This is a genomic window from Micromonospora inaquosa, from assembly GCF_003857055.1.
GTDB classification, from domain to species: Bacteria; Actinomycetota; Actinomycetes; order Mycobacteriales; family Micromonosporaceae; genus Micromonospora; species Micromonospora inaquosa.
Genome location: NZ_QGSZ01000147.1, coordinates 1 through 46,107 on the forward strand (window position 1 = coordinate 1; position 46,107 = coordinate 46,107).

At 68.7% G+C, this 46,107-nt stretch carries 36 protein-coding genes; 18 read left to right on the forward strand and 18 right to left on the reverse strand.

Annotated elements, in window-relative coordinates:
- Positions 1–297: 297 nt before the first annotated feature.
- Positions 298–915 carry a hypothetical protein gene (locus DLJ59_RS06140; protein WP_124771531.1) on the reverse strand — a complete coding sequence of 206 codons (618 nt, stop codon included), beginning with the start codon at positions 913–915 and terminating at the stop codon, positions 298–300.
- Between the two features lie 467 nt (positions 916–1,382).
- On the reverse strand, positions 1,383–2,222 hold the full coding sequence (locus DLJ59_RS06145) for a DUF4253 domain-containing protein (protein WP_158630789.1): 840 nt from the start codon (positions 2,220–2,222) through the stop codon (positions 1,383–1,385).
- 207 nt (positions 2,223–2,429) lie between these two features.
- Here DLJ59_RS06145 and DLJ59_RS06150 point away from each other — a divergent pair, with 207 nt between their 5' ends.
- From DLJ59_RS06150 to DLJ59_RS06205, 12 genes are all read left to right on the forward strand, one after another.
- Positions 2,430–3,107, forward strand: coding sequence for a hypothetical protein (locus DLJ59_RS06150; protein ID WP_425271393.1), 678 nt, complete (start codon positions 2,430–2,432; stop codon positions 3,105–3,107).
- A 71-nt stretch (positions 3,108–3,178) separates the two neighbouring features.
- Positions 3,179–4,273 (forward strand): DUF4314 domain-containing protein, encoded by a 1,095-nt coding sequence (locus tag DLJ59_RS06155; protein WP_124771534.1) that lies wholly within the window; start codon positions 3,179–3,181, stop codon positions 4,271–4,273.
- A 106-nt stretch (positions 4,274–4,379) separates the two neighbouring features.
- A complete protein-coding gene (locus tag DLJ59_RS36835) occupies positions 4,380–4,862 on the forward strand; it encodes a hypothetical protein (protein ID WP_124771535.1) in 483 nt (160 codons plus the stop codon).
- Between the two features lie 350 nt (positions 4,863–5,212).
- A complete protein-coding gene (locus DLJ59_RS06165; protein ID WP_124771536.1) occupies positions 5,213–6,388 on the forward strand; it encodes an AAA family ATPase in 1,176 nt (391 codons plus the stop codon).
- A 36-nt stretch (positions 6,389–6,424) separates the two neighbouring features.
- Positions 6,425–8,062, forward strand: a complete 1,638-nt coding sequence (locus tag DLJ59_RS06170) for a VWA domain-containing protein (RefSeq protein ID WP_124771537.1) — start codon at positions 6,425–6,427, stop codon at positions 8,060–8,062.
- A gap of 270 nt (positions 8,063–8,332) precedes the next feature.
- Positions 8,333–8,944, forward strand: a complete 612-nt coding sequence (locus tag DLJ59_RS06175) for a hypothetical protein (protein WP_124771538.1) — start codon at positions 8,333–8,335, stop codon at positions 8,942–8,944.
- Positions 8,941–9,483: an HAD domain-containing protein gene (locus DLJ59_RS06180; RefSeq protein WP_124771539.1), complete on the forward strand. Its 543-nt coding sequence runs from the start codon at positions 8,941–8,943 to the stop codon at positions 9,481–9,483. The genes DLJ59_RS06175 and DLJ59_RS06180 overlap by 4 nt, the downstream gene beginning before the upstream one ends.
- A gap of 106 nt (positions 9,484–9,589) precedes the next feature.
- A complete protein-coding gene (locus DLJ59_RS06185; protein WP_124771540.1) occupies positions 9,590–9,958 on the forward strand; it encodes a hypothetical protein in 369 nt (122 codons plus the stop codon).
- A gap of 16 nt (positions 9,959–9,974) precedes the next feature.
- Positions 9,975–10,433 (forward strand): DUF4262 domain-containing protein, encoded by a 459-nt coding sequence (locus DLJ59_RS06190; protein WP_124771541.1) that lies wholly within the window; start codon positions 9,975–9,977, stop codon positions 10,431–10,433.
- 251 nt (positions 10,434–10,684) lie between these two features.
- Positions 10,685–10,981 (forward strand): hypothetical protein, encoded by a 297-nt coding sequence (locus DLJ59_RS06195; RefSeq protein WP_124771542.1) that lies wholly within the window; start codon positions 10,685–10,687, stop codon positions 10,979–10,981.
- A gap of 461 nt (positions 10,982–11,442) precedes the next feature.
- Positions 11,443–14,673 (forward strand): CHAT domain-containing protein, encoded by a 3,231-nt coding sequence (locus DLJ59_RS06200; RefSeq protein WP_124771543.1) that lies wholly within the window; start codon positions 11,443–11,445, stop codon positions 14,671–14,673.
- A 3-nt stretch (positions 14,674–14,676) separates the two neighbouring features.
- Positions 14,677–15,078, forward strand: coding sequence for a hypothetical protein (locus tag DLJ59_RS06205; RefSeq protein ID WP_124771544.1), 402 nt, complete (start codon positions 14,677–14,679; stop codon positions 15,076–15,078).
- Here the strand turns inward: DLJ59_RS06205 and DLJ59_RS06210 are convergent.
- The 9 genes from DLJ59_RS06210 to DLJ59_RS06255 form a co-directional block, all read right to left on the reverse strand.
- Positions 15,073–15,624 carry a hypothetical protein gene (locus DLJ59_RS06210; protein WP_124771545.1) on the reverse strand — a complete coding sequence of 184 codons (552 nt, stop codon included), beginning with the start codon at positions 15,622–15,624 and terminating at the stop codon, positions 15,073–15,075. The two genes, DLJ59_RS06205 and DLJ59_RS06210, sit on opposite strands and share 6 nt — an antisense overlap.
- A 599-nt stretch (positions 15,625–16,223) precedes the next feature.
- On the reverse strand, positions 16,224–16,592 hold the full coding sequence (locus DLJ59_RS06215) for a hypothetical protein (RefSeq protein WP_124771546.1): 369 nt from the start codon (positions 16,590–16,592) through the stop codon (positions 16,224–16,226).
- Positions 16,593–16,782: 190 nt separating this feature from the next.
- Positions 16,783–17,202: a hypothetical protein gene (locus DLJ59_RS06220; RefSeq protein WP_124771547.1), complete on the reverse strand. Its 420-nt coding sequence runs from the start codon at positions 17,200–17,202 to the stop codon at positions 16,783–16,785.
- Positions 17,199–18,041, reverse strand: a complete 843-nt coding sequence (locus DLJ59_RS06225; RefSeq protein WP_124771563.1) for an IS5 family transposase — start codon at positions 18,039–18,041, stop codon at positions 17,199–17,201. Before DLJ59_RS06225 ends, DLJ59_RS06220 begins: the two co-directional genes overlap by 4 nt.
- Before the next feature lie 125 nt (positions 18,042–18,166).
- The gene (locus DLJ59_RS06230; protein ID WP_124771548.1) at positions 18,167–18,487 is read right to left on the reverse strand and encodes a hypothetical protein; all 321 of its coding nucleotides are present in this window, start codon (positions 18,485–18,487) and stop codon (positions 18,167–18,169) included.
- Between the two features lie 522 nt (positions 18,488–19,009).
- Positions 19,010–20,308 (reverse strand): hypothetical protein, encoded by a 1,299-nt coding sequence (locus DLJ59_RS06235; protein ID WP_244235851.1) that lies wholly within the window; start codon positions 20,306–20,308, stop codon positions 19,010–19,012.
- Positions 20,309–20,523: 215 nt separating this feature from the next.
- Positions 20,524–23,631, reverse strand: coding sequence for a BTAD domain-containing putative transcriptional regulator (locus DLJ59_RS37230; RefSeq protein ID WP_244235852.1), 3,108 nt, complete (start codon positions 23,629–23,631; stop codon positions 20,524–20,526).
- A gap of 374 nt (positions 23,632–24,005) precedes the next feature.
- Positions 24,006–26,102 carry an AfsR/SARP family transcriptional regulator gene (locus DLJ59_RS06250; RefSeq protein WP_124771550.1) on the reverse strand — a complete coding sequence of 699 codons (2,097 nt, stop codon included), beginning with the start codon at positions 26,100–26,102 and terminating at the stop codon, positions 24,006–24,008.
- A 1-nt stretch (position 26,103) separates the two neighbouring features.
- Positions 26,104–27,843 carry an Hsp70 family protein gene (locus DLJ59_RS06255; RefSeq protein ID WP_244235853.1) on the reverse strand — a complete coding sequence of 580 codons (1,740 nt, stop codon included), beginning with the start codon at positions 27,841–27,843 and terminating at the stop codon, positions 26,104–26,106.
- An 82-nt stretch (positions 27,844–27,925) separates the two neighbouring features.
- Between DLJ59_RS06255 and DLJ59_RS06260 the strand changes: the two genes are divergently transcribed.
- The 4 genes from DLJ59_RS06260 to DLJ59_RS06270 all read left to right on the forward strand — a co-directional run bounded on the left by DLJ59_RS06260 (position 27,926) and on the right by DLJ59_RS06270 (position 30,071).
- Entirely contained in the window at positions 27,926–29,146 is a 1,221-nt protein-coding gene (locus tag DLJ59_RS06260) for a DUF6745 domain-containing protein (RefSeq protein WP_167493822.1), read from the forward strand.
- 152 nt (positions 29,147–29,298) lie between these two features.
- Positions 29,299–29,457, forward strand: a complete 159-nt coding sequence (locus tag DLJ59_RS36245) for a hypothetical protein (RefSeq protein ID WP_158630790.1) — start codon at positions 29,299–29,301, stop codon at positions 29,455–29,457.
- Entirely contained in the window at positions 29,457–29,690 is a 234-nt protein-coding gene (locus DLJ59_RS06265) for a hypothetical protein (RefSeq protein WP_124771553.1), read from the forward strand. Before DLJ59_RS36245 ends, DLJ59_RS06265 begins: the two co-directional genes overlap by 1 nt.
- A gap of 129 nt (positions 29,691–29,819) precedes the next feature.
- Positions 29,820–30,071 carry a hypothetical protein gene (locus DLJ59_RS06270; RefSeq protein ID WP_124771554.1) on the forward strand — a complete coding sequence of 84 codons (252 nt, stop codon included), beginning with the start codon at positions 29,820–29,822 and terminating at the stop codon, positions 30,069–30,071.
- 50 nt (positions 30,072–30,121) lie between these two features.
- On the opposite strand, the gene DLJ59_RS06275 is transcribed toward DLJ59_RS06270, so the two are convergent.
- From DLJ59_RS06275 to DLJ59_RS06305, 7 genes are all read right to left on the reverse strand, one after another.
- On the reverse strand, positions 30,122–30,790 hold the full coding sequence (locus DLJ59_RS06275) for an HNH endonuclease family protein (RefSeq protein ID WP_124771555.1): 669 nt from the start codon (positions 30,788–30,790) through the stop codon (positions 30,122–30,124).
- Between the two features lie 186 nt (positions 30,791–30,976).
- Positions 30,977–33,478: a tetratricopeptide repeat protein gene (locus DLJ59_RS06280; RefSeq protein ID WP_124771556.1), complete on the reverse strand. Its 2,502-nt coding sequence runs from the start codon at positions 33,476–33,478 to the stop codon at positions 30,977–30,979.
- Positions 33,478–33,828, reverse strand: coding sequence for a hypothetical protein (locus tag DLJ59_RS06285; RefSeq protein ID WP_124771557.1), 351 nt, complete (start codon positions 33,826–33,828; stop codon positions 33,478–33,480). The genes DLJ59_RS06280 and DLJ59_RS06285 overlap by 1 nt, the downstream gene beginning before the upstream one ends.
- Positions 33,829–34,092: 264 nt before the next feature.
- Entirely contained in the window at positions 34,093–37,704 is a 3,612-nt protein-coding gene (locus tag DLJ59_RS06290) for a P-loop NTPase family protein (RefSeq protein WP_124771558.1), read from the reverse strand.
- A 493-nt stretch (positions 37,705–38,197) separates the two neighbouring features.
- The gene (locus DLJ59_RS06295) at positions 38,198–39,226 is read right to left on the reverse strand and encodes a hypothetical protein (protein WP_124771559.1); all 1,029 of its coding nucleotides are present in this window, start codon (positions 39,224–39,226) and stop codon (positions 38,198–38,200) included.
- A gap of 125 nt (positions 39,227–39,351) precedes the next feature.
- Positions 39,352–43,248 (reverse strand): nSTAND1 domain-containing NTPase, encoded by a 3,897-nt coding sequence (locus tag DLJ59_RS06300; protein ID WP_124771560.1) that lies wholly within the window; start codon positions 43,246–43,248, stop codon positions 39,352–39,354.
- Between the two features lie 220 nt (positions 43,249–43,468).
- Positions 43,469–43,762, reverse strand: coding sequence for a hypothetical protein (locus DLJ59_RS06305; RefSeq protein ID WP_124771561.1), 294 nt, complete (start codon positions 43,760–43,762; stop codon positions 43,469–43,471).
- A gap of 1,322 nt (positions 43,763–45,084) precedes the next feature.
- Here DLJ59_RS06305 and DLJ59_RS06310 point away from each other — a divergent pair.
- Both DLJ59_RS06310 and DLJ59_RS06315 read left to right on the forward strand, forming a co-directional pair.
- Positions 45,085–45,384, forward strand: a complete 300-nt coding sequence (locus DLJ59_RS06310) for an IS3 family transposase (RefSeq protein ID WP_018829231.1) — start codon at positions 45,085–45,087, stop codon at positions 45,382–45,384.
- Complete coding sequence (locus DLJ59_RS06315; protein ID WP_158630791.1) at positions 45,381–45,995, forward strand: IS3 family transposase; 615 nt, start codon at positions 45,381–45,383, stop codon at positions 45,993–45,995. Before DLJ59_RS06310 ends, DLJ59_RS06315 begins: the two co-directional genes overlap by 4 nt.
- The last annotated feature ends 112 nt before the right edge of the window (positions 45,996–46,107 follow it).

Sequence of the window (46,107 nt, forward strand, 5' to 3'; positions counted from 1 at the left end):
CCTACCACCGCCGCCGACGCCAACGATCCCTGTCCCGGTTGACCCCTATCGAGTACGAGACCATCATGACCCCATCGGCCAGTCAGGCCGCGTGACTGAAACTGTCACCTATCGGTGCAGCAGACCCGGATCACTACGACGACGGCGACGTGCCAGGGCTTCATGACATCTCCCGAATGGTGAGTCGGCTCGTAAGCGACGGTCCGCGGCATGACCTTACTGGGGCTGTCTGCGGCGACCGCGCTGTTGGGCCCGCCCGTGCTTCGCAGGAAGAGTCCCGTGCACATGGACGATGCCTCAGGGTTCGGCAGTAGCCCGCCGCTCACTTATTGCTGGCCGCCGCCTGCCAGCGGCAAAGACTCGAAAGCAGCCCACCACTCCGGCCGTCAACAGCGCCAATCCACTGACAATGTCCGCCACCCGGTTCGGCCAAGGCAGGATCGCGGGGGTGGTGAACCGGCCGACAACGAACGGCTCGAGCACGCCTCCGACGGGAACGACAAGGCGGGCCGCAACCCCCCACGGATCCAACCGGCGAGCGATCGCGCCCACCAGGCCGAGTGGTCCTCCTACGGCCATCGCCGCCAAAAGCCAGTGCAAGTTTGCCGCCCAGACGTTCAGATCGAACATGCCGAAGGCTATCCCCACGCTGTAGTGCACGACGGAAGCGGTGAGCAAGGCGATGACTCCAGCGGCAACGGCCGGCGCGAGGCGGCGGACGAGCCACCCGGACAGCACTGCCAGCCCGGCCCAAACCGTCCCCGCGTTGACCAACTGACTCAGAGTCAACCGGCCAGCCAGCAAGGTGTCCGCCTTGCCTTCGAGCTGGTTCAGAGTCGTCACGTTCGAGGCAAGCGACACCAGAGCCAGCACAACGGCGGCGATAACGACCAGGCACCATCCCCGTCGATTCATAGCCAGAGGCTACGCACTTGCAGTTCGGCCCCCCGCCGTGCGCTGGCTGGACCGCATCGCCCTGGAGCACTATCCCGTTTTGGCCGATGAAGGGCGTAGCTTGCCCAGAGCTCGGCAGGAACCAGAGGCCGACCGTCCAGTGAGACCGGCTGCTGCTGCCCGACAATGTCGGCCGACGCTTACTCTCCGGCGTCGGGATCGCGATCTTTCTCAACCCCGGACACCGTCGGCCATCAGTTTCGGCCAGGCGACGTCGTCGCTGTGTGCACGACCATCGAGTCCGGCAGCGCCGCCACCGCACGGGCTAGGTGAAGCTGAAGACAGCTACCACGACGCGTAGTCCTACCAGCAGGTCGTTGTGATTGCACGGGCTGGCACCTTGCACCGCCAAGGTCCAAGACGCGCAGGCATACCACACGTCCGGAATAACGCCGGTTCCCAGCAGGCAGACGGTGATGGGGCACCGATCAGGGGCGGTCGTGCAGGAACCATGCGTCGCCTCGGGTAAGGGCGATCGCGAGTTGCCACTGTTCGCATTGCAAGCTGCCCCCGACGGCCATCAGTTGCCCGGCGAGCTCCCACGCCTGCGGGCCGGGCTGCGGCCGGCGTTGCGCGGTGAGCTGCAGCATGGTTCCCCAGGCGGCGATGATGGCGGTGCCCCACCGCTGATCCCACTGCCACATGGCCGCTGCCAACGCTGGAATGCCGTTGTCGCGGGTGGCTCCGAAGTAGGGCACCCAGGCGGGGGCCAGCCACTGCGACGTCGTGGGCAGCAGCACCAGCTGCACGTCCGGGTAGGTATGCCATCGGGCGGTGCCGACGAGGTATTCGGACCCGCTGAAGGATCGGGAGGCGAGCGCCGGATCGGCGAGGAGGGTGTCATAGGTCCACCGCTGTAGAGCTGTCGAGGTGGTGGGCAGGGCCAACTGCTCGAGAGCGGAGGCGACCATGTCGTCACCCAGAAACGCCCGAACATAGCGTTCCACGTCTCCGTGGTCCTGGGCGTCCTCGCGGCCGTATCGCTGATACACCGACCACGGATCCAGCGTCCGAGCCACCCGGTCCAGGTCGGCGAGCTCATCAGCATCCGGTTCGTGGTCGAGGTCGCCCGGCAACGTGAAGACGGGCCACCGACCGGTAGCCGGCATGGCCGCATGAGCAGCCTGCCACGCATCGAGTAGCCGAGCAGGATCGACCTGCTCCACCAGGAAGGTGCGGCCGAGCCCTTCGCCCACGGGGTGGCCCTGAAGAGCAGTCCCCCGCAGGGCAGCCGCGATGTCGCCGGCGTCGTCCATCCGTGCAGCCATACGAGCACGGTAATTCCCTCCACCGACATGCCCGCCTGAGCCGCAGCCTTCTGTCACCGCAGGTGGCCGCTGGGAGGAACACCGCGCGGTTCGCGTACTGCGGTCACCCGCGACGGCCGCGAGCAGTCCCGGCGGGTCCATGCCATCCAAGCTCGGCGGTCGTCCCACCCGGGACGACCGCGTAACCCCACGTCCTTTGAGGAGGAGATGCACGTGAGCACACCCGCACTGATCGGTGTCGCCGCGTTACGCGGCAGGTACACCGCCCGGTCCATTCAGCTCGGCGAGGACCCGGAGGTCCTGGTGCCGCTGCTGCGCCGGATCTGGACCGACACGTTCGGCCGCGACACCGACGCCATGGCCGCCGCGCTGCTGGCCCGTAACTGGTGGAGCCTCGCCGTCAACCCCAGGCCTCGGCGATGGCACCGACAGCCACCCGTGGCGGGACTCGGCTACCCGACCGTGACCGAGAACGACACCATCCGGCAGGGGTCGCTGCGGGAGGACCTCTACGGGTTCGACGAGTGGATGTACCTGCTGCGCCCCGACCAGCGGCTGCTGGTGGTGTACGAGGCGACGGTCCACGGCCGCTGGCTGCGGCACAGCGTCCACCACCTCGACCCGGTCGAGGACCTGTTCGTCACCGCACCCGCCCTCGCCGGGGGTGGGTCAGGGATGACTGTGTGCACCGTCTGTGGCGCGGTCGACGAGATCGACCACGTCGAGGTCCCGTCCATGGCCGGCTACGGCCACGACACCGCCACCAGCTGCACCCGCTGCGGCTCCTCGGTCACCACCGACCCGATGTTCGGCGCCCACCTCACCCGCAAGCCCTGGCCACCGCACGCCCCCACCACGGGTGACGGGGAAGGCGGCGCCCGATGAGCACGCCCGACCCGACGCCGCCGCCGTCCACCGGCGGCGACCGCCTATCCACTCGCCGATCGGAGAGCACCATGACCTACCAGCCCGGCCAGCGCGTCGCCCTGGTCCACACCAGCGACCCGTACACCCAGTTGCGGCCCGGCGACACCGGCACCGTCCGCCGCCACGACCAGCAGCAGAACATCGTCGAGGTCACCTGGGACAGCGGGTCGAGCCTGTCGATGTGCCTCGACGCCGGCGATCGCATCCAACCGGTCACCACCACACCGCCGCCCACCGGTGGGCCAGTCGACGAGGCCACCGGATGGGCCACCGCGCTGCGGCGGATGCGCGCCGCCGGCACCGAGGCCGGCCACACCGCCGCCGAATGGTGGGCCCAGGACACCATCGGCGCCCGCGCCAGCGGCGACACCCGTCTGGCCGCGCGCCGGGTCCTCGCCGGCATCGAGGACGGCGATCCGGCCGTCCTCGACGCCCTGCCTCGCTTCACCTTGGCCGGAGAGGCGGTCGATACCGCCGGGTGGGAGCTGTTCACCAACGCCGCCGGCGATTCCACAGGCTGGTTCGGGCTACGCATCCAGCAGCGCGACGAGGCGATGGGCGTCTACCGCGACGCCTTCGACATCGCCGCCACCGCCCGGATCGCGGACCTGTGTCACCTAGCGGCCAGCCCCACGGGTACCGACGTGTCCCACCTCCACCCCGACCGGGTCCGTGTTGGCGACGTCGGCGTGTTCTCCGGCGACTGGGCGCGTGCCGCCGACCTGGACGGCAGTGACCGCATCGAGGTGGGGTTCGTCGGCATCCTGATCGAGCACTGGAACGGCTGGGCGGTGTTCTCCTGCACCCGCCAGGTGGCCGAGGCGATCGTCGCCGACCAGCAACGCCACCGCGACCAGTACCGCGACAGCCTCCAGGAGACCGGCGTTCCGGCAGACGAACTGGACCGTCGGGTCGACGCAGCGCTGGCCAACCTGTCTTTCGACGGCTACGTCATCATCGCCGACCAACGCGCCATGTCCGACGACCCCGACGCCATTGAACGCATCACCCCGGACGGCGACGGCCGGTACGTGGTGATGGGCCGCAACTGGCGCTGGGAGCCCGTCGACCCCTACGCCTGCGACCGGATCGTCGGCGACCTGCCCGCCCCCGATCAGGCATAGGCCGGCACAGCCGAGCAGAACCCGCCGCGCCTGCCGAGGCTGAGCCGAATTCGGCGGCGGCATCCGACACACCCCACGACAGGTAAGACCAACAGGAAGGAACCCAGTGACCATCCGTACCCAAGAGGAAATCGTCACCCGGATCTGGGCTCTCCGGGCCAACAGCGGGGACGCCTTCGGCTTCCGGGAGGAGGTGCTCGTGGAGGCACTCGACCTCGACCATGCCCACCAAGTCATCGCCCCTCGACACTCGGCCGAGTGGAACCAGCGGGCCGACCACGAGAGCTACGCCCGGGACTACCTTCGATTCGCCATCGGGAAGATCATCGACCACCGGGGCAACTCGGCGAGCCGGTCGGTGGACAAGCTCGGCGAACTCGCCTGGCTCCTCGGCCGCGACGACATCGTGGCGGCGATGGATCACGCCGACTACCCGATGTACGGGGCGCCCAAGGTCAAGGCGTTTGCCGACGGGTTCGGCTGGCCGTTCCTCGACGACCTCGACGGCGACGGCAGGCTGTCCCTGGCCCGGATGGCTGACGGACAGCAGTGCGACCCGCCGGGCTGCGAACGGGGCTGCGCCGACTGAGGACGACCGGGCCACCGGCATCGGTCTCGACTCTCACGTGCGCCCACGGTCAGCGGGCGCCCCCGCCATCCGCACCCGCCCATCCATTCGACTTGATCGACTGGGCTGTGGGGCGTTGCATCGTCGGCGCGGACACCGCCCGTGCGACGTCGACACCGACCAGCATGCACCAGCGGCGACCCTGACGCGTCGCCGTGACCCTTCAGCACTACCGGGGTGTGGTCGCCCACCTGCACAGCCCGATGCGGGCCGGCAGGGGTTGGCCCCACCCGTCTCCGCTGTGCGGTACCCACCGCCCGCGCACCCGGAGACGGGTGCGCGGGCACGACCCTTGGAATCGAGGCAACCCCATGACCACACCACATACGCCGTCCTCGCCGGCCGGTCCGCCGCAGAACGACCTGGCCCCAGCCGGCACCGACGAGGCGCCCGCCATCGAAGCCGCCTCCGGCCGGTCCGGCTACCTCTACCGCAAGGTGGCCCTGCACCTGGCCGACCATCCCGACGCCATCCTCAAGGTCGGGGAGATCACCCGGGCGATCGGCGCACCGTCGTCCGGGGCGGTGTTCGAGGCCTTGAAGAAGATGGCCGCCGCCGGGCACGCCACCCACCACCGCGACCCGCACCACCGCTTCCAGATCACCCAGCCCGGCATCGACGCCGCCGGCACCCTGCCACCCGCCGCACCCCGCACCCGCTCCGGCGGCAGTGCTGGTGGTGGCCGGCAGTCCCGGCCCGCGCCGGTACCGCGCCCGAACGGGACGCTGTACCACCCGCGGCGGCTCGGCAAGGGCTGGGACGTCGAGGAACTGCGACGGCTACGCGCCCAGCAAGTACCGGTGCTGCTGTACGGGCCCCCGGGCACCGGTAAGACCGCCATGGTCGAGGCCGCGTTCCCCGACCTGCTGACCGTCGCCGGCACCGGCGACACCGTCGTCGACGACTTCCTCGGCTCGTACAACCCGATCCCCGGCGGCGGCTACGAATTCGTCCACGGGCCCCTTGTCACCGCCATGCGTAACGGGCGGGTGCTGCTGGTCGACGACGCCACCCTCATCCCGCCCCGCGTCCTGGCCGTGCTGTACCCGGCCATGGACGGCCGCGGTGTCATCACCATCCCCGCCAACGGCAACGAGACCGTGCAAGCCGTCGACGGGTTCTACATCGTCGCCGGCCACAACCCGGGCGTGCACGGCGCGGTGCTCACCGAGGCCCTGGCCTCCCGGTTCACCGTCCACCTGCACGTCACCACCGACTGGGACCTCGCCCGCCAACTCGGCGTCCCCAAGCAGGTCGTGGCCGCGGCGATCGACCTCAACGCCGACCTCGCCGCCGGCAAGACCGTCTGGGCGCCGCAGCTGCGCGAACTGCTCGGCTTCGTCACAGTCCGCGACCACCTGGGCATGACCGCCGCCCTGGCCAACCTGGCCGGCATCGCCCCCGAGGACGCCCGCGACGACGTCACCGCCGCCCTGTCCCGACACACCGGCGCACCCATCACCGCGCTCGCCCTCGGCAAGCGCTGACCCCCTTTACCTCAGATTCCTGGAAGGAGCCAATCCGTGTCACACCCCAGAACCCACCTACAGCAGGGCGCACCGCGGACGCCGGCCGGCGCCAGCGACTGGCATGCCTGGTCCACGGCGTGGACCAAACACGTCCCGCTGCTGACCGGCCGTACCGACCTCACCGTCCTCGTCGCCCCCGGCGCCGCCGGCGACGCACCCGAATGCTTCTACCCCGACCTCCGCCGGATCGAGGTCGATGCCACCTACATCGCCGAGCGCCCCGACATCACCGACCCGGCCAAGGCCCGCCACAAGCGCCTCGTGCCCACCGGCTACGGGCTGCTCGTGCACGGCGCCGCGCACGCCGCGCACAGCCACTGGACCACCCCGCCCGGCACCCCGCCGATCCTCGCCGACGTCGCCAAGATGCTCGAGGAATCCCGGGCCGAAGGACGCCAACGCACCCGCCGCCGGGGCGACCGCCGATGGCTGCGCCACGTCGTGAAAACCCTCCTCGACCCCGACGACGCAGCCGTCGACGACCCATGGCACGCCGGACAACTCGCCGCCCTGCTGCTGGCCCGCGTCGACGCCCGCATCGTCACCAGCAAGGACGTCCGCCCCGTCCGCGCCGCCGTCACCGGCGTCCTCGGACGCAAACGCCTGCGCCAATTGCGTGACATCTGGCGCGAGGCCCAGATCTGCGACGACACAGACGCCGACACCATGATCTGCCTGGCCCGCCGCTGGTGTCAGGTCCTCGGCATCGACCCCGACCAGCAGTACGACACCCCCGTACCGGACGCCGGCCTGTTCCCCGGCCGCCTCGCCGCGGCCCTCGTCGACTACCTCGCCGTCGCCGCTGGTGTCACCCCGGCCGAGCACGCCGCATCAATGCTGTCCCGTCGCCACAGCCCACCCTCGGAGTGGGACCGCCGGGACCCGACCGAGCAGGAACACCGCGCGGCCCGCGACCTCGCCAACCGGCTGCGGCAGGCCCGCACCAGCCACCCCCAACCCGGCCGGCGGCCCTCCCCGATTCCACCCGGCCGGCTGCGCACCCGACACGCCATCACCGCCGACGCGCAAACCGCAGCCGGGCAACTGCCAACGGCCGCCCCGTGGCAGCAACGCGCCCACCTACCGCCCGAGAAACCCCGTCTGCACCTGGCGATCCTGGTCGACCTGTCCGGCTCGATGGACCGCTACACCGAGGCGATGTCCTCCGCGGCGTGGATCTTCGCCCACGCCGCCCGCCGCGCCGACGCGACGACCACCACCATCGGTTTCGGCGACCGCACCACCGTCCTGGTACCCCCACGCACCTACCCGAAGCAGGTGCTGCACATGCGCACCGACTTCGCCACCGCCACCTTCCCCGAAGCGGTCAAGGTCGCCGACCACCTCCTCGACCTGCGCCACGGCCGCACCCTACGGATGCTCGCCGTCGTCTCCGACGGCTACCTCGACGACATCCCCGCCGGCCAACAACTCGTCACCACCCTGCACCGCGCCGGCTGCGCCGTGCTGTGGCTACACCCCGCCGACCCGCCCACCGCGGGCGAGCCAACCGACCCGGACCAGATCTGGGGAAACACCTTCACGCACACCACCACCCTGACCGTCACCGACCCGGTCGAAGCCATCACCGCGATCGCCGACGCCACCGTCACGGCGCTCGCCCAGGCCTAAACCCCGGCCAGACCCGACCCGGCAGGGCGGCAAACCAGTCCCACCCCCGCGTGCGGCGCTGCAACGAGCTGCGGCCGGGCAGCGCCGCGCACGGCGTCTCACGAAGTACCCAGCCATGGGATCGCGCGGGCCGCCGCCGGCTTCCCGCCGCCGGTCCGCGACTTGACCATCCCGCCTCATCGAAGCGTGGATGCGTCGCGTCCCCGACTGGCCCTGACCCGACCGGGCGCGGACGCGATACGACGATGCCCATCACAAGGAGTTCAGCCCATGCGCTACGGCACCGACAGCGAATACCCCTTCGACACCGACAACCGTGCCTGGCGACGCCTCGGCGACGTCGCCAGCGAACACTTCGACGTCATCACCTGGAACCGGGACCCGGACGGCCGGCCGATCATGCTCACCCTGGCCGACCTGCACACCGGAGACACGATCACCCTCGCGATCCTCGACTCACTCGAGATCCGCGACCCGTACACACTGCTCGCCGTCCACACCGGCGGCGACCTCGCCGCGCACGGCCCCACCGGCGGCCCCGCCGCGGCCGACTCCCACGCGGCGACGCTCGCGCTCGACAGCACCGCCCTCGCCGCGACCCGGCCCACGCCGCTGCACGACCCCGCCGCCACGGCCCTGCCCGCCACCTGCTGGGTCGACCTGCCCACCGACCTCGCCGCGGCCCTACGGCCCGCACTCGACGACGCTCGCACCGCCGTCCTCGTGCTGCTCGACCGCACCGGTGGCCGGCTCGCCGCCGTCGGCCCGTTCCCCACCCACGCCGCCGCCGACACCTGGCAACCCGACGACGGACCCGGCCGCACCGCCGACCGGCTCATCGTGCCCCTGCACCCGGTCAGCATCCAGGAGGCCCGGCCGTGACCAGCACCCCACCGCTGGCCCGCCCCGCGCTCGCACCGATCGTGGCCGTCGACGTCGACGGCGTGCTCAACCCCGACGACCCCACCCACGCCACGGCGCTGGGCTACCAGCCGCACCGCTACGACGGGCCCGGCCCCGACGGCCGGCACGTCACCGACACCGTCTGGCTCCACCCCGACCACGGGCCGTGGCTGCGGGAACTGGCCAACCATGCCCAGCTGGTGTGGTGCACCAGCTGGAACCACCTCGCCGCCGAATGGATCGCGCCTCGGCTGGGCCTACCGGCCACCTGGCAGCACGTCCCCGTCCACACCGGCGGTGTCCGCTTCGGCCACCAGAGCAAACTCGGCCCCCTCTACGCCTGGGCCGCGCGGCGGCCACTCGCCGTCCTCGACGACGAGTTCGGCGGCAAGGACGCCTTCACCGCCGACCAGCGCACCGCCGGCGGGACGCCCACCCTGCTCCGCCCGGTCAACCCGTATCACGGGCTACGCCGCGCCGACATCGACGCGGTGCTGACCTGGCTGAGGCAGCTCTGACAACCGCACCGGCGCCCGCCCGGCGCCGGGCCATCCCGTTCACCCGGACTCGCGGGGCCCGCATCCATGGATGCGGGCCCCGCCCCGTGATGACAAGGAGTTGACGATGGACAGCACGTCCCAGCCCGCTGACGAACCGGCCACCGGTCGTCCAGGGCGGCTCAACGTCGGCGACCCGGACCTGCGCAAAACCCGCCTGCTCGCCCGCGAGTGCGCCACCTGCATCTTCAAGCCCGGCAACCCGATGAACCTCGAGCCCGGCCGGCTCAAGCAGATGGTGACCGCGGCGCGCGGCGACGCCGGCTACATCATCTGCCACTCGACCCTGCCGTACGCCGGGAGTGCGGTCCCGCCCGCGGTCTGCCGTGGATTCGCCGACCGCTACCGGACCTGGCAGCTCCAGGTCATGGAACGACTCTGGGGCTTCGTCGACGTCGAACCACCCGACCCTGACCCCATCCGTACGCCCGAGTGACCAGGAGACACCCACCATGCCGAACGTCGACGACGTTCTCCGACGCCAAGAACACATCATCGACACCATCGGCTGGGCCGTCACGCACGTCCTGCCCACCAACGACGACCCCGACACCACCACCCCGTTCGCCTACACCGTCGGACTCACCGCCCACCACCCCGAGCTAATCACCGCCGGGCTACCCCCAGAAGTCGCCCACAGCCTTCTCAACGACCTTGCCCGCCGGGTCTACGACACCGCCGAACGGTTCACCCACGACCAGCGCATCAGCGACCTCATCGCCGGCTACGACGCGATCATCATCGACGGCCCACCCACCCATGACCTGCTGCCCGGGATGGCGATCGCCCGCTACGGCCGTCACCAGATCCGCCTCCAGCAGCTCGTCTGGCCCGACCAACAGGGCCGGTTCCCCTGGGACAGCGGGTACAGCCTCGAGCCGCAGGCACAGCCACTGATCGCCCAGATGTAGCGACCACCCGGCGCCGCCCGGGGATCCGTACGCCCCCAGACAATCGCCGTGCTGGAATGCATCCTCGACCGTGGTGAGCCCCACTACGCCTACACCCGCACCTAAGGTGACGACGAGGCAACGCTGATGAACAACGGCAGCGGCGACGAGTGGGGGAGCGTGTTCACCGCCGAGGGCGCGATCATCCGTGTATCCGATCGGGAGTCGGCGATAACGCCCTACCGCAATCCGAACCGGGAACTGTGGCCGGAGTGTTCGACGGCATCCCGGCGGCGTTCCGTCCGCAGATCGAGGAACCAGCGTTCGGCGACGAAGGGGGACAGTTCCTCGCCACCGCTGCACGATGGCGGCAGTCCGGTGACGACCGCTGGAACGCCGACATCTGCAACATCACGGGCAATGTGGTTCGTGACAGCGCGTTGGCTTTCGCGTTGAACCGGCCCTCAGCGCTGGTTGGATCCAGCCCGAACGGTAGGCCGAACATCCGAGCAGAAGACCTGATCGGTGCACCTGCTCGGATGACCGGCTGTTCAGAAATGGTTACTTGATGGCACGACAGAGAAGAGCAGTTCAGGCAAGATCAGAATACATGGTGCGAGAGGACTACTTAGTGGAGATTCGTGCTCTTTCTGTTGTCCTGGCCGCCGGCCTGGCCCTGGCCCTGGGTGCAGCGACCGGAATCCTGCCGTGACGCCGGCGGCCGCGCCGCAGACCCCAACCGTGGCGTCCAACGCTCCACAAGTGCCACCCCTAGCGTCATCCTGGTCTCCCCGACGTCAACCGACCCACCGGGCAACGTCGTCGACATGGCGTGCGAGGACGAAGACCACGCCGACCATGAGTCGACATCTCACCGGCCGCAAGACCGGCCAGACTTCTCAGCGGCGTGGCCGCTGAAGCTCGTCTCGTGCGACTTGAGCAACGACCTAGGTCCGATGACCGAGTTGCTGCGCGAACCTGCGCAACCGGCTCTTCCGGTGCGCTGAGCGGACGGTAAGGAGGGCAGGGCGTGCATTCAGTGTCTGATGGCGGCGACGCATGGCATCGGGTTTACGAACGGTATCTCGTCGCGGTCGACCTGTGGAATGCTGGCGAACGAACTCCGGCGGTCCGAGAACGGCTCACCGACTTGGCACTCTCGGTAGTTGAGCTGGACGCGGCGCCGAGCCGTGAGACAGAGCTGGCACTGATCGACATCGCCCGGTCCCACGCAGGGCCCGAATTGCTGCCCCGAATCTCGGAGGTGCTGCGTCTCGCCCTACGCCGACAGCCTGACCACCCTCAAGCATCCGCTCTACGCTTGCGCATCCTGGCCGCCTCAACGACATTGGGGGCCTCACTCAGCTCAGACACGCGGCAGGAGCTGTGCGCCGTCGCAGCGGAGACGGCTGGCGCAACGCCTTTTGATCCGAAAGACGCTATGGTGGCGTTGTCGGTCGCACTCTTCCATGCTCAAAAAGAAACTGACGCGGAGGCGTTCGCCTCGGCGACGCAGATCGCGGAAGCGTTGTTGAAGCACACTCTCCCGCTAGCAACTGTGCGGTCGTGCATCGCCAGATACGGCGCAGTCGACCGAGTGCTGGGGGGAACTCATCCGAATCATGTCTCGTCGTCGGCGCGCCTGCTAGCGATTGCGCTCGGCGCCGCCGCCTCAGTCGAGGACGCTCAGCACCTATTGCATCTCAGTCTGGAGATACTCGACGCCCTACCGCGCCGAAGCCACGCAAGCGTCGACCTGCTGTCGTTCGCCGGCACTGTGCAGGAGCGCTTCGGCCCCATGACCGACGTTGGCCTCGCGGGTCGGCTGATAGTCGCTGAGCTCCTGACTGATCTCGCGACCGCGCAGCACGACCCGGCGTTGTGTGAACATGCCCTCGCCCTACTGCCCGCCGACGATCAACCACTCGATGACAGCCTCATCCCGATTTACATCGACACTATTGCGCGTGCTCGCACGGTCAAGTACCAGCTCAACAGCGACATGTCCGAGCTGCACCGGACGATTACCTTCGTGCGGGAGGCTGCCGACGGAAAGCGTGTGCGCTATGAGAACTCGCTAATCCTTCGGCGGCTCGCCATCCTTCACTTCTTTCGGTACCGCGCGCTGGGATATCTGCAGGATCTCAACGACGCCATCTGGTGCGGCGAGATCGTCCGCGCGAAGGGGCCCGACGACGATTGCTACGTTGACGCACTCGTAAACCTCGTCGCTGCGTATCGGCAGCGCTATTTGATCACCGAGAGTCGCGAGGCGCTGGAGCGCGGCACCGCGTGTGCCGAGGCCGTACTAGGCATTGCGGAAGCGTCGCCGCAGGCGCACCGGTCGGCTCAGTTCAACTTAGACGCCCTCCGCATGCACTTGAAGGCCGACTCTGACCCGGAGACGTCGATCCGTGAGCTGCTACAGCAGGCCGAGAAGGCCGGCTCGCGAGCCGAGGCTGCGCGCCGCGTGATGGCCGCCGCTCAGATTGCCCTCGGCGCGGTCGACAGCGCGAGGGATGATGAGAAGGCAGCGTCCCTCGCCCGGCTGCACGTTGACATCGCCGAGGCCCTTGTCCTCGCCGCCGTCGGCTTGGGCCACAGCGCACCAGAGCTTCCGTCGCTCCTGGTCCAGTTGTCCCGGCTCGCAAGGGCGATGGATGGCCCCGAGGGCGTGACGCACAGCGCCCTGCAGGCCGCGTTAACGCAGTGCGCCTATCGACCCCTCGAAGCCATCTCGATGCTAACCGCATGGGCAGACGGCCGATTTAGCCTTGCGGAGGCCCAACTCGTCACGGTTTTCCTGCCCCACCTCGTTCGCTCGTTGTTCTTCACGCAGCTCAACGTCAACGACGGACTGATAGCGTCACAGACCGGCGCTGAGATCGCTATCGACGTCGCCTTGGTCCTATCCCAGCACGGAGAGGTCACGCCGGCAGCTGGCCTACTCGAGTCGGCGGCTGGCTCGGTGATCAGGGAGCGGCTGAGGCTAATCGGCAACGAAGCTTCCGACGATGAGCTCACGCGTGCATTCGGTCTTCGCTTCCGCACCCTCACCTCCGGCACGGGCGACCGCCAACAGGACTTGGCCCAGTTCGACGAGTTCGTCGCGGAAATTGGTCCGGGCCGTGAGTTGTACCTACCGCGGGCTAGGACGTCGGTCGCCGAGTTGAGCCAACGCCTGGGCAGTGTCACCGGGGTAGTCTTGTCCTGCGGACGGCACGGCTCAGGAGCCGTGCTGCTCGGCGACGGTCGCAATAAACCTGCCTACGTTGACCTCCCCGACCTCAACCGGACCGCGGTCGAACATGCGCTCGCCGTCTATCGCCGAGCGAACGCCGAGCGCCGCACGCTGTTTTCGCAGTGGCTTCGGACGCTCGATGAAATTTCGGTGTGGCTCGGTCGGACGGTGTTCGAACCGCTCCTGCGCGAGGTACCGGCCGGTTCTGCGGTCGCGCTAGTGCCGTTGGGCGGGATCGGGGCGCTGCCCATCGCAGCGGCAACAGTCGGCGCGGGCTATTTGTGCGAGCTGTACGACCTGACGATCGCACCGAACCTCGAGATTGCCACGCGGACCTGTGTCGACATCCCGCCCGCGCACGAGGTGCTCGTCGTGTCCGCCCGCAGCCGCCCCGTCGGCGGCAGGCTGGAGCAGTTCGAAACCGAGGGCCGTCTACTGAGCTCGACGTTCACTGGCAGTCGACGGCTGGTGTTGCATCCGGGGCAGCGGGACGCACTCGTCACCGAGCTCCGGCGCCATACCTGGGCGCACCTGGCCTGTCACGCGCACAGCGATCCGTCGTACGTCGAGCGCAGCTATCTCGTGCTGGGCGAAGACGACGCTCTGCCACTGCGGCAGCTGGGGCTATCGACGTTCGAGAACACGCACGTGGTGGTGCTTTCTGGATGTGAGACGGGCGTGTCAACTGACTGGGCGCCGAGTGAGTTCTGGGGTATGACCGGCGCGATGTTGTCAGGCGGCGTGCGGCGCGTCCTGGCCAGCTCGTGGGCAGTCGATGACACCACCACTCTGTTGGTGATGCTGGAGATGTATCGACAGTTGAGGGCCGGGGTTGGCCATCATGACGCACTACGCCGCGCTCAGGAGGCTGTACGTCACGGGACCGTTCGTCCAGAATGGCTGCAGCACCTCGATGACTGGGAAGCCGCTTGGATCACGTGCGGTGGTGCGAAACATCCCTACTACTGGGCGTCTCATGGCTGGTACGGCTCGGCCGTCACGGCGCTCGGCGAGGAGTAGAACGTGGACGGCGAAGATGGCGGCGTCGAGGCGTGGCTGGTCTTGGAAGACGCAACCTCAGAGGAGTTGACAGGGACTTTCGCCGACTTCCGCTCTCGCGGCATCGAACTCGCGCGCCTGCCCGTAGAACGTACGGTTGCCCCAACCGAAGCCCTGATCGCGGCCGGCATCGTTCTGGCGTGGGCCGGCACACTGAGCACGGTGGGTGCTTCCGTTGCCTGGATCATCAACCGATTCCGCCGCGGCGTGATCGTCGACGCCCGTGGCCGCCAAGTGCGGATCTCGCCTTCGCGCGCGCTTCCATTGGGCCAGGTAATTGTGCTCGGCCCGGACGGAAAGATGGAGATCCGGGAGGAGCAGGTCGCGAAGGCGTTGCATGACATCGCGCAGGCCAAACGGCTATAGGCCGTCGATGAGCGCGCGCCACTCGGCCGCGTCGCTCGGCGGGACGACGTTGTTCGCGCTCATCCCTGTGCGTTCATTCACGCTGTCGAAGCACCGCTGCAACTCTGGTACGACCCGCTCGGTGCGGGTGGCGACGGCATGGAGCTCGCCGACCAGCCAACGGCAAAATGGGTTGGGCTCCGCCTCGCCGACCAACTCAACCCAGGCAATTGTCAGGTACGCCACCGTAGCGAATGGCACGCCGTGGATCAGTGCTGTACGCACAGCTTCCTGGCAATGCTGTTGGGCCTTGTCTGGCCGGCTGTCCAACATTGCTGACCGCGCGGCGTGGAATCTGATCTGGTGCTCGCTGAAGGACAGCTCCCACTCGCCCGCCGCACCGCCGTGCTCTGCGGCAAGGTGCGCACTCGCGCCATAGGCCACCTCGGCAGCCCGGTACCGTCGCAGGTCGTCCATCCACATGCCAGCAGATGCCAGCAGCAGGTGCAAGGCGAGGATGCTGAACGGCGGCTGCGAGTTCGCGTCATCGACAAGCACTGGGGACATGTATCCATTCTGGCTGGTTCAGTTCAGATGCGCACCCACAGAGGCTAGCCTCGTGCCAGACGCCTACCGACGGTGCGCGTTGGTGGCCGTGGCTGCGCACATGCATCAGCCTCTTGGCACCCGGAACGCCTCACGGGTGTTGAAGGATCAGGCTGGCACCCAACCGCAACCGACGGGGCGGCTGCTGCTCTCCAACGGCCGCAGCAACGTCACAGCCTTCAAACGTGAGCAGTACGCTTTTCGGGAAGGTCGGACGCACGCAATTCGGCAGAATTGGGTGTTCGGTGCCCAGACGGCTCGTGACGCAACGTCACGCCTGGTCGGCGGCATTTGCGTGCGTCCGGGATCGCGATGGTCATCGGATGCAGTCGATCGATTACCGCGACCACGTGCAGATTGCCGTGGCCGAGTTCGGTATACGGCAAGCCTAGACTACGCGCCATGGAAGGAATGGCGTAGCTCCTGCTGTGCCCGTGCGCGTTCTTTGTGCTGCTGCTCTTCGCCGCGACCGTGATCCTCTGGTTTCAAAGCAAGCCGGGCAGCCGATAGTTGAGCCGGCCGTCGGGAGCCAGCGCTGTCGCGCGCGGACCTGGGCGCTATCAGGCGAGAATCCAGAGCTCGGGACGAGGCGCGATCTTCCTACTCATCGTCCGAGTCCTCATCGTCACCGGGGCACAATTTTTGCTGCATCCGGCTGTACCGGCGCCGGTTTCGGCAGCGCTTCCAGGCCGACCGAGTCGAGCGCGCCGTGCAGGCTTTCCCCCAGCTGCTGGCGCCACAGCCCGCTTGCCCTGGTTGTAAGCAAGCTCGGCTGCAGCGCCCCCAGCCGCACTTCTGCGGTAGTAGCGGCCCCAGATCTCGGCCCTGCGGTAGTCGCCTTTGTTGTTGTCGATGCGAACGACCCAGTAGACGTTGCCGACCTTGCCGACGGTCCAGTAGGCGCCGTCGGAGGTGTAGTCGCGAGCCATAGGCGCACCTTAGGGGAGCCGATGTCTGTGCGGATCCAACGAATTACCGCTAGCCAGTGGGCCAATGCTCCGGTTAGGGAAGAGTGCACTCTCGTCGGCTGCCGGCGAGGGCAGCCCGAGACCTGAGAGGGTGGTTCGGTAGTTCATGTCCGATGTGGGTTTGGTGTAGGTAAGACGTGCTGTTCGCGGGCTACGTGGATGGCGTCGGCGAGGCGAGAGTGAATAGGCCGGCCTCGGGTTCGGTCAGGATCTGGCGGGCGACGAGGCGCTTGAGCTTGGCTCGGAGCCCTTCGGTGTCCTTGGCGGTGACGCCGGTGTCGAGGGCACGGCAGATGTCCTTGGCGCGCATCGGTCCAGCGGCGGTGTGGAACACAGCAAGGATCTGCTGGTAGGCGGGGCTGGCGACGGTCGCGTCAGCGGGTGCCGCCGGGTCGGCGTGGCCGGTCAGATTGAGCAGCGTCTTGCGGGTGATGGCGAGTTCAGCCAGTTCGGTCTCGGCCGTGGTGAGCTGGTCGGTGAGGATGCCGATCTGCTCGCGAAGCCGTTCGACGGTGACGCCGGCGGCGGTTTCGCGTTCAGTGAGCAGGTCCAGGACCGGCAGCCGGGTCACCGTTGGTGGCCCGGGTCGCGCCAGGACGCGGTGCTGGTGCCGGTCAGCCGGCGGACCAGGTTCGCCGTCGAGGCCCACCAGGTCCGTGACACCGCCGAGGCGGGTCGGCTCTCGTACTCGCGGACCAGACGACGGTGCAGCATCAACGTGCCGTTGGTCTGCTCCACCACCCACCGGCGTGCGATCGGCACGAACCCGGCCGTGGTGTCGGACCGTTTGACTTGCTCGACGTCGATACCGTTTACCGCGCCGTGGATCTGCACGTCGTCTTTGAACCCGGCGTCGACCCACGCCTTGGTCACCGTCGGGGTGTGCGCCACGACGTTGTCCAGCAGTCGCACGCCGATTGCGTTGTCGGTGACCGACGCCGCGGTGACCACCACCGCGATGATCAATCCCAGGGCATCCACGGCCAGGCCCCGCTTACGCCCCGGCACCTTCTTCGCGGCGTCCTTGCCGGTCGTCGCGGCCGGCACGTGGTTGGCCGCCCGGATCGACTGGGTGTCCAACACCACCGCCGTCGGATCCTCTCGGCGGCCGGCCTTCTCCCGCGCCTGACAGCGCAGCAGATCATGAATCACCTGGTCGGTGCCGTCATCACGCCACAGGGCGAAGTAGTAGTACGTCGCGGACTTCGGCGGCAGATCGTGCGGTAGGTACGCCCACTGGCAACCGGTCCGGTTCTGATAGAAGATCGAATTCACGATCTCCCGCAACTCGTAGCGACCCTGATGCCCGGAGACCGACGGGTGCCGGTCTTTCCACGCCTGCAGGAACGGTCCGACCACCGCCCACTGCTCATCGGTCAAGTCACTCGGATACGCCGCACGCTCACCCATGATCAGCCCAACGCGGCCCAAGCCTCACCGGTTACGACCACCGCTCACATTCACATACCGAGCCAAGCCCACAAAGGACAGAGGCTACCGAACCACCCTCTGAAGCAACAGTGACGCCGACCAACCTACTCGCCTACGTGGCCGTGGGCAGCTTCCTGCTTGTCGTAGACGCCTTTCTCGGCGATCGGGTCCGAGTCCATGGCGGAGGGATCCTGCTCACGGCCTGAGTGGCGCTGCGAAACAAGCCTCCGCGGGTCGAGCTTCTTGAGATCGACGCCAGCCGCCATGGCAGCTGCGCTGCTTACGGCAACGCCGATCGCGAAGCCGATCGCCAGGCCCTTGTGCAGGCCGATCTTCTCACCGATGGCTCGGCCGATGTCTTCGCCGAGGGCTAGGCCCTCTCCCACCCCCGTGTGGTGCCCGGCGCCCCACGCCGCATTACCCATGCCAGTCCCCTCCCAGATGCCGGTAAACGAGGAAAGCTTAGCTGCGGACCGCCAACTGCTCATCAGTCCTCGACGGGCCAGTTGGTTGCCGGCTCCGCATCAGTGCAAACAACAATTTTTCAACGCGCGCTCATCGGTCGTAAACGGATGCCGCGTGGAGTTGTCCACTGAACGCCCGTCACGCAACGTCATCGACCGGGCATCCCGGTCAGTCGCACAACCGTTAAGGCATCCGACCATCAAGAGTCGCCTGCCCCGGTGCAGCCTTGCACGTCAAGCCGTACCTGTCTCTGCACGGGATCCGGTACGCCGACAGCAGCCTGATACCGCTGAGCAGCAACGAAATCCGTCGCCTGTTCGCTTACCTCGTTTCGACCATCCCTCGCAGAGGGCCACAACCTGCACTGGTCTCACTTCCGCAGTGTTAGCCCACCTGCGGGCTCTCGAGTAGCAAGTGCGACTCTTTCGTCGTTTGTCGCGCGGGCGTGGCGCCTGTTGACATCACTCGCTGTGGCTCGCCCGTTAGGCGGGGCCGGGCTGGCGGCGGGTCCGTCGCCTGGCGATCCCCGGTCGGCGAGGGTAGTCCGGCGGAAGGTATCGGTAGACCGATCGCAGTGACTTGCCGATCCTCTCGGCGAGCAGTTCAGGGTCCAGGTTTGGCTCCTTGTGCAGCCAGTAGGCCACTGCCTGCGCGGTTCCCCGGGGCACTTCCGACTCTTCGTCGTCGCTGGCGTCGTCGACGGCAGCACCCTGATCGCCGCGGTCCGCCTCCTCGTCGGCGTTCGCTCCGAGGACGTCCTTGTCGTCCATGGTCCTGTCTGCCGGGCCCGCGACGCCCGGATCGTCCTGGGATAGAGCTTCAAGCGGGCCAGCATCGCGGCTCTCGGCGATCTGCTGGTGGCTCCTCGGCGCCGGCGCAAGGTTCTCCGCTGGCTCTGGTTTCGGCTCCTGCCGGTTATCGCGAGGCGTGTCCGCCACCGACGCGTTGGTCGCTCGCGGCGGGGAGGGGGCGGGCTCAGGTGCCGGTGGTGCGTCGGCGAGGCGCTCTCGCCTGAACCAGTGACGGCGGTGACGGAATCTATGAGCCGTCATGATCCGCTCCGGCGCGAGGTCAGCGGCCAGGAGCGTAGTCAGCCCGTTGTAGTCGGCGGTGGCCGCGAGGCGTGCGGCGATCTCGTCCAGGTCGTACACGTGCACGGCGATGTCGGCGGTGGTGGGGTCTACGGCGGTTCTGATCTTGCGATGGAGGACCTTGGCGATCGCGGTGTCGCGGCGTCGGCGGGCGATCGCGGTGCGGGCCACGGCGAGGGACTCGTACAGGTCGAGGCCGTCGGCTTTGGCGATGGACCGCGCCCGGGAGGTGACGATGGGGTGGCAGATCCAGTGCCCGAACGCCTCGTAGGCGGGGGGTGTGGGTGGCAGGCCCCCGGTGACGCGTAGTCGGTCGCGGCGCTGGTTGCCGGCGTGCATCAGCCAGACGAGGTATCCGAGGGCCGACATGCCCGCGTAGAAGCCGCCAGCTAGGTGGTCGGGGTGAGCGGCCCAGTTGAAGGTGACGGCTCCGGCGGCGATCGCTGCGGACAGCAGGCGTGATCCGATCGCCCGCTCACCGAGCCGGCGTCGTACGTCGGCGTTGGTCATCACGACCACGCCGCCCAGTTCGAGCGCCGCGACGGCCGGGACCGCGACGGCCACCGGGACGCCGAGTGTTTGGACGGCGCCGGTGACTTGTCCAACGAGGGCGACCAGCAGCACCAGGACGTAGAACACCTGGCGTATCCAGGCGGCCTGCCGGACTGCTGTGGCCAGGTCGGCGTCCACCGCGTCGAGGGTCGTCGGGGACGAAGTTTGCCGGTGCGTCGACCCGCCTTGAGGGCTGCTGGCGGGCTCAGGGTGGCCGATGAGTACGGCTGCTCGCAGGGGCCGATCGGTGCCGTTGCGGTCCCAGCCTGTCGCCTGCGGGCCGTCGCCGCCGCTGTTGGGCTGATCGTGGAGGCTGCTACGACGTGTGTCGGGTGCCGTCGAAGGGTCCGGCGTCATGGGTGAAGTCCGTTGTAGTGAGAGTCGGTCTTCCCGGTGGGCTTCTGCCGGCGCAGGTCGTCGATGAGTTGGTCGGCGAGTCTGAGGGTGTCCTCGCTGGGTTCGGCGTCGATCTCGTCGAGGCGCAGGGTGAGGGCTCGGCGTAGGGAGCGGATCTGCTCGAGGTGTCCGAGTGCGGCGTGGGCGCGCATCGCTTGCTGGTAGGTGGCTTCGGCGTACGGGTCGTGGCGCATGGCGGCTTCGAGGAGGGCTAGGGCTTGTGTCGGGTCGGGGGTAGCGGCGGCGAGGGCGAGGTGGGCGTCGAGGGCTTGGCGGCGGATGCCCTCGCGGTATGCCTCGATCCATTCGTAGTCGAAGCCGTCGGCGAGTGTGCCGTCGTAGGCGTTGACGGCGCGCTGGAGTGCGGCGGTGCGGTCGGTGTCGGTGGTGGCGAGGGCGGCGTCGCGCAGTGCGGTGCGCATGCGCCACAGGTCGGTGTCGAGGGCGTCGCGGTTGAGGGCGTAGCGGCGGGACGGGTGAGTGAGGTAGGTGGCGGGTCCTCCGGTGAGGAGGAGGGTTTTGCGTAGTGCGGATACGTAGGTGTGCAGGCGGTGTGGTGCCTTCGAGGCGGGGGCGTCGGGCAGCAGGTCGTCGAGGATGTTGTCCTGTGCTGCCTCGCCGTCTTGAACGATGAGGTAGACCAGCAGTTCGAGGGCTTTCGCGCGCAGCGGCGTGGTCGTGTCCATGTCCACGATGCGGGCCCCGCCGAGCACTCGAACGTCGACGCGTCCGCCGGTGGTGCAAGGCCGGTCGTCGCCCGCCGGATGCAGTTCATCTCCGGCGGGATCGCGGCGCTCGTGCAGGTGTGCAGCGGCGGAATGCTCCGGTGTGGGGTTCGGCTCAGGCGCGGCGCCGACCAGCCTGTCGGGGCCGCCCATGTCAGTGTGTTTGGGCAAGTCGGTGATGACCGCGCTGGCTGCGGCCGGCCGTGGTCCCTGACCTATGACAGGGCGCGGCGGTGAGGTCGATGCCGGTGCGCACGGCTCGCTGCGCTGCACTTCGGCGAGAAGGTCGGCTCTCTGGGACGGGGTAAGGACGTTGAGGCGACCGGCGTTGGCGGGGCGCGGGTCGGGCTGCGGGGCAGCCTCGTTGTCGCTCGGGGGTGTCGAACTGCTGTTTTCGTCGAGGTGCCTGCCGATTGCGGGTAGTGGTATGCGCTGCGCGGATGCCGGCGGTTGAGGCTCGCCGGTATGGGACTCGGCGAGGAGCCGTAGCAGTTCGGTGGTCTCGCTGCGGTTGATGACGCTCAGGCGGCCGACGGCGGAAGGACAGCTGTGCTGTTTCGCGTCGTGCTTAATGATGCTGGTGGAGCCGTCTTCGGCGACGAGGATGGTGTCGCCATCGGGCCAGGCGCCGAGCAGGACGCCGTGGATGTCGAGTCGGTGTCCTTGCGTGAGCAGTGCGGCGATGCGGGTGCGCTCATGAGCAGCGGTGGGGGCGGCGATCAGCACGGTCGGCGGTACGGGCTCGGCGATCGGGTCTCGGTCCCGCAGGTCGGCGATCGTGTCGACCTCGTAGTCGCGGCACATGCGTGCGCGGTGCAGCGTCTGCTCCTCGATCAGCGTCAGGGCGTCGCTGAGTCCGCTGGTGATGGTCATCCGCGGGGTGTCCGCCAGTGTGGTTGTGGTGGTGTCTAACAGCGTGGCGAGGGTGTCGGAGGCGATGACAACGTGGTGGCGGCTATCGGGGTCATCTGGTCCGCCGGCGGCGAGGGCGGACACCAGCACGCCTCGGGCCGCTGCCTCGGCTCCGGGCCCGATCAGACCGAGTCCCGCAGACGGACACACCTCGATCAGCGGGCGGGTCGGCGCGGGTATAGGCGGCTGCGACTCGTGCGCCGTGAGCTTGGAGGTGTCGTCGTCGGCCGCGTCTGCCGGGCCCGAGTCAGTGTCCACGACGGGTTCGTCGAGCGGAGGGTCGAGGTCGGGGCGAGGGTCAGGAATCGTCTTCGTGCTCGGTGTCAGGGCCCGTAGGCCGCGACGGATCCGGGTGACCACCGCCGGCATCGGTTCGACGCTCGGGTCGTCGAGGTGTGGGCGCGCGGTGGGTTGTCGGGGGGTGTAGCGGCGGCGGCGGTGTGCCCAAACGAGGGCGACCACGGCGAGGACTGCGGTGGCGAGTCCCATGTCGAGCCAGCTACCCGTGCCGAGCGACACACCGGGCTGAGGTCGCGGCGTTGGGGCGGTTCGGTCGTCGGCGGTGCGAGTGGTGGGCGTGGCAGCCGGTCCCGACGCCGAAGCATGGTCGGTTGGCGCAGATGTGGGCGCTGGCGCGGACTCCACGACGCCGTCGTCGGTGCCCGTTCCGGTCGGGCTGCTGGACGATCCTGAGGGAGCTGATGTCGTCGGCGTTGGGGCAGGCGCCGGTTGGGGCGAGGGGCGTGGTGCTTCGACCGTGGGAGGTAGTCGCAGTGTCCAGCCCGGGTAGATGAGGTCAGGGTCGCGAAGTGTCCCACCGGTGTGGGGGAAGCGAGTGCCACGGTTGGCGATGAAGATTTCGGGCCAGCGATCCGCGTCGCCGAGACGGTCCTGGGCGATGCGGGACAGCGTGTCGCCGCGCCGCACCGTGTAGGTGTGCTTGGCCTGGTCCCTGCCGTTGGCTGGTGAGGTGGTCTGGTCGTCGGCTTGGGCACGCGCGGTGGCTGCTGGGCCCTGCGGTGCATGGGTCGTCTCCGCGGCGGCGGTGGTGGTGGTCGCGCTGGCGTGGGCGGGTGTCGCGGTGGCCGCCGTGCTGACGGCGGTCGCTCCCAGGACAGCCGCCGTGATGCCCTGCAGCGGCCCGGGCATGTGCAGCCGTGGCAGTCGCCGTGACATCCGGGCGGCCTGGGCGTACAGGCGGGTCGTGATGGCGGCGGCCAGCAGTCCCCACAGCAGCCACGCCGCGAGGTAGGCGATGCCGGCGAGGAAGCCGCCGCTGAGGGGCTCCTCGACCCAGCCGCGGAGCAGGGGCGTCCACGAACCCTGCGGGCGTGGCCACCTGCCGACGCGGACGAGTGTGACCGGGACAGCGACGACCAGCAGCGTGGCCGCCGACGTGTGAGCGGCCGAAGCGACCCTGGACGTCATCGCCCCTCCCTTGCTGCGGTGTGCGGGCCCCGGACGCCGACCGGCACCGAGCTGGCTTGGCGGCGCCGTGAAACGTTGGCCGCGAATCGACCGTAGGGCGAGCGGCAGAAGACGACGCGGTTCCGCTGGCTGACAGGACCTCACACGACCTCACACGACCTCACAACCCCAGCTCACAGGCAGTCGAGGGGAGTCGAGGCGGTGCGACCGGCGGCCTCTGCTGAGGCCAAGACGCGCCTATTAGCAGGACGAGCTGGCTGCCTTGGACCGAGCACGGGGGCAGCCGAAAGCGGAAACGGAGTCGAAAGCGCACGGCGGTAGCCCAGTTCGGGCTTTCCCGAGCCGAGTTACCCGTGCGCTCGGAGCGGGCGGCGTTACCGGGTGGGGATGACGGGATGGTCCCTGAGCGTGGCTGTCGTGAGAGCCGTCTCGGTGGGGAGGTCGCCCGCTGCGGCGAGACGACGGGCGTAATCCTTCCGCAGGTGGTCGGCCGCGTCGTGGTCGCCGAGGGTGATGAGTGCGCTGACTGCGCGGGTGTGCAGGTCGGCGTTGTATGGGTCGATGCGGATGCCGGCCTGCAGCCATGCCAGGGCTTCACGGGCGTCAGGGCTGGCGCTGGCGAGAGCCGCGTGTGCGTCGATGACGTGCCGGCGGGTCGTCTCGCGGATCGGGTCGAGCCAGGGCCAGGTCCGTCGGGCGGCGAGGTCGCCGGGGTAGGCGTCGATGACGGCCTTCCAGGTCGTCGCGTCGGTGGCGACGGCGGTGGTGGCGTCGCGGACCGCGTGGTGGAAGCGCCACAGGTCGACGGTGACGCCGCTGGGGTCGAGGCGGTACCGGTCGTCGCTGTGCTCGATGAGGGTCACCCCTGCCGTGGACCGGATGGTGGCCCGGAGGTCGCTGAGGGTGGTGTAGAGGCGGCCGGTAAGCGAGCGGCGGGGCAGGCCCGGCCAGATAGCGTCGGTCAGCTGTCGGGTGTCGGCTCCGTCGGGGTGGGCGGCGAGGAACACGAGGACCTGGAGCGCAGCGGTACGCCGGATCTCCACCGGGTGGCCGTCCAGCAGCAGTGTCGGTTCGCCCAGCACGCGAAGCTGAAGGCGTCGTGTGTCGTTGCCGGAGCGGACGAGGTGGTCCTGGGCGGCGGCGTCCCACTGCGGGGACCGGCCTGCCAGGGAGGGGTGGCGCGACCGGCCGGAGGTGCCAGGCTGTGGCGGTGCCGGGTCGGGGTGGGCGATGACGGTGAGCAGGTCGGTGGCCGTGACCGGGGTAAGGACGCACATCCGTGGCCCGGCGGGCCCGCTGCCGTCCTGGTGGTGGGTGCGCCCGGACGGGTTGACCTGCCATGTCTGGCCTGCCGGGAACCGTCCAAGCACGGCCACCGCGGCGGAGGTAATGGCCAGAGTCGCCAGGGTCTCGGCGTTGTCCGTAGCGGACGCCGCATCGACGATGAGAGTTGGTCCGGGTGAGCCGGAGCCGTCCTGGGTGTCTCGTTGTGCCTGGTCTCCGCCGAGGCCACGACCAGGGTGGTCTCTGGAGAAGAACCCCGTTGCCTGCCCGAGGTTGTCGATGACGGCCAGCCCTGGCAGGCGCGGACCCAGCGTTTCGGCGGTGGGGCCGAGCAACCCGGCCAGGACGGATCGGGTGACGACCACGGACACTGCCGGGTGATGACGCCCAGCTAGGAGGTTGGTGACGAGCAGGCCTCGCGCCGCGTCCTGCGCCCCCAGCCCGGTGAGACCGACCCCAGCTCGGGGGAAAGCTCCGCTAACGGTTGGCCGGTCGAGCAGCGACGAGCCCGCCGATGCGGCGCCGGGTTCGCTAGGTGGTGGCGTCGGATCGGCGAGGGCGGCTTGCACGGCCGCCACTGTCGGGGGCATCGGCGCCAGGTCCGTGTCCTCGCGGCTCGGTGGACCGGGCGGGCGGGGCCGGTAGGAGCGGCGGCGGCGTAGCCACACCAGCGCCGCCGCGGCGCTGACCTGCTCCGCCACGTCGCGCGGCAGCCAGCCACCGGCGACGCTGATCCCTGCGTCGGCCAGGACGTCGCCGTCTGGTGGCGTCAGGTTGCCGGCCTCATCCAGGGTTCCTGCCGCTATCGGCTGCGTGGGCGGCGATGGCGGTGCGGTGATCGCGTGGGAGCTGACGCCGAGGACGGCTGCACCGGCGATGCCACCGGCGGTGGCTTGCAGGGGTGTCGGTAGCGGCATGCGCCGCAGCCACGACACGGTCGCGCTCAGGCGGGTCAGCACCCGAATCGTGACCGTGTAGGCGAGCAGGAGCCACACCAGCCAGGCCGCGATGGTCAGCGCGGCGGTGAGGGTCTGTTCGGTCAGCGGGTTCTGCACCCACTCGCGGGCCTGCGCGGCGGTCGGCCACCCTTGTATGGGTGCTCCGACCAGTGACAGCAGCACGATCGGAGGGCCGGCCAGAAGGGTGAGGACGAACAGCAGCGACATCAGCTGCCGCGGCCACCGCATGTCACCCGCCTCCACCCGGTGACATGTCCGCCCGAACCGGGCCAGTGGGCGGTGCGGTGCGGGCGGGCGGTGCGGGGCGCAGGACACGGGTCCAGAGCCGAGTAGCCCACCAGGTCGCGACGGCGATGGCGTAGATGACGCCGAGCATGCCGGCGGCCCGTCTACTGACGATCGCCGCGAAAATCACCGCTAGCGGGGCGGCGAGGATGAGGCGGAACATCAAAGGTGTCACCACTGCCATGACCACGGCGACGCCGAGGAGGAGACCGCCGACGCGGCCGGCAATGTCGATCCACAGGATCCGGTCCGGCCACCGGTCGGCGGTCAGGGAATACTGGATCAACCCCATACCGAGGGTGGCGGCGACGATGGATCCGCTCGGCGCGGCCAGCAACGCCGACCAGCCGCCGTGCGGGGCACGCCACTGCCGGGCGGCGACGACCGCCATCGCCACGGCCATCACCGACACCGGCGCGATCGGCCACAGCGCCCACTTCAGGTACGGGCCGACGGGCACACCGAAGTATTGGCTGGTGACCACCGCGTACAGGCCAGCGATCGCCGCGCCGAGGGACACTGCGGCGAGGATCCCGACGCTGACCCTTCCCCCTTCGGTTCGGGTGCCGGGGGTGGGGCTGCGGGCGGCGATCAGTGAGCCGAGGACCGTGCCCGCGGCCAGGCACGCCAGCAGGGCCATCACGGCCGCCATCGTGAACTCGCCCCAGTTCACACTGACCGAGTAGTACACACCGAGCACCCCATGCTCCTCGGCGGTCAGGAGGCACTGCCAGATCAGGGCGAGCGACGCGAAGCCGGGTACCGCGATCGCCGCCGCTCGGCGCACGGGCGGCACCGGCACCTCCACCCGCTCGACCGTTGCGGTATCGACGGCGCCGACGTCAGCGGCGCCCCTGGCCGCGACCAGCCACGGCTCGGGCACGACTATGGGTGCGGCGCCTGTGTGCTCGGCGATCGCCGCCGCTAGGTGCGGTAGCTGGGCGCTGCCGCCCACACAGTAGATACCGGCGAGGTCGCCGACCGTGAGCTCAGCGGCGGCAACTGTCTCCTGGATCAACTGCGCCACGCGCCACGCCACCGGCCGGACGGCCTCATCGAGCATCGCGCTGCTCGCTATCACCGGCGGCCGGTCCGGGAGCGGAACCGTGACAGCCGGATGGCTCACCAACGCTTCCTTGGCCACCCGAACACTGTCCGCCACCGACGCGCGCAACGCAGCGTGGCCCTCTCCCGCGGACGCGCCGATGAGGGCGTCGGCAAGCGCGTGATCAACTGCCGCGCCGCCGGCCGCCGCGTCAGCGAGAGTCGCGAGGACCTCAAACCCGGCCGGCCCTCGGCGCAGCACCGTCACCTCCGCGCCAGCGCCCACATCACACACGACGAGGAACGCACCGACCGGCACCCGCACACCGGTGGTGAGCAGGTACTCGGCGACTGCCACCGGGGCCTCCACCAGACGCGGTTGCGGCAAGCCCGCTCGGTGCGCGACCTGCCGCATCCAGGTCCGCCGCCGTGGCCCCCACCCCGCCGGGACTACCACCCGCACATCCCGTACCGGCTGACCGACGACCCGCTCGGCTTCGGCGGCGACCCGGCGCAGCGGCGACGCCGCCGCCTCCAGCGCGTCGCCGCCAGCGTCACCTGTTGTCGCGTCCTCCACCGGATGGCGCGGGCCCGGAATGAACGCTGCGGGCTGCCCCGCCGCCTGTCCGTTCGCGGGCATAGATGACGCGCTGTGTAGGGGTGGATTCCCGTCGAATGACAGCACGTGCGCGCTGCCGTCGGCCCACGCCAGGACGGCTTGGGTGCCGGCGCCGCCACAGTCGATCGACAACCGCGCTTCCCCCGACCCCATGTCCATAGTCAAACATGAGGATCACATTCACGTCACCTGTCAATCACTCACCGACAGCAGAGGCCAGCCGAAACCGCACCAGCGTCACCGTCCGCCGAACCGCCGACGAATCTCCTCGAGGAATCCTCGTGGTCAGGCCGTCTCCCGCCTGCGTGCCTCTTGCCAACGACACCAACACGCATTGGATGGAACCGTGAAGCCCTCGAACACACCCGCCCACCCCACCGACGGCATCGCCCGCACATGGACTCGTACAGTCCTGACAACCGAACCCGCCGACCACGACACCGCCGAAGCCGCAGCCCACGCCGCCTACCGCACCGCAGGCAAGCCCGAGCCCACACAGTTCATCTGGTGCCCGTCTCCCTGGGCCGCACTCGAGCTCATCAGGAGTTTCCTCGAAGAAGGGCAGGCTCCACTCGTCAATGCCGTGCGTCGCGCGGTGTTGAACCAGGCGTTGTCCGCAGCCCGCACCCCACTCATCGATCGAGCCAGCGACACTGACCGTTTCAGCGCCTTCGGCGAGTTCCACTCCCACTTCGAACGCAAGGGGTTCTACGGCGAGCAACGCTACGACGGCATGGACGAGCGCTACGACCTGATGGAGCGCCCCTACCGGTGCCCACCGGTCCTGCCGTCCGAGCGATCGGCGCTGCGGCCCGTGCTTCACGCCGTGCACCAGACCTACCGGCACGTCCTCAGCCCTGCGTGGTCGGCGATCGACCGCGCGATCAGCGCCGATTACACGCTCCAACCGGCCTGGTACTGGTCCGACGAGCACGGGCTCGTCGACCAGAACGACGAGGCCCGTGCCGTCGTCCGCTACAGCACACCCGGGCTCAACGACCGATTCTTCGACCCGGCCTGGTGCTTCTACCCCGACCTCATGGTCATGGCGGCCATCGACACCTACCGCAGAGTCTTCGATACGGACCCCGGCGCCGCCTGGCAGGGCTGCCGCGACGTCGCGCTCACCAGCGGACCCTGGTGGCCCTTCCCCGAAACCGTGGTCATGAGCGAGCGACCCACCCTGCTCACACTCGACGAGCAGGACCGTCTCCATGCCGACGACGGGCCAGCTATGCAATGGCCCGACGGTCACCACGTGTGGGCCCATGACGGCGTTCTCATCGACCCGCCTCGCTCGGGGTCGTCAACGAGCGGCGCATGATCCCAGAAGCCCGTATTGATCAGCTGGATATCCACAGGCACCTGAGTTGTCCACAGCTAATGCGATCAGGCATTGATCGGCTGGACCACCACTGCTGAAGTACCTCCGCGGGGACGACGCCACGTCCCATCCAGCGACGAAGGAGCGCAGCCATGACCCGGGGTGGACGCAGCCGATCACGGCGCACCGACAGGCCGACACCACTGGAGCACCTCGCCGGTGTCACCGGCCTGATCGGCGCGACGGCCGCCCTCATCGGCGCCGTCGCCGGGCTGCTGACAGCCGCCGCCACACTGACGGTGAATCGCTGATGCCCGCCGTCGAGGCATGGCTGCTCGGCGGCCCTGCCGACGGCCGTTTCACCCACGTTGAGGTTGACGACGACGGGTCCCTTCCGCAGGCCATCGTTCTGCCGCAGAGCGGCGCCTACCTCGGTGCCCGCGATCATCCCAGCCCGCCGGTGCAGCACCGCTACCTGCGCTGCGCCGGCGAGGTCGACCCGCCGACCTTCCGCTACGACGGCCCTGTCCCCCAGGACCAGTGAGGTCGGCGTGGGCTGCCGACCGACTTAAGCCGCGGCGGCCCGTGTTCCGACCAGAGAACGACACCACCCCATCCCGGCCGTCCCACTACCCAACATCATCCGCTTATCGAACGCTTGTACGATTCACTGGTGGAGGATGTGGCGGCGCGCTGGTGGAACGGGATCTGGGGTCGCCTGGGCCGCCGAGACGTGTGGCTCACCCGCGAGGTCCGGTGGAAGGTCACCGCCCGAGCCGGCGACAGCGAGACCGGCCGAGTGCTGCGGTGGGAGTTCGACACCGAAGACGAGGCACTCGCCATGGTCAAGCGTCTGCTCACCGCCGACGCGGGCGGCCAGTGGCGCAAGCAATCCGGCGACAGCCAGCCGCCACAGCAGACCTAGCACCCGGCTTCGGTCTGCGCCTCGAGGCGCAGACCGAAGCCGGATCACGCTCAGGAGCTACAGGTGTTGAGCATGCTTTGCAGGGCGGACTTCTCCGACGACTGCAGGGTCAAGCTCCAGCTGTACTTCACGGTGATCCACATCTTGCTGTAGGTGCACCGGTACGACGACAGAGGCGGCTGCCAGGTGGAGGGGTCCTGATCGCCCTTGGACTGGTTGACGTTATCCGTCACCGCGATCAGCTGCGGCCGGGTGAGGTCGTTGGCGAAGCTCTGCCGGCGGCTGGTCGTCCACGAGTTGGCCCCGGAGCGCCACGCCTCGGCGAGGGGGACGACGTGGTCGATGTCGACGTCGGAGGCCGCCGTCCACGTGGCGCCGTCGTACGGGCTGTACCAGCGGCCGGAGGTGGCGGCGCAGGCGCTGTCGACGACGACGGAGGTGCCGTCGCGTTTGAGGACCTGCTCGCGGGTGTTGCAGCTGCCGCTGATCGTGATCCAGTGCGGGAACAGGTCCCTTGAGTAGCCGCTGGTCGAGCCTTGGGTTGCCACGGTCAGGGCGTTGAGCTGCGACTGGGCCGTGGCCTTCGACGGGATCCCGGGAGGTGTGGCCGACGCGGGCTGCGCGCTGATGCCGACCAGGGCGGCGACGGCGACGGCGATGACTGCGGCGGCCTGGCGCGTGGTGCGTGGGAAACGGGCAGAGACTTGGGTTACCCGCATGGGGGCCTCCTCGGTACTGGGTGGACGGCAACCGTCTCTGACGATCGTGGCCATCGAAGGGCGTGTTTGTGAAGGGGTGAGGAAGCAGCCAGGAAACTTTGAAACGCTAAGCGGCGGGCGGGCACGAGGCGGGTCGACTCCACGCAGCCTCGCCGGCCGCCTGTTCAGGGTATGCGGGGTACGCGGTCAGCTGTTGAACGACTGGGCGCCCAACTCCCAGCGGCGCAGGTCGACCGGGGACTGCTGGGCGCGCATCGCCGCGATGTTCTCCCGGAGGTGGCGCAGATGCAGGGAGAATGCTTGTGGGTTCGCCCCGCCCCACCGGTCGAAGATCGCCTCGGCCTCGGCGTTGTACTGGAACGCCTCGGTGCGACGGTTCAGCTGCCAGAGGTATCCGCTCAGGTTCGCCAGTACGGCGGCCAGGTCGAGTTCGAACGCGACCATGTTGGCCCGGACGAGGTTATGGAAGATCCCTACCGACTCCTCGGCAGCGGTGACTGCGGCGTTCATCTGCCCCAACTCGGCGTGGCGCAGGCTGACAGTGTTCAGGGTGAGCGCCAGTTCGGGCCGGTACACCGACGGCTCTTCGTCGGTGAGCCGGCGCCAGATCCGCTCCGCGTCACGGACGGTCGCCAGCGCCTCCGTGCCCCGGCCCAGGTGTGCCTCGATCACCGCCAGGTTGGTGAGCGCCCCGGCCAGGCCCCGCTCACCCCGGGCCGACCGGGAACCACCGGTGAACAACTCGACCGCCCGTCGACCCGCCACCTCGGCTTTCTCGTGGGACCCGACGTTCGACAATCGGAGAGCGAGATTGTCCAGCGCCTCCGCGAGTGCCCACCGGAACGACCCGGCACTGTCGCCTCGGCCCTGGGCGAGCGGAGTGAGCAGCTCCACGGCCCGCTCCGCACTAGCCAGCGCCGCAGGATAACGGTTCACGGCGGCGAGTCGGTGAGCCCTCAGGTGCAAAGCCAAGGCGAGCAGCGCGAACGTCTCCGGCGACGCGGCGGTGGTCACCGCGGCCTCGCCGGCCGCGACGGCCAGGTCGGTCTGCTCCAATGCCGCTTCGCGGTCCCCGGCATTGGCCAACCGGCGCCCGTACGCGATGTGCAGGCGAGCCCGCTCGACCGGGTCCGGGTTTCGGGCGAGGCGGTCCGCGGCGAGGCGGGCCACCACCTCGCGCGCCACGTTGTCGAAGTCGACGTGGCGCCGGGGTGGCAGGAAGGGTTCGATCCGTGCCAGAAGCTCGACGTCCACGTCCGGCAGGTCGATGATCTTCGCGAGGACCGCCCCGCCTGCGGCGGTGGCGAGCGCCGGCTCGTCACGTAGGGCCGGCAGGAGCACCGCGGCGGCCACATGCGCCCAGCCGGCCGCAACCTCGGCGAGCACCGTGAGCGCGCCAGCCCGGACACGAGCCGCCTGCGCGGTGGGCATGCCCGCACCGCGCAGCAGCGCGCGGACGACGCCGACCGCCCACGGCTTCGGAGCGTGCGACGACCATCCGTGACCGGGAATTGCCAGCGCCAGGTACGCCTCCCCGAGCCGGTCGGGCTGTAACGGCTCCAACACCCACCCGGCATTCCGGGGCGGATAGCAGGTCGAGTGGTCGGCCAGGAGTTGGGCCACCCTGCCCGGTTCGCTGCCCACACCGGCGCAGCCCACGACCGCCTGGCCCAGGTAGTACGGGACGGGACCGGCCAGCATCGCGACGAGAACCACGCGATCGAGTTGCTCGATTCCGCCGGTGACGGCGTTGCCGGCCAGCAACTGCCGCCAGTGCCCGACCTCCCGGTCGAGCAGGTATCCGTACATGTCCACCAACGTGGACGGCACCCGCAGGGTCCGATCGTGGCTGACCGCCACGGCGACCAGCGCGGCCAGCTGGAGACTCAGTGCCGATCCGTACGCCGGGTCGGCCAGATCCGGTACGCGCACCGCGTCGATTCGGGAATGGGAGACGAGTGCGGCGAAGCGGGCGGCGGCGGTGCGGAAGAGCCGTTCCCTCGTGTCCGTGTTGGGTGCCAACGGGGCCAGCTGGAACTCACCGACCGCCACCCCCAGGGTGGCACGCAGCCAGTACCGCAACGCCTGCCACCAGTACCCCACGGCCCGAGCCAGTACCAACACCCGGACCGGGCCGCCGCGGTGTAGTCGAGGGTCGGTGAACAGGGCTCGCAGGTCGGTGGCGGGCCACCAGTCGCCGTAGTCGACGAGCACCAGGAGCCCGGCGGCGGCCCGGCGCTGATCGCCCGTGACAACGCGATCCGGCTCACCGGGATCAAGGTATGCCCGCAGCACCTCCCAGCCGGCCTTGCGGGCGGTATCCGCGAACTGGTCAGCGAGGCGCGTCTTACCCTGGCCGCCCGGCGCGTGGATCAGCTGGACCGCGCGGTCCGGCCGGTCGCGTGTGGCGGTCAGCCACTCCCCCAATGACCGCTGCTCCTCGTCGCGGCCGAGGAACGGGACCACCCGGTGCCGCGCGTCGAGCAGCTCGGCCAAGCGCAGGGTCTCCGCCGCGCGTGGTGTCCCGCCGGCCAGGGCGGTCAGTCGATAGCGCGGCATCCCGAGGGTGACGTCGCCGTCGACGAACCCGGAGATGGCGATGCTGCCCGGGGCGTCCGCCCAGGCGTCGCCGGTGTTGGAGAGGGTGTACCCGGCCGGGGTGGGTACGTCGGAGTGGTCCCGGTTCATCAGGGACGGCGAACGATTCCGGTGATGGCCTGTCCACCGTCGCCGGCCGTGGCGTCCCCGGTGCGGGAAACCTCCATCGGCGTGGTGTCGCCGGCCGGGGCATCGATGCCCGAGTTGGCGTACCCGGCGCCCCGCGCCCGGGAGACGGGGGCGACGCGGGCGCGGACTCCGGACAGGACCGCCGGGAGAGCGGCCCACAGAGCCACCCCGACCCCGGCGAGCCCCGCCAACGCGGACACCCCAGTGGCGATCCTGTCGGCCGAGTCCCACCGCAGGACAATGAGGGCGGTAGCCAATACGGCGACCAGCAACCCGGTGATCAACAGCACGACGTGACGGCTCGGCTTCATATGGTCATCGTGACGTGCTCGTCAAGCGATGGGCCACCGAAGAGCCCTGGTTGAGGCCGTGGCTGTCAGGCCCGGCGGGAGCAGGCCGAGTCGAAGCGTCCGGAGCAGGGCGGCAGACTGGCTCCAGCGCCTCGGCGGAGGTCGGCCCGAACCAGCCTGAAAGCAGTCCGATGGTCTGATCAGCGGTATGTCGTCCTCCGCCTAATCCGCAGCGAGCAGCGCCAGCCCGCTGGTGGCTGAGCATCGATACGGAGACGACTCGGATCACCGTCGCATCTCATTTTCTGTGATTAGAAGTAGCTCCTCGGCGACAGTCTTCAGAGCCTCGGGTGCGGCGGCTGCGAGGATGCGGGCGGGCACAAGCACCAGATCTTTTTGTAGCTCCGGCGGTCTTGAATCAAGAGGTGACAGGACCGGCTGCCAGACCGGCGACCAGTCGGTGACCCGCAGGGCGGAGGCGACCGCCGCTCGGCGCTCGGCGGGGTCCTGAGCAAGCTCGGCCACCGCCCAGACTCGCTTGTGGAGGCTGCGAATCCTGGCGGCGAGGTCGGCGGCCTTACCGCGTTCACCCAGGCGAACCATTGCGCCGATGAGTATGACGAGCGCGGCGTCGTGCAAGAGGTCGATATCCTTGCCCTGGGCCGCCTCGCGGGCCAGCCGGAGCGCCCGTCGTGGATCCCCGTTCGCGGCGGCAGCGTCTGCCAACTGGGCCAGGAAAATCCACGCGAAGCCATCATCAATGGCTCTGGCGGCCTGCTCTGCTCGATCGAAGTCACCGGTCAGCACCACAGCAATGACGTTGGGGCCGGTCATCATCGCGACCGGGTTCTCTATGCGACGGGCGACCTCCGTCGCGTGCGCCCGGCTGGCCGGAGCGAGCGCCACCGCCAGATGTGTTCGCGCGACATCAGCGTCGAGGCGATCGTCAACCTCGACGGCGAACCGTTCCAGGCGCTGAGCCATCTCCCACGCCAGGTCGACTTCCCCGCATACGGTTAAGGCCGCCAGTACCGGAGCCATGGCTGCCGCCCGCACCGACGGATGGGTGATCGAGGACGCCTTCTCTTCCGCCCGGTTCGCCAACTCGAGTGCTCGACCGCTCTCCCCCAGCCGGCCGTAGAGTCCGATGGCCGATGCCAGGCCCGAGACTGCGTAGAATTCATCCCCCTGCGCACCGGAAACCTCGACGGATTCATCGATGAGCGCCCGAGCCGTCGGTACGTCGCCAACCCGCAACGCCACGTCGGCGACGGCGCCGAGCGCGTCGAGACGGAAACCTGGCTCAGCGATGGACATCGCCGCCGCTTTCGCTTGCGCCAAGGCGGTATCGGCGGCCGTGTCGACCACCGCGGTCAGCGCCCAGGCGCGCACGTACGGCTCGGTGATCTGCTGAGCGGCCCGCCGGGCCAGTTCGGGCTCGCCGATTGCCCGCAACGGCTGTACGAGGGCGGCCAACTCGCGATCCATGCCGATCTCCGCCACAGTGGCCTGCTCGGCACGCTCCGCGTACTCGCCGGCGCGGTCCAGATCCCCGGTCGCGGCGACGGCTTTGGCCAGTTCCGCCCATGCGTAAGCCCGGTAGAAGGTCGGCTCGCCCGCGGTTATGATCTCCTCAATCCGATCGACGAGGCGGGCGGACTGTTCCTGCTCTCCGGTCGCGAACAAAACGGTGACCAGGGGCGCCATCGCGAAGCCGTGCTGGCCGGACCCTTCGAGCATCGCGGCCTGGTCACGGGCTTGCGCAGCGAATTCCTGTGCCCGGATTCGGTCGCCGCTCCTCGCGAGGGCGTGAGCGATCCCGACCAGGGCGTACGTGCGCCACCGCGGCTGGTCTATTGATGCCGCTATCTCCTGCGCCCCAGCGACATCCCCAGCTGTCGCCAGCGGCCCGGCAAGAGCCCATGCATCGTGATCGTCACGTTTGCAGGATAGGAACATGTGCCGTACCCGTTCCTTGTCTCCGCAGAGCGCGTACACCTCCATCAGGCCGGCCATCGCCTCCACGCCCTCGGCGGTCTCTTCGGCCTGCAGCGCCAACTGCCGCGCCCGGTCCACTTCACCGCTGACAGCCAGAGCTCTCGCCATCCCCGTGAGGGCGTAGCTACGCCAGCGCGGCACGGTGACGGCGTCCGTGATCCGCGCTGCCTTCTCCGTCTGACCGTTAGCGGCGACCGCTCGTGCGACGCCCGCGAGCGCCCACGCCCGGCGATCCGGGTCCGGCATCGACCGCGCGAGGGTCTCCGCCCGCCCGGGCTGACCGAGCCGGGCCCAGACGTGCGGCAGATTGACCCTGATGCTCTCTGCTCGTTTGGTGATGCGAAGGCGGTGCACTGCCACACGTCCCAGACTCACGAGGTCGCCAGGGGCCCCGCTCTGAAGCATCTCTTGAACGGCGCCTATCTCACTTAGCGCGGCGAAATCCCCCCCGCTGATGGTAAACAAGCGGTCGTACCGCGTCTGGTCGGTAGTGATGGCTAGCATTCTGGGCAGTGCGCCGACCTCGTGCAGCAGACGGCCGTAACCACGAAGCAGATACTCCGGGGTTTCCGCCGGCCAGTTGCGGGTGCGGTAGCTGTCCGCCCACTCGTGCAACCGCTTCCGGTGCTCCCGCAACACGGCTTCCCCGAGACGGTTGACCGCCTCCACCTGAATCTCTTCGTGTCCGAGCAGATACACCTCGGGGTGAGCATCGGGTCGCCAATCAGCCGGCCGCTTGGCGAAACTGCGGCCCGTGACAGTGCGAAGGTGCTCCTCGACGATGAACACCGGTGTATGCGTGAGCTCGGCGAGGTCGGGGCCGCTGAGACCACCTCCGGCCGCTGTGACCAGGCCGAGCAGGTCCCGCTCCAGGTCCGACCCGAGCAGTAGCCGCCTGATCTCCAGGCGCATGTCCGTTTGAATCGCCGTCGCATGCGGTGAGGTGGCTAGGGCCCGCACAACCGACGCCCGCCGAAGGGGATGCGCCGCTGGCACATCAGCAGGTATCGGTGGGTTCGGACGGCCGGCGACGATCACGCGGACGCCGTCGGGTAGATCCTGCGGCAGCAACGCCGCGATGCTGTAGGCGTCCGGACCTGCCATCACCCCGCGATCCTCGTCGAGCCCGTCCACCACGAGGACAAGACGCTCACCCAAGTCGGCGCAGAACCGGGCAGTGCGTGCCAGACGATCACGGAACTCGACCTCGCCCGAAGCATCGGTGAACATTGGCATCGGCTCGTCAAGGATCTCCGAAAGCTGGGCCAGCACGAACTCCAGAAACGCCGATCGATCGGCGTGGCCTTTGAGCCGCGCGGTAATGAAGAACGAGACGATGCGTACGCCCGGCGGTGGGTTCAGCACGAACCACGACAGCATGGCCGTCTTGCCTGACCAGGCCGATGCCTGCCACCACACGTAGGGTTCGCCATCCGGCACGGTGCAGAAGTGCCTGAGCTCGTCCAGTTCGGTCCCCCGCCCCTGCAAGGACGTCGGCGCTATCTGGGTGACCACACTGTCGCGGTACAGCGACCGGCACGGCGTCTGCGGTTGCACGTAAATGTCGCCACAGTGCACACCGGAAATGGCAACGCCACCCGGGCTGGCGGTGGCCGCCCCAGTCTGCGAGGCGGCAATCCGTCGTGGCATCGATGATGCTCGCTCTCGTGGATCAGAGGGCGGCGCCGCTAGTTGCCTGTCCGCCGTCGGACGCCTCGGCCGCCCAGTCCCTTCGATGTCGACGTGCCGCTCGAACAGCGATTGACCACGCCGCACCGACAGACCGCTGATCACCTCCCAGATGATCGCGCTACCGCCGGCCCCGCCGTAGGCCGAACGGAAGTTCCGGGTGTCGGGCCGCAGCGCGGCCCAGATCGCGATGCCGAGCGCAGCGACCAAAGCCAGTGCCGAGACCGCCGGCCGAGCTTTCCCAAACTGCTGTCGTCAACGAGCCAGAACACCAGACGGCGGCACCGCAACTGCGGCACACGTCCCAAAGATGGCCATGCTCGATCGCATCATAGCAGTCAATCTCTCAGACGGATCAACGATCGGCCCGCCGCCTGCCGCAGACCGGCGCCTACCTCGGGTGCCCGCGAGCACCTTACTAGGCTGGCCCGAGCCAATCTCCGAGTTGCGCCCCGTGCTCGCGCCGCGCCCGGGCACGAGGAGCGGGGTGTGGTCGTACGTCAAGATCACGGCCTACTGATGGCTTGACGACCACACCCTTACCGAAGGACTCAGACCTAGACGCGAGATCGTGGACCTGACATCCGCAACTCGGCCTGCATAAGAGTCATTCCCCTGTCCATGTCGATCACCCCGGAGAGACCGACCATCCAGGGCCGAGGGCGGCCCCGAATGGCCGTCGTTGCTCGTTTAACTGGCGGTGTTACCAGGTCACGTGGTTGGACTCGATGCCGTTGGCCCTGACCCAGTGGTCGGGGTGGTCACCGGAGTAGCACTGGGTGGCGGTGGCGACGTTGCCGCCGCCGTCGGTACGCAGCGAGAGCGCGTAGAACCCGCCCGGGTCCACCGAGTCGTGACAGGTGACCGTCACAGTGGCGTTCGGGTTGAACCCGCTGATCGTGATCGCGTACCGGTAGCCAGATGGCGCGGCCGGGCCGCGGGCGAGCGTGACGGTGGCGGGCTTCGCCGGCGCCTCGCCGCCACCAATGGGGGGTGCGGCTGCCGTCGTCTGAGTGCCGCCCGTGGTGGTCGAGCCACAGCTGACCGGCGCGTTGCGGCCCTTCGCCCAAGCCCAGCAGCCGCTGCCGTACGCGTCGAAGGTGCGCGAGTAGCCGGCTAGGGTCGCGGAGTGCCGTGGCCCACGCAGGCCGACACACCACGGCCCAGCCTTCGAGCAGTTGCGTTCGAGGACCTCGCCCACGACGTAGAACGAGTGGGCGTTGTTCGGCGGGTTGTTGGGCAGCAGCAGCCGGTAGCTCACCGCGTACTGGTTGCCGGCGATCAGCTTGTCCGGCCGGAAGGCGCCGAAGTCGAGTCCGGTGATGCCCGCACGGTCGCTGACGGTCGTGTCGAGGTAGAACCTCGCGGCGGCCGGCAGGCTGGTCTGCTCGCCCCAGATTTTCCGGTCGAATTGCGTGCCGTAGGTGATGTTCTGCTCGTACGCCCAATCGACGACCCCGGCCTGGAAGCACTCGAGGGCCGCCTGCGAGTTCCACTTGAAGGTGGAGGTGAGCAGGTAGTCGTTGCGGTCGGAGTTCTGGGTGCTTCGCCGCAGGAACTTCAGCGAGATCGTGCCCGAGTCGGGCTGCGACCCCGCCATGGTGCAGGTCTGTTGGGCTGCGGCGGCCAGCTGGATCGGCGCCGGCCTTCCCCCACCGGACGGAGCCGCCGCGCCGACGGCCACCGCAGCGACTGCGGCGCCGGTCAAGGCGAGAAGCAACTTGTAGCGCATGGAACACTCCCTCTCATCGACTACCCGATTCCAGGCTGGCGTCGGCGCTCGGCCGGCGTCCACGCCTTCGAGGATGGTCGGACACCCTTGGACAGCCTGGATGCCCTCGAGACTGGCCGTGCCGGCTAGTCGCAGGGCGGGGCGAACGGCAACTCGGGCAGGTACTGCGACCATTCGTCCTGCGTGATGGCCACCCCGGTGGTGGCGCAGACCCAGGAGGCCGCCGTGGCTGGATCGGTCGCCCACAACCGCACCGTGCGGCCCTCCCCCGCAGCTGCGATCAGCCCGGTCGTCGGGTCGATCGCCACGGTCAGGACTGCCCGGTCGGGACCGGTGAGGGTCGCCAGATGTTCGGGTCGGGTCGGATCAGTCAGGTCCCACAGCCAGATCGTGCCGTCCGTGCTGCCAGTCGCCAGCAGGCGGCTGTTGGGGCGGAAAGCCATCGTGTACAGGTAACCGACCGACCCGGTGAGCGGTGCACCGACCAGCGACGGTCGGCGCGGGTCGACGACGTTCCAAAGCCGGACCATGCCGTCGGTGTCACCGGCGGCGACAAGTTTCCCGTCCGGGCTAAACGCCACCGACAGCGCGGACGATGGCAGGCCGCTCAACGTCGCCAGGAGGACCGGGTCCTGCTTGTTCTCAATGTTCCATAGGTAGACGTTGTTGTTGACGCTCGCGGCCGCGACGAGCTTCCCGTCCGGGCTAAACGCAGCCTGGTAGATCAGTCCCTGCTCTGGGCTGCGGAGTGTGGCCTCCACCTCTGCTTCCCCATCTGTGCCGAGACCGACGATCCGGACTGTGCCGTCGTCGCAGCTCGCCGCCAGAAATCGGCCGTCGGCACTGACCGAGATCGCCTCGATGAGATCGTCGGCGATCCGCAACGGCGGCAGCGGTCGGGCGTTCGCGGCGTCGCTGATGTTCCAGCGCACGAGCGTTCCGTCGATCGTGCCTGAGGCGATCGTCGCACCGTCCGGGGTGATCACCCCGGATCCCGAGAGTCTCGCTTGTCCGGTCGAATTCGTGAGTGGCGGACCTTGCGGGCGCGGTCGGTGCGGGTTGACCGCGCTCCAGACGCGGAGACTGTTGTCGGCCGCCCCGGCGGCGATGCCCAGCTTCACGCCGTTGGCTGTGAAGCTCAACGCGAAGACAGAGTCCTCTGCTCCGCTGATGATCGGTCCAGGAACCGACCAGGTCCGCACAATGCCGTCGGAGGCGAGGGTGACGACGCGGCCGTCCGGCGTGAACACGGCAGTAATGAGCGGGCTCGGGTGCGGCAGGAGACCGGCGGACCGGCCCGTCCTGGCATCGAAGGTCCACAGCATTCGGTCGGAGCTGGCGGCCGTCACCACAGCTCCGTCGGGGCTAAAACTGACGTAGTTGACCCAGCTCAGTGGCCCTTCGAGTGGCGCTCCGACGACTTCGGGCCGGGTGGGGTCACGGACATTCCACCGGTGGACGTTGTGTTCGGCGCCGGTGCCCGCCAGGAGATTTGTGCTGTCCGGGCTGAAGGCGAGCGAGAAGATCTGGCTGTTGGCCTCGGTGAGGGTGGACAGCTGAGCCGCTGTCGAGTGATTGGTGATGTCCCAGCGGTAGACGTTGGTGTCGACGCCGCCAGCGGCCATGGTTCGTCCGTCAGGCGACACCGCAATGGCCTTGATCGGTTTCGAGCCGGCACCGGCCATCGGCGTTGCGGTCGCGGACCCAACAGCCATGACGGTGATTCCCGAGTCGCTGCCGACGAACGCGCGCTGCCCGACCTCGTCCCAGGCCAGCGCGGTGGCCGGTTTCGCCATCTGGCCCAGGGTGGTCGGCGGCCTCGAGAGGTCGACGAGATCCCACAACAGCACCGCGCCCTTGCCGTCGGCCCCGGCCATGTGCCGGCCGTCCGAGCTGAAGACCAGCTTGATCAGCGGCTGGGTGCTGCCGGCGACGGTTCCGTCAGGGCGTGGTGTCCCGTCCGCCGCCAAGGTCCACAACTGGACAGCCCCGTCGTCGGTCCCGGCCGCGATCTGGCCTGTCGGGCTGACCGCGAGCGACCTGGTCTTGCCGCCGGCCAGCCGTAGGCGGGTGCCCACCGGGCTGGAGGTGGCGTTGAGCAGACTGGACCGGGCTTCGGGGGTCTCGGCGGTCTGAAAGGCGGTCAGGGACAACTGCAGTGCGAGTGCCGGATCCTGTTCGCGCAACCGGTCCGCTCGGTCGGCGATCAGCCGTGACAGTGCCTGCGCCTGGGCTACAGCGGCGATCTGCTGCTGCCGGGCGGCCGCCACGCGCTGGTGCCGGGCCACGAGCGCCACGCTGGCGGCGATCACTGCGAATACGACGGCAAGAGTGATGAGCTGGTACCGGCGACGGGTGTGACGTCTGGCCAGCTGATCCTCTGCGGCCTGCTGTTCGACGCTGTCGTCGAGAAACTGCCGTTCGAGTCGGCTGAGGTCGCGGTCGCGCCCGTGTTCTTGCACCCACCCACGGGTCGTTTGGAGCACTTCGCCGCGCAGCAGCCCGTCCGTGGACCGCCCGCTGTCAGCCCAGTGTGTGGCTGCTGTTCGCAGCCGCTGATGCTGGCGTTGCCAACCCTGGTCGCCGTCAAGCCACTCTTTCAGCCGCGGCCACGCCGGCAGGAGGGCTTCGTGGGCAATCTCGACGTGATCCTCGTCAGCGGTGAGCAGTCTGGCATCGATGAAAAGGTCGAGCACCTCGTACTGCTCATCCTCATCTGCGTCGTGACCGTGCGAGTCTCGGTCGAGGATCTCCGCCCACGGAACCCGTCGGCGTGTGTAGATCTGTTCGTCACTGCACTGGGCGAGCCGCAGGAAGATCCGCCGGGCCCTCTCCTTCCGCTCGGTCGTGCCGAGTGCGAGGTACGTATCCTCGGCCGTTTTTGTCACGGCCCCGTCGATACCGCCGCTGGCCCGGTAGTGGTCCACCGTCAGCGTCCTACTGTTCGCGATCTGCCAGGTCATGAGCAGGGCGTGGGAGAGGAGCGGAAGGCTGCCGGCTTCGTGGGCCGCATCCTTGGCTGTTCTGGAACGGACGGGCGTCAGGTCGCGAAGGATCAAGTCAACGAGCCCTGACTGGAGAGTAAAACCCCTGCGCGTGGCTGGTTCGGTGACCGCCTGCCGTACTTCGGTGTCCGACATCGGTCCGACCACGACTTGGGACCGTTGCAGTGCGCCACGGAGCACCGGAAATGTTAGTGCCCTCGTGTAGAAGTCACTGCGTAGCGCCAGTACCACCACCGTGCCAGCGGAACCGTCGCCTGTGGCACCGGACCTTGCGGTGTCGGTGAGGGCGCACAAGAACCCGTTCTGCGCGTCCGGGTCTTTGCACGCGACGAAGAGCTGTTCGGCCTGGTCGATGATGATTACCGAGGGCTGCTGACCATTGCTGGCGGACGAGCGTCGGTCTGCGAGCTCCTTCAGGCCAGCCGTGAGTTGTGCGAGGGGCTTCTCACCGGGGACCATCCCGAACACCGGGCTCAGGTCGTTGACGCCAACTAGCGCGGGTGCCAGGCCTGCCCACAGCAGCGAGGTCTTTCCGGAGCCGGACGGGCCGACGACGACGGTCACCTGCCCAGCGCCGGCACTGTCCCGGACCCGCGTGACCAGCTCTTCCACCAAGGCGGTCCGACCGGCGAACAGGTCCGCGTCCGTCGGTCGGTACGGCCGCAGACCCCGATAGGGTGCGGGGCTGTCGTATGGTCGCGGCCCGGGCACGGAACGGACCCGTTCCAGGGCCTCGAGCCAGGCGTTTACATCGGTCGCCGCCACCCCCAGCCGCTGCAACATGACGCGGAGCGCCGGGGTGAACGCTGGCTGAGGGAGGTGCTCGCCACTGAACCATGTGCTCAACGTGGCGTTTGCCGGCACGGGCGATACATCTGACTTGACCAACTCTCTGACCAGACCGCGTCGAGACCACCGCGACCTCGCCAGCAGACGACCGAGTTCGGTAGCGAACTCCTGCTGAGTTGTGATGTGACGCGGATCGGCCGGCGCCTCTGGAACCGGGACGTCGGTCATCAGGCCCCTTCCCGGTGCCCCAGACGATGACATGGCGAGAGTGGCGCACATGGGCGACTGCACTAGATCGTGGATCAGCTGCCCGATGTCCGGCTATCACTGAATCGGGTGCCGATACTACCTGTAGTTCTATGGCGATCACGGATCGCGACATGTCAGCGCCAGCACCTGGGGCCGGCGGCTGCTGCTTAGCCGCCGGCCCCAGGCGAACCTTGTCTGGTCAGACGAAGATGATCGAGGCGGTGCGGGCGCTGCCCCACGGGCACTGGACGTCGACGTGGCCGTCCCCAGTGATGACGGACGATGTAGCCGATGCGCCCCAGGTGCAGGACACCTTCAACTGCCACTTGCTTGAGCCCATTCCGCGACAGTCACCCCACCCGTAGATGCCACCCCACGTGCCGGCGTTACAGCTCGGCGCAGCCATCGCCGCCGAAGGTGTCAACGCAACGGCCGCCACCGGGGCGGCGCCGAGCAGGGTGACGGCGAGGGCGGTCCTAACCCAAGTCCGCATACTCTTCATGGTCGTCATCCGATCTCTGTGGGCCCGGGTGTCGGGCCGGCGGATTCATGACAGAGCCTTGTCGCGAGCTGGGGCAAGCGTTCCGAGATTGCTTGGACAGCCTCGTAGACGGCGAGCAGGCTGGTTGGACAGTGTTGGACGACGCTTGCCCTTTTCATCCGGACGCTGCGGTGCTGGCGAATTCATGCGAGGTCGGGCGGCAGGCCACGACCGTGTCCGAGCGGGACCGCCGCGGTCTGCGGCGGGCAGGCGCCACCCCTTCAGGGAGGTGTCTCGGGATGTCATGACGGTGCACGGCCACGCGTTGCGGGCCCCAGCCCGTCCGGCCTTGCTGACACGGGGGCGAGTTCCCTCGCTTTGACGGAGCGCCAGCAAGGGCCATGAGTGGGCAGCTGCCGAACTGGCCGCCGAGCTGCTCGTTCCGCAAGCCGCAGCGTACAAGGCGGTCAACAAACGCTTGGTCGACACGCTGCGATGACCCCCGCACCGACGCAGCTGCGTGTCCTCACGCTCCCGGATGCCGTGATTGACGCCCGCGGCCCGTCACCATGACGCGCCCGGGCGCGCGCCAAGCGCTTGGGAAGATCTTCTTCTCAGGTCAATCGGTCGGGACCGCCGGATTCGAACCGGCTACCCCTTGTTACCAACCGTAGCCGTCTCAACCTTGTCGATGCTTGTCAAGAACGGGCTTTGCCCTGCACAGAGACGATCAAACGGTGGTGGCTTTCTTGTCTCTGATCGTCAACCTCAGGCGGGGGTTTTCGGGGGTAAACGGGGCCGGCACAGGACGGCGCGGGGTCCCACCGGTGCCCCCGCTTCCGCACCATCGGGGACGTTCCGTCACCGAAAGAACAGCGTGCGCCTACCCGTCGCGACTCGCCTACCGCAGGCAAGGGGTTCGTGTCGATTGATCGACACAGGTTGACACCCAGCGCGGATGCAGCTTATCGGCACCATTCCGCTCAGCTAACCTCGCCTTACTCTGACGGGTCCCGAGCCAGCCGCCCGGGACCCGTCATGGCACGTAAACCCCGTCGGCCGGACGCGCCTCAGCGACCCGATCACCTGCGTGCTCATGCCGAAGAGGGTCGACGTGGCGCGCCATTTCCGCTTCGCGCTGCTGGATCCATACGCAGGGGTGTTCGACCGGTAAAGATTTAAGGAGGTAGCGGCTTCCGGCCGTACGCAGCCGCGCAGCGACAGAGCTGTTTGAGCCCTTCGGTCGCTGAGTCGATGACTGTGACCAGGCCGATGATGTCAGCGATGCCCTTCCCCTCGTAACGTGGAGGCCGGAACTTGAGGGATAGAGGTTCATGGCTGAGACGAGACGCCGGTTCGATCCGGAATTCCGCGCGGGCGCGGTCCGGATCGTGCGGGAGACCGGGAAGTCGATCGCGCAGGTAGCGCGTGATCTGGGGATCAACAGCGGCACCCTGGCTAACTGGGTGCAGCAGGATCGTGCCGCTCGTGGCGAAGCCGCTGCCGGGCAGCTGGCCGAAGACGAGCGGGCCGAGCTGGCGCGGTTGCGGCGGGAGAACGCCGAGCTGGCGATGGAGCGTGATGTCCTCAAGCGATCCGTGGTCCTGTGGGTCAAGGAAGCGACGGGCCGGTGAGCGTGGCCGCCTTCATCGCTTCCCAGAGGACCGAGCACGACGTGCCGCACGCGGTGGCCTGCCGGGCCCTGGGGGTGTCCGAGTCGTGGTTCTACAAGTGGCGGGATCGCCGGCCGACACCTCGCCAGGACCGCCGGACCAAGCTGACGGACGCGGTCCGGCGCGTCTTCGACGCCTCAGGCGGCACCTACGGCAGCCCACGCATCGGCGACGAGTTACGCGAGCAGGGCTGGCGGGTGTCGGACAACACGATCGCCCAGCTCATGGCCGATCTGGGCCTCGTCGCCAGAGCGAAACGACGCCGGCGTGGGCTGACCCGACAGGGCAAACGGCCAGCCGCCCCGGACCTGGTCAAGCGCCAGTTCACCGCGCCCGCGCCGGACGTGGCCTGGTGCGGCGACATGACTGAGATCGTCACGCAGGAGGGCAAGCTCTACCTCGCCACCGTCATCGACCTGTACTCCCGGCACATCCTCGGCTACGCCATGGGCGACCGGCACGACGCCGGCCTGGTCGTCGCCGCGTTGAACATGGCTGCGGTCACCCGCGGCGGCGACGTCGCCGGAGTGATCTTCCACAGCGACAGGGGCAGCGAAGGCGAATTCAACTGATCGTCGCAACACCTTGATCACGGAGGTTTGCGATGGGGCGCGGGAAGAGGCAGATGCGTGCGGTGCCGGCTGGTGCGCGGCGACAGTGGGCGTCGGATCGGGCGTTGCGGCC

Bases quoted from the DNA above. Each gene is read 5' to 3' on its own strand.
- DLJ59_RS06190 (WP_124771541.1), top strand. From the start codon at position 9,975: ATGCCGAACGTCGACGACGTTCTCCGACGCCAAGAACACATCATCGAC.
- DLJ59_RS06150 (WP_425271393.1), top strand. From the start codon at position 2,430: ATGCACGTGAGCACACCCGCACTGATCGGTGTCGCCGCGTTACGCGGC.
- DLJ59_RS06265 (WP_124771553.1), top strand. From the start codon at position 29,457: ATGCCCGCCGTCGAGGCATGGCTGCTCGGCGGCCCTGCCGACGGCCGT.
- DLJ59_RS06165 (WP_124771536.1), top strand. From the start codon at position 5,213: ATGACCACACCACATACGCCGTCCTCGCCGGCCGGTCCGCCGCAGAAC.
- DLJ59_RS06285 (WP_124771557.1), bottom strand. From the start codon at position 33,828: ATGAAGCCGAGCCGTCACGTCGTGCTGTTGATCACCGGGTTGCTGGTC.
- DLJ59_RS06255 (WP_244235853.1), bottom strand. From the start codon at position 27,843: ATGCCCGCGAACGGACAGGCGGCGGGGCAGCCCGCAGCGTTCATTCCG.
- DLJ59_RS06215 (WP_124771546.1), bottom strand. From the start codon at position 16,592: ATGGCTCGCGACTACACCTCCGACGGCGCCTACTGGACCGTCGGCAAG.
- DLJ59_RS06175 (WP_124771538.1), top strand. From the start codon at position 8,333: ATGCGCTACGGCACCGACAGCGAATACCCCTTCGACACCGACAACCGT.
- DLJ59_RS06140 (WP_124771531.1), bottom strand. From the start codon at position 915: ATGAATCGACGGGGATGGTGCCTGGTCGTTATCGCCGCCGTTGTGCTG.
- DLJ59_RS06155 (WP_124771534.1), top strand. From the start codon at position 3,179: ATGACCTACCAGCCCGGCCAGCGCGTCGCCCTGGTCCACACCAGCGAC.
- DLJ59_RS06185 (WP_124771540.1), top strand. From the start codon at position 9,590: ATGGACAGCACGTCCCAGCCCGCTGACGAACCGGCCACCGGTCGTCCA.
- DLJ59_RS06145 (WP_158630789.1), bottom strand. From the start codon at position 2,222: ATGGCTGCACGGATGGACGACGCCGGCGACATCGCGGCTGCCCTGCGG.
- DLJ59_RS06310 (WP_018829231.1), top strand. From the start codon at position 45,085: ATGGCTGAGACGAGACGCCGGTTCGATCCGGAATTCCGCGCGGGCGCG.
- DLJ59_RS37230 (WP_244235852.1), bottom strand. From the start codon at position 23,631: ATGACGTCCAGGGTCGCTTCGGCCGCTCACACGTCGGCGGCCACGCTG.
- DLJ59_RS06230 (WP_124771548.1), bottom strand. From the start codon at position 18,487: ATGGGTAATGCGGCGTGGGGCGCCGGGCACCACACGGGGGTGGGAGAG.
- DLJ59_RS06295 (WP_124771559.1), bottom strand. From the start codon at position 39,226: ATGCGCTACAAGTTGCTTCTCGCCTTGACCGGCGCCGCAGTCGCTGCG.
- DLJ59_RS06225 (WP_124771563.1), bottom strand. From the start codon at position 18,041: ATGGGTGAGCGTGCGGCGTATCCGAGTGACTTGACCGATGAGCAGTGG.
- DLJ59_RS06210 (WP_124771545.1), bottom strand. From the start codon at position 15,624: ATGTCCCCAGTGCTTGTCGATGACGCGAACTCGCAGCCGCCGTTCAGC.
- DLJ59_RS06275 (WP_124771555.1), bottom strand. From the start codon at position 30,790: ATGCGGGTAACCCAAGTCTCTGCCCGTTTCCCACGCACCACGCGCCAG.
- DLJ59_RS06280 (WP_124771556.1), bottom strand. From the start codon at position 33,478: ATGAACCGGGACCACTCCGACGTACCCACCCCGGCCGGGTACACCCTC.
- DLJ59_RS36245 (WP_158630790.1), top strand. From the start codon at position 29,299: ATGACCCGGGGTGGACGCAGCCGATCACGGCGCACCGACAGGCCGACA.
- DLJ59_RS06250 (WP_124771550.1), bottom strand. From the start codon at position 26,102: ATGCGGTGGCCGCGGCAGCTGATGTCGCTGCTGTTCGTCCTCACCCTT.
- DLJ59_RS06300 (WP_124771560.1), bottom strand. From the start codon at position 43,248: ATGACCGACGTCCCGGTTCCAGAGGCGCCGGCCGATCCGCGTCACATC.
- DLJ59_RS06305 (WP_124771561.1), bottom strand. From the start codon at position 43,762: ATGCGGACTTGGGTTAGGACCGCCCTCGCCGTCACCCTGCTCGGCGCC.